We start from the raw sequence: 56,644 nt of genomic DNA, 5'->3' as shown, positions 1-56,644 counted from the left end.
GCTTCGTCGCGACGAGTTCGTGAATATCCAGCAAGGCGACGCCCTGCTTCGTCGTCACCGGCGTCAGATCCCGTTCGGTGAGAATGAAGGCCGTCTCGCTGTCCTCGACCATCATCGCGAGCCGGTCGGTCGGAAAATCCGGATCGAGCGGCACATAGGCGCCGCCCGCCTTCAAAATGCCGAGCGCGCCGATGACGAGTTCTGCCGAGCGCCTGACATGGAGGCCGACGGGCATGTCCGGCCCGACGCCTTTCTCACGAAGCGCGGCGGCCACCGTGTCGGCGGCAAGATCGAGTTCGCGATACGTGATCGACCGGTCATCGAACGCGACTGCAACGGCATCGGGGGTCAGTAGCACCTGTCGTTCGATCAAATCGTGCACGCAGGCATCTCGGTCGTAATCGCCGTCCGTATCGTTGAACTCGACGAGAAGGCGGCGCATCTCCTCCTCGCTGGCCGTCGGCATGTCACCGACGCACATTCCGCCCGCAGCGAAGGCAGCGGCGAAAACGGTCAGACGATCGGCAAGTTCGCGAGCCTTGCCGGGAGAAATGCGTCCAGGATCGCAAATGGCGACCATGCGTCCCTTGCGATCGATGGCGAAGGTCACCGCGCATCCGGGCAATCCCACCGAGCGGGCGGCGTCTGCGGTCTCGACGATGCCGATGGACAAGTCCGGCTGCCGCAGGCCCGGATGCCGAAGAAAAATGTCGCTCAGAAACGTCGACTTTCGTCGCGCCTCGTCGAATGTCCGCGCGAGTGCAGCGCGCAGAGATGCAGCGTCGCCATCGAGATCGATGTCGAGACAGACGGGCACCGACCTCGCGACAAGCCCCCTTAAGGGTGCCGCCATGGCGGTCAGTTCGTCGCTGGAATAAGCAACCGCAAAACGGGAAGCCGCGAAATATCGGGCAAAGAACGCGACGGTCGATGCCAGCATATCGGGCGGCGTCATGCCGTCCGGCATCGCCAGTTCGATCACCGCCGGCGTCCCGGAACCTGCGCCCGCCCATTGCGCGTCGATATCGGCAGCGCCCGCAAGCGACGACAGCCAATAGGCTTCATGGGGTACAACGCGAGCGACGACATCATCGACGGCTCGCAGGAATTCACCGCTCGGAACCGGCAGCGTCCGCAAGGAACCGGCCACGGAAGCGAGACTTCCGCTGCCGTCGATCGCCTGCCCCTCGACGCGCAGCAGCCGGTCGGCTGCCGCCACGATGACGCCGTCGGCATCGACGGCAACCACGGTGCCAGGGGGCTGATCGCTCGGCTGATCGAGCACGGTCAGTTCAGTCAAGGCGTAGATGGTGTCGGCCGCGGCGATCTTCGGCATCACCAGCGGATTCGCGTAGCGCGATCCAAAATCGAGTGCCCGCGAAAGCCGCGAAAGCTCCACCGCGCTGCGGCTGAAATCGATGAGGCCCGCAGCGACTGGCCGAGCCGTCTTGCGATAGGTAACCCGCGCACCTTCCGGCTGCGGCCGGGCTGTCGACATATCCGTTTCGATGCCGGAAATCAGATCGGTGAAGCTCGAAATTCCCGCCTCGAAGCACTTGGCATTCAGCGTCAGAACCGTTTCGTCCGGCGCGATCGAAAATTCGAGTGACGCAAGAATGTCACCCATATCGATGCCGCCCTCCATGTCGTGCCAGGTGACGCCATAGGTCTGCGCGCCCTCCATGATCGCCCAGGACGGCGTGTTGAGGCCCGCATAGCGCGGCAACGGGCCGTCATGGAAATTCACCGCACCTGAACGCGCCTGCCGCAGAATGTCCTGCGGGATTACGCGCAGATTGGCGATGCTGAAGAACCAGTCGAACGAAACCCCGCGAAGCTGCTCGCCAAGCCCCTCCCCCCAGTCACGCACATCCAGGTTTTGGCTTTGCGCCCAGTCGCGGATGGCAGGCGCGTCCGTCATCACGAGCGCGATGCGATGTCCGCGCTGAAGCAGAATTTCGCCGCATTGGGCAAGAAGCGATTCCTCGCCTGCGAGAACGACCGCGATTTCCCTCATGTCTCACGCCCCGACGCTATAGTCAAAATCATGCTCAAGAAAAGCTGCGAACATTTATGTCGGAGGCAAGCATCCATTACCATTAATCGTAAGATTTACTCTGCATGATCAATGAGCCGGACGGGAAGCCATGCGATAGTGTGCGCACACGCCGGAACTGGTGAACGCCACGGGCATCGGCTACCATCGCGCGGAACCAGGCGGCAGGACTGAAAGAATGGATGCATCGGTTTCGGATGATTTGACCCGTCTCGTCCGACCGGTCAATAAACTTGAACGTTTGTGGACCTTTACGCCGAGCGACGCGTCGCTTCTCTGGAAGCTGCGGCGTATCTGGCGGTTTTCCCGCAGACGACGCGCCCGGCCCACGCACCACGTCCTGAAGCCTGTATTTCAAGCGCCGCGATGGAACATCTGTTTCCTATTCTCCCCGCAGGGTGATCTTTCCGCATCGCAACTTTATTCCCTGCACGCCTTGCGATCGGCAGGCGTTCCATTGCTGGTGATCGTCGCGACGAAGGATCCTCTGACGATCCCGCCGGATCTGACGAAATTGAGCGACGCCCTCATCTGGAAAGGTCTGTCGGGGTACGACTTTTCCGCATACCGGATCGGGCTGGAGCAGATCGCGGAATTGTCACCGGGGGCGGACGTCCTGATGATGAACGATTCCGTGTTCGGGCCTTTCGGCGACATCGAAAGGCTCGTCGCCGCTACGCCCTGGAGGCTTGCCGGCTTCACGTCGTCGGCGGTGATCGAAAATCACATCCAGTCCTATGCGTTCATCATGAAATCGTTCGACGCGGAACTGCTTGAGAATTTAAGCCCCGTCTTGCTTCCTCACCATGCGTTCGATCGCGCAGCCGACGTCATCTTGTGCCAGGAAGTTCAACTCGCACGCATCGCGGCGCGCCATGTCACCGTCGGAAGTTTCTGGCACGGCGCTGCCCGGTCGGATCTCGACCCGATGCTGAACATGCCGCTCGAACTGATCGATGCCGGCATGCCGTTCCTGAAGAAATCGCTCTTCGGGAAGATGCGGTCGTTTCAGGACAGCGAAGTCATTCAGCGGAAATTGATCGAGCTTGGACATCCCCCACAATCCGCGCTTTGATTGTGAGGTTTGGAACAGTTCCGAAACATGGCCGGCAAAAATGTCGCCGCTACGCCGCCTTCGTTGAAACGAGGCGCTTTCTTTCAGGCTCGTCGGTGCCCATCATGTGCCGAGCCTCGGCCAGAAGCTCCGTCCCGATCGGATCGGGCTGCATTTTCAGGATACGAAGCGTTTCCCGGCAACCCTCGGAATCCAGAAAGAGCGGCGATTTTTTAAGAAACGGAAATCCCAGTTCCCGCACCGTCAGTTCCGGCAGTGCGTAGCTGATTCCGGTTCGGGCGATGGCATTCAAGATGAATCTGACGGCGTCACCGCGCCATTCGGCAGACGCCGGTTCATGGGCCAGAAAGGCAGCTTTTGCTACGCTGAGTTCCCGCTCCTGAGGAATGATCAGCGCACGGACGAGTTGCCCGAGACGCTCGTCCGACAAGCTTGCGACGTAGGAGCCGAGATCATCCATCGCCAGCGTGCAGCCATGACTATGTCCGCGACCGATCAGGAGTTGCGAAAGCCCGACCTCTCCGCGCCGGACCGTTTGAATTTTGTCGTTCGTAATCTGGAACCGGTCCCAGAAAGACCAGAATGCGCCATCGCGCAGGATTTTTTTCCCAAAGCTCAACGCGTAGGAACCATAATGAAATTGCGGCCGTCCGGTCTCATAGGACCATTCGAAGGACCGGAATTCTTCAGGGGCGAGAGGTGCGAGCCCAAGATTGGACGCAGCACCCGCAAAATCCACGCCCAACGCAGATACATCCTCGATCCAGTCCCGACTGCCCGCAAGCGGAAACCAGGTGGAATCGTTGACAAGGATCAGTTGATCGAGCGCATCGCGACAGCTTCGGATGCTGCGGACTCCATCCTGATACCCGCCGAAGTCATACCCGATATTGGGTCGTTCGATAATGCTCGTGCTGTGCGGTCGGAGCAGGTCGATATCGTTTGGAGACAAAGCCAGATTGGAGACGACGATTACCGAAAAGCCCTTTTCGGCCAAGTATGCCATCGACCGTATGTGGGAGGGCTGGACGGTCCATTTCGGATAGATCAGGTAGATCGCGACTTTGCTTCCCGGCTTCCTGTACCCCGGCATGGTCCTGATCTTGCGCCGGCCGTACAAGCGATGCCAAAGCGTCGTCGCGAACGGCTCGACATAGCGCTCCCGAACCCCTCGCCATCTCCAATATGCGTATCTGAAAACTCTCTTCATTTCATCGGCAGACGGTCTGAGCAAACGAATTGCGGACCGGAACCGTCTTTTCGGATCAGGATGAAATCAAGTAGCAAATAGTAGCTATTCTGGACTCGCACTGGACGAGTTCGCGACGCTTGCGCAAATGCGGGAAAGTGAAATGGTGGGTGATGTAGGGATCGAACCTACGACCCGCTGATTAAGAGTCAGCTGCTCTACCAACTGAGCTAATCACCCGGCCATCGAGGCGCCGGGGCGCTTCGAAGAAGCCGCGTCTATAGCCACTCATCTTTGGCCTGTCCAGCACCTGCGCCAAAGTTTTTCGTCTCCAACGAATGCCCTTTGGGCACCTTGTCGGAGCAAATCAGCACGTTCCCAGTGCGAACCGCTGCCAGCCTCAAGCTTCGTACAAGATCGCAGCGCTAATCTTGGCGACGATCTGATTTGGAGCATGACGTGACGCGGATTCTTTCGACGGCAATCGCCCTATCGATGATGGCAGGCGCTGGCCATGCCGCCGATATGCTGCAATCCCGCAGCGCGCCGGTCATTGCGCCGCCACCGGTGGCGATCGCACCGCAAGTCACGATCGTCGAGGAACTCGGCAGTCCGCCCCTCCCCTACAAGGGATTCGAATATCCGTTGGACGATGCGAGCTGGTTCTACCCGCCGCATCCGGCAGCCATTCTGCCCGCCGCACCCTATGCCTATGGCGGACGCCGCGTCGTTTCCGGTCCCGTCACAATGCCTACGCTGCCCTTCGCCCATGTCCAATGGTGTCAGACCCGCTACGCGTCCTATCGCGCGTCGGACAATTCATTCCTGCCGCCGCGTGGCCAGCGCCGGGTCTGCGTCTCACCCTACCAGTGAGGCTTTGTCCGAGCGTTTGCGGGCTGCTAAGCTGACGAACAGGTTGCGCCATCGGCAAGGAAGGTGATTGTGAACGATGACAATCTACGGGCGGAGCACCGCCAGCGCGCCTTAAAGGGCGCGTCCATCATCATTGACATCAACACATCCGAAATCGCCTGTACGGTGCGCAACATACACTCCAGAGGTGCGGAGCTTCGCATTCCGGCCGAAGTGCAAGTCCCGGACAATTTTCTTCTTTACATCCCGACCGACGCAAAGGGCTATCGCTCGGTGGTCCGCTGGCGTGCCGGAAACAGAATGGGCGTCGAATTCCTTGCGGAAGAACCAAAGCCGCACTGGCATTACGGATAGTTCGGTCCAGATCGACCGCTCAGCAAAAAGGCCGCCCTGGGGCGGCCTTTTCTATGAGCTTCGGAAGCAAGCTTAGTTCTTCGCCTTGTCGACCAGCTTGTTCTTGGCGATCCACGGCATCATGCCGCGCAGCTTTTCGCCGACCTCTTCGATCTGGTGCGCGTCGTTGCGGCGGCGGATACCCTTGAAGCGCGCCATGCCGGAACGATATTCCTGCATCCACTCGGAGGTGAACTTGCCGGTCTGGATATCGTCCAGCACGCGCTTCATTTCCTTCTTCGTCTCGGCAGTGATGATGCGCGGGCCCGAAACATATTCGCCCCACTCGGCGGTGTTCGAGATCGAGTAGTTCATGTTGGCGATGCCGCCTTCATAGATCAGGTCGACGATCAGCTTCACTTCGTGCAGGCACTCGAAATAGGCCATTTCGGGCGCATAGCCGGCTTCCACCAGCGTCTCGAAACCGGCGCGGATGAGCTCGACGATACCACCGCACAAAACCACCTGCTCGCCGAACAGATCGGTCTCGCACTCTTCCTTGAAGTTGGTCTCGATGATGCCCGAACGGCCGCCGCCGACGCCGCAGGCATAGGAGAGGCCGAGGTCGAGCGCATTGCCCGACGCGTCCTGATGAACTGCGACGAGGCATGGCACGCCGCCGCCCTTCTGGTATTCGCCGCGAACCGTATGGCCCGGCCCTTTCGGCGCGACCATGAGCACGTCGACGGTCGACTTCGGCTCGATCAGGCCGAAATGCACGTTGAGGCCGTGCGCAAACGCGATCGCCGCACCGTCGCGGATGTTCGGCGCAATCTCGTCGCGGTAGATGTCGGCCTGCAACTCGTCGGGCGTTGCCATCATCATCAAATCCGCCCACTTGGCGGCCTCGGCGACGGTCATGACCTTGAGGCCGTCGGCCTCGACCTTCTTGGCGGTCGCCGAACCGGCCTTCAGGCCGATGGCGATATCCTTGGCCCCCGAATCCTTGAGGTTGAGCGCATGCGCCCGCCCCTGAGAACCGTAGCCGATGATGGCGACCTTCTTGCCCTTGATGAGATTGAGATCGGCGTCGCGATCGTAATAAACGCGCATGGTTTTGTCCTTCCCTAGTGTGGTTTGTGCTCCGCCGTCACGGACGGCGCATCCGATGCCCCGTAAAGGGCGAAGAACTGCTGCGTCGCGCGCGCGGCATCCCGCGCGATCTCCGCGTCAGTCGTTTCCATCCGGTCGCCGAGCAGCAACCGGATCTGAACGTCACGGCCCAAAAGGCCGAAAAAGGTGCGAAACGTCGTTTCCGTGTCGTCGAAGTCGAGCAGGCCGTTCGCCCGCCCCGCCTCCAGCAGCGGCTTCACACGCTCGCCGATGGCGAAGCGGCCGTTTTCCAGCACGATACGCCCCAGATTGCTCTTGCCGGAACCCGCATGGCTGACCCCGACGCGGTTGAGCGCGATCGAGTTTCGACTGGTGATGACGGTGAGCCAGTTGACCGCGAAGGCTTCGAGGCTTTCGCGCAGTTGCGACGCATCGAGATGCTGCGCGTCGAAATTGCCCGCCCGAACGCGCGATGCCTGCCAGCGAACTGTTGCCGCAAGCAGCCCGTCACGATCGCCGAACCACTTGTAGAGCGTTTCCTTGGAGCAATTCGCCTTACGGGCGACGGCGGCGGTCGTCAGTGCGTCTCCGCCGGAGACGAGCAAGTCGAGAACGGCGTCGAGAACGTCTATCTGACGCTGTGTCCAATCCGGTTCGCCTGCCGTTTCCATGCCCGATTGCCATCCGCTTAAGTACCGTACGGTACGGTTCTGATAATGAGTTCACCTGCTCCTGTCAATCGGGTGACGAGCTATGGCCACATTCGCGACATAACAACTCACGGTTGTAAAAAGAGACGCATCAGGATGCAGCATTCGATCCGCCTTGCCGCCGCGAGCGCCCTTCTCGTCACCGCAACAGTCGCGCATTCGCCGTCCAGCGCACAGTCACTGTCCACCGAGCGCGAGTTCTGGAATGGTGAAGCGTTGCATGAGGACTATGTCGCGCAGTTCGGCCGGGACACTCGCGAATGCTATTCCGACTACGTGATGCGCGACGGACCGGAAGGCCCCGACCAGCAGGAAATCCCCGCAGAACGATGGATCCGCGCCGTGATCGCACTCGATGCATCCGGCTCGATGGCCGGACGGGTCGGCGGGGGCCGCAAGATGGATGCGGCCAAGAACGCAGTCTCGCGCTTTCTGGATGGTGTGCCGGAGGATGCCGAGATTGGCATCCTTGCTTTCGGTCATACCGGAAATAATCAGAATAGCGGCAGGCAGGAATCCTGCCGTGGCGTGGAGATGGTCCACGAGACGGCGACGCTGGATCGCAAAGCATTGAGGTCGGCGCTCGACGCGTCCGACGCGACCGGGAGGAACACCCCTCGCCGCGGCCATCCCGGCGGCGGGTGAAGCGCTTGTGCCCGCTGCAAGCGAAGGGGAGCAGGTGGTTTTCGTGGTTTCGGACGGGCTGGAAACCTGTGGCGGCGATCCGTCGAGGCCGCTCGCTTGCTGCGCGGATCCGACATCAATGCGGTCGTCAACATCATCGGCTTCGACGTGTCGGAACGGGATCGGCGCGCCCTTGAGGACGTAGCATCGGCCGGTGGCGGCATGTTCGCGGCCGCATCGAACGCCGCCCAACTACGCGAGCGGCTCAGAATCGAACTGGGAAACCAGTTAAGACAGACCCAGTTCGAGCTCGGCACGATGACCGTCAGGAATATGAACAGGATTCAATCCGATACGGCCAAGAACCAGGCGTCGGCATGTGTCAGACGTGCCGGCAGCAACGAAAACATCAATTTCACGACGATTTCCAACAGCCTCCTTCGCAGGGGCCTGACCGACAATGAAGCGGTCGCTTTTGTCCGCGAAAGGCTTGTCGAGCGCCAGACGGAGCTTGACGCCTTCATTGCCACGGTCGATGCCGATCTCGAAGGCGCCGAAGACACCATGAACGACTAGATCAGATCACCAATTGCGTTCCGATTTCCACGACGCGCCCGCTCGGGATCTGGAAATAGGCCGTGGCATCGGACGCATTGCGCGCAAGCGCGATGTAGAGCCGGTCCTGCCATTTCGGCATCGCCGACTGGCTGGACGCCTTGAGCGTGCGGCGGGACAGAAAGAACGACGTGGTCATGATATCGAACTGCCAGCCGGGGATCTGACAGCGCGCCAGTCCTTTCGGCACGTTGGGCCGCTCGGCATAGCCGAAATACAGCACGACGCGCACGAACAGATCGTTGATCGATTCGACCTTGATCCGCTCCTCCCGGCTCACGCGCGGCGTTTCCACCGTCGCGACCGTCAGGATGATGTTGCGCTCGTGAAGCACCTTGTAGTGCTTGAGACTGTGCATCAGCGCTGTCGGTGCGCTTTCGGGATCGCTGGTCAGGAACACAGCCGTTCCCGACACAATGGTGGGACGGTTTTTGGCAAGATTGTTCGTCAGGACATCCAGCGGAACCTCGCTCTTGCGGGTCTTGCGAAAAAGCAGGGCGCTGCCGCGCCGCCACGTCATCATGACGACCATCGCCGCGAGCGCGACACCGACGGACACCCAGCCGCCTTCCAGAAACTTGAGCGAATTGGCTGCAAGGAAGACCAGGTCCAGCAGAAGAAACGGCACGACCAGAGCCACGACAGCGACAAGCGGCCACTTCCATGATTTGCGCAGCACGACCATGAGCAGCAGCGCCGTCACCACCATCTCACCGGTAACCGAAATGCCGTAAGCCCCCGCCAGCGCGCTTGACGAGCCGAATTCGAGAACCAGAATCACGACGCCGATCAGAAGAAGCCCGTTGATTTGCGGCATGAAAATCTGGCCGGACTGTGTGTCCGACGTGTGAAAAATGGCGAACCGGGGAAGAATGCCGAGTTGGATCGCCTGACTCGCCAGCGAAAACGTACCGGTGATGACGGCCTGGCTTGCGATGATCGTTGCAACGGTAGCCAGAACGACCAGCGGCAGTACACCCCACTCGGGCACCATCTGGAACAAGGGCTGCTCCGCCACCTCGTCATGGGTAAGTATGAAGGCCCCCTGCCCGAAATAATTGAGCAACAGTGCCGGGAAGACGAGCCCGAACCAGGCGAGAACGATCGGCTTGCGCCCAAAATGGCCAAGATCGGCGTAGATCGCCTCGGCACCCGTCACAGCCAGAAAAGCTGCGCCGATCACCGCGAAAGCAACTGCTGAGTGGCTGAAAAGGAACCCGACCGCGTAGGAAGGATTGAGCGCGGCCAGCACTTGAGGCGCAGCGATGATATGCCAAAGCCCCAATCCGCCCAGCACCAGAAACCAGCACGCCGTGATCGGACCGAAGACGCTGGCGACCGATGCCGTTCCGCGCTTTTGAACGATGAACAGCGCGACGAGAATCACAACCGTGATCGGAATAACGTAGGGCGCGAATGTCGGCGTCGCGACTTCCAGACCCTCCACCGCGGACAGGACGGATATCGCAGGCGTAATCAGCGCATCACCTAGAAAAAGACCCGCCCCGATCATGCCGAGCAGCATCACGCCGGGCGAAAACCGGCCGGCATTCTGCCGGGCGAGCGCCATCAGCGAAAGCGTGCCGCCCTCGCCGTTATTGTCCGCCCGCAGCACGATCAGCACATATTTGATCGTGACGATAAGCGTCAACGACCAGACGATGATCGACAGAACGCCCATCACTTCGACATCGGTCGAACGTTCCGGACTTGCAGTGGCGCGCATAGCCTCACGCAGGGCATAGATCGGGCTTGTTCCGATATCGCCGTAAACGACACCTATCGCGGCCAGCGCCAGCGCACCGGTGCCCTGCCGCTTTCTGAGCGGCGATGTCTGAGGAGACGTTTCGACCGACGCCTGCATGCCGGGTCCTTTCTCGAAGGACGGCGGCTATATGTCCGCTGCCCGCAAGCACAATCGCGGATTTTTCGTGAACCGCATAGGTCGATGCGCGTCGCGGCGTTATCCTTTGCAGGAACGCAGGAACCGGCGCACCGTTTCGGCCATCCCGTATTCCAGAGCGTCGGCCGTCAGCCCATGTCCGATCGAAACTTCCGCAATTGCCGGTATACGCCCCACCAATGGCTTGAGATTGGCAACTGTGAGGTCGTGACCGGCATTCACATCAAGACCGAGCGCGATAGCAGCCTCGGCGGTTTTCGCCAGTCTTTCCAGTTCCTTGGCGGCTTGCCCGGAATCTTGATGTGAAGCACCGTAAGGCCCGGTGTAAAGCTCGACACGGTCGGCGCCCGTTGCCCGCGCGGCGTCAAGGCCGGCCGGATCGGGATCGGCGAACAGCGACACGCGCATGCCCGATGCCTTCAGCCGCTTGACGATCGGCGTCAGGAATTCCGCGTGTTCGACGAAATTCCAGCCATGGTCGGATGTCGGCTGCGACGGGTCGTCAGGCACCAGCGTCACCTGCTCCGGCGCGTTCTCTTCGACCAGATCGAGAAACTGCGAATTGGGATAGCCCTCGATATTGAACTCCGCCTTTGGAAATTCGTCGTCGATCAGTGCCCGCAACTCGGGCAAATCGGAAAAGCGCGTATGGCGCTGGTCGGGACGCGGATGCACCGTCAGGCCATGCGCGCCCGACGCCAGTGCGATGCGACCGAGATCCACCACGCTCGGCCACGGCAGATCGCGCCGGTTGCGCAGCATGGCGACGGCATTCAAATTGACCGAAAGTTGTGTCGCCACGCGTGTGCCCTCCTTGGTTCTCCACCCGTTCTAATGGCCCTTTTGCGGAACGAACAGGCCCCGAAACGTGTTCAACCCGATGAGATTTTTGGTCCAGCAATCGGAGTCCTGATGCAATCCCTCGACCGCGTGCCCGCCATTCGCCGCATTGAAACCGACCGCACAGACGTCTTTGCTATCGAAATCATCGGCTATGTGACGGGCGCGGACGTGGAAAATCTCTACGGGCTGATGGAAGGTGCCTATGCCCTGCACGACAAGCTCGACGTGGTTGTACGCCTGAAAAATTACGAAGGCATCGAATGGGATAACGTCTCCGGTGAGACGACGGATGAAGGCCGGCTCCATGCCGTCCAGCATGTGCGGCGCTGCGCCGCTATTGGCGATCCTGACTGGACCGGGCGCGTCGCGGGCTTCTTCGAACCCGAACTTCCCGTCGAGCTCAGGCATTTCGACATCAAGGACGAAGCCGACGCCTGGGAATGGATCGGCGCACGGGAAATCCCGCAGAAAATCTGACCGCCTACCGCACGATGGTCAGATTTTCGGCCGCGCGCGTAATCGCCGTATAGAGCCAGCGCTGCCTTGTATCCTTGAAGGCATAGCTTTCGTCGAAGAGGACGACCTTGTCCCATTGCGAGCCCTGCGCCTTATGGACGGTCAACGCATAGCCGAAATCGAAATCGTCGAAGCGCTTCTTCTGCTGCCAGGGAATATCGGCGTCCGGATCGTCGAAGGCAGCTTTGAGCAGCTTGATCTTCGCCACGCCGCGATCGGGATCGTCTTCCTCCGGAGAGACGAGCAGATTGATGCCGGGCTTCACCGTCTCACGCGATGACGTCATCACCTTCCAGAGCGAGCCGTTGAGAAGCCCTTTCGCCGGATCGTTGCGAAGGCAAACCAGCTTGTCGCCGGCTTGCGGATAGGACGCCTCGAAGCCCTTCAACTGCCGCAGGCGCTGGTTGTAGCGTCGGCGCGTGCGGTTGGTGCCTACCAGAACCTGGTCGGCTTCCAGCACGAGGTCCTGATTGACCTCGTCGCGGCCGATCACCTGCGCGCGGCCGTAGTCGCCATTGACGAATTCGCGCCCCTCGCGCACGTCCATCGCCAGCCGGATGATCGGATTGTCCTGCGCCTGCCGGTGAATTTCGGTCAGGAGGTAGTCGGGCTCATGCTCGGTGAAGAACCCGCCGCCCGAAATCGGCGGAAGCTGCGCGGGATCGCCCAGAACGAGAATGGGCGTGCCGAACGTCATCAAATCCCCGCCGAGCGCCTCGTCGACCATTGAGCATTCGTCGATCACGACGAGCTTCGCCTTCGCGATCGGGCTTTGCCGGTTCAGCGAGAATGTCGGGTTGATCGAGGTCTTGCCCGTCGTCTCGTCCGCGACCGCTTCCTCGCCGCGCGGCCGGTAGATCAGCGAGTGGATCGTGCGTGCGTTCAATGCACCTTTCGAACGAAGCACCTGTGCCGCTTTGCCCGTAAATGCAGCGAACTGAACCTGCCCGTCGACATGATCGGCAAAATGGCGCGCCAGCGTCGTCTTGCCGGTGCCCGCATAGCCGAACAGGCGAAAGACCTGCGGTCGCCCGCTCTTGAGCCATTTGGCGACAGCCTGAAGCGCTTCGTCCTGCTGGGGAGAAAAATTCATGCGGTTCCTTCGCAGGATTCGTCGTTGAGATGCAACGCCGAAAAACAGTCGCTTAATTAGAACGCATCAGGAACATCGATCAAGTGAATTCCACATTCACCACAACATCGGCACCACCGACGCCGCGAGCAGCACGCCCATGGTGACGTTGAACCACTTCAGCCGCACGGGATCGGCAAGAAAACCGCGCAAGGCCGTTCCGAACCCGGCCCATGTCGAAACACTCGGGAAGTTCACCAGCGCAAAGGCTGCGGCGACGAAGAAGACCGAGAGATAAGGCGCGTCAGGCCGCGTGAACAGCGCCATGCCCGTCACAGCCATGATCCATGCCTTTGGATTGACCCATTGGAAGGCGGCGGCTTCCATGAAGGTCATGGGCCGGGCTTTGGCGCCCTTTTCGGACGACAGCGATCGTGCTGTCGCGATCTTCCAGGCCAGCCAAAGCAGGTAGAGCCCGCCGACGATCTTCAGCACGATATGCAATTGCGGAAAGGTCGTGAACAGCGCGCCAAGTCCGAAGCCGACGCCCATAAGAAGCGTGAAGAAGCCGGCACCGATACCGCACATATGCGGGATCGTACGGCGGAATCCGAAATTCACGCCGGACGCCAGAAGCATGAAATTGTTCGGGCCGGGCGTGATCGACGACACGAAGGCGAAGACGATGATGGCAAATAACGTTTCAGGCGACATTGGAGTCTCAAGAAAAAGAGAAAAGCGATCGGCTCTCAGTCGGAGTTCGCTACACCCAGATCGTCGAGACCGACCCGCGCGTTTCGGCAAGCTTCGCCGTTCGGGCTCAAGTTACATGCACGCCGGAAATGACGGGCCGCCTGCTCGCCGTCCTGCGCGACGCCTTCGCCGCTTTGATACGACCTGCCATGCATCGTGCACCCCCAGGGATCATCACCTTCACAGGCGACCTTGAAGCTGCGGTAGAGGCAGGCTTCGACCGTTCCACGCTCCAGATCGGCGAAAGGGTCGCCCCGATGATCGCCGTTACGGATGCCCGCGCCGCGATTGGTGCAGCCCGCGGCAAAACCGTTCGCGCAGGAACGAGCGAAAAGCTGCTGGTGATACGGTGACCCGTCCTCTCCGCCGCGCCGCTGAATAACGCGCGCCAGACTGAAGCAGGCGCCGCCCGCCGCGCTTTGCGTGCAGCGCTCGTAGCAGGACATCGTCGCCTCCTCGCATACCGCGTCGGACAGGCTCTCGTCCGGCACGATGAAGCGCCACAATGAGCGCTGCGTGGCATGGATGTCGGCCGGGCACTGGGCATACTGCCCGACGAAGGTCGCATCGGCGTCCATCGTCTCATAGACTTGCTCCAGTCGCTCTTCGAGCGTCCCCGCCTCGTCCGTCTGGGCGAGCGCGGATCCTGCGGCAAATGCCAGTGCGGCGCAAAGGACGAGGCGGCGCAGCACCGTCCTACATGCCTTCGGGGCCGCGGTTCATCGCCGCGACGCCGGTTCGGCAGATCTCGACGAGGCCGAGCGGCTGCATGATGGAGATAAACTGATCCACCTTGTTGCTCTTGCCCGTCATCTCGAAAATGAAATGCTCGGTCGTCGCGTCCGAAACCTTGGCGTTGAACGCCTCGGCAAGGCGCAACGCCTCGACCCGGTCATTGCCCGTTCCGGCGACCTTGACCAGCGCCAGTTCGCGCTCGAGCGGACGCTCATGTCCGCGCTCGGCGGCGATCACGCTGAGGTCGTTGACACGGTGGACCGGCACGATGCGTTCGAGCTGGTGCTTGATCTGCTGGAGGACGTGCGGCGTGCCGCGCGTCACGATCGTGATGCGCGACAAATGCCGTTCATGCTCGGTCTCCGACACCGTCAGGCTGTCGATATTGTAGCCGCGTCCTGAAAACAGGCCGATCACGCGGGCGAGCACGCCCGGTTCGTTGTCGACGAGCACGGAAAGTGTGTGGGTGACGGGCTGTTCGGTTTCCTTGGCGATGAAATAGGCGGAACCGGTCGGTTGAAGATGGGCGTTCATTGTCTGAATCTCTTTGTCAGGAAATCTGGTCAATCGGCTGGTTTGACACGTCTTCTGTCAAACCAGCGCTCGTCCCTTCGCATCGATTGCGTTCGCCACGGCCTCGTCGGTCGCCTCGTCGGGCAGGAGCATCTCGTTATGCGCCTTGCCGGAGGGGATCATCGGGAAGCAATTGGCGAGATTCGCGACCCGGCAATCGAAGATCACCGGTTTCTTCACATCGATCATCTCCTGGATCGCATCGTCGAGCTGGCCCGGCTTTTCGCAGCGAATGCCGTGTGCGCCGAAAGCCTGCGCCATCAGGACGAAATCCGGCATCGCCTCGGTATAGGAGTGCGACAGGCGGTTGCCGTGGAGAAGCTGCTGCCACTGGCGTACCATGCCCATATACTGATTGTTCAGGATAAAGATCTTGATCGGCGCTTCATACTGCACCGCCGCCGACATTTCCTGCATCGTCATCTGCACCGAAGCGTCACCCGCGATGTCGATCACGAGCGCGTCGGGATGCGCGATCTGGACACCCAGAGCGGCCGGCAGACCATAACCCATCGTACCGAGACCGCCCGACGTCATCCAGCGATTGGGCTGCTCGAACCCGAAATGCTGGGCAGCCCACATCTGGTGCTGGCCGACCTCGGTCGTGATGTAGGTTTCGCGGCCCTTCGTCAGTTCGTAGAGCCGCTGGATCGCATATTGGGGCATGATGACATCGTCGTTCGGCCGGTAGGCGAGCGACTCGCGCGCGCGCCATTTCTCGATCTGCTCCCACCACGGCGACAGGCGCGCCTTGTCCGCACGCGCCGTCGCGCGCCACAGCCGCACCATATCTTCCATCACGCGGCCGACATCGCCGATGATGGGCACGTCGGCAGGCACGTTCTTGTTGATCGAGGATGGGTCGATATCGATGTGGATTTTCTTCGAATTCGGCGAGAACGCGTCGAGCCGCCCGGTGATGCGGTCGTCGAAGCGCGCGCCGATGCACAGCATCACGTCGCAATCGTGCATGGTCATGTTGGCTTCGTAGGTGCCATGCATGCCCAGCATGCCGAGCCAGTTCTTGCCCGATGCCGGATAGGCGCCGAGCCCCATCAATGTGGACGTGATGGGGAAATTGGTCAGTTCGACGAGTTCGCGCAGCAGATGGCTCGCTTCCGCTCCCGAATTGATCACCCCGCCGCCTGAATAGATGACGGGGCGCTTGGCGTTTGCCATCATCTCGACGGCGGCCTTGATCGCCTCCATGTCACCTTGAACATTGGGGTGATAGCTCGTGCGCGGTGCCGTCTGGGGCGGCGTGTAGACGCCTTTTGCGAACTGGACGTCCTTCGGGATATCGACCACGACGGGACCGGGACGGCCGGTAGTGGCGACGTGAAACGCCTCGTGCAGGATTGCCGAAAGCTTGTTGACGTCCTTAACCAGCCAGTTGTGCTTGGTGCAGGGGCGCGTGATGCCGACGGTGTCGCATTCCTGGAACGCATCGGAGCCGATCAGCGGCGTCGGAACCTGCCCGCTGATGCACACCAGGGGAATGGAATCCATCAGTGCGTCCTGAAGCGGGGTGACGGCATTCGTCGCGCCCGGCCCGGAGGTGACCAGCATCACGCCCGCCTTGCCGGTCGAGCGCGCATAGCCTTCGGCTGCATGCCCCGCCCCTTGTTCGTGTCGCACAAGGATGTGTTGGATATCTTCCTGCTGGAAAAGTTCGTCGTAGATCGGAAGGACGGCGCCGCCCGGATAGCCGAAGAGATGCTCGACCCCGTTGTCGCGCAGCGCCTGGACGACCATCTCCGCTCCGGTCATTTCCCGTCGTCCGCTATCGTGCCTGGCGCTGTTCATCGTTCTGGTCCGTCATCTGATGTTTTGGCTTCTGAAAACAAAAAAGGCCCCCTTGTGGGAGCCTGCATCGCGCATGGGGTGCTTTCGCCCGGCGGTTACACCGCCTTGCCCACGCGCCTTCCTACTACGAGAATGAGTGCTGCATTGATCATGGCGCGCACATTAGGCGCAGCACGAAACGACTGTCAATGCCTTGCGCAACGCAATTTCATTGCGCCCTGGCCCTCGATTAACCCGCGATGAACCATCCACCCCAACCCGTACTTAACCCGAAGGGGCTAATATGTGCCGGCAATCGGGGAATGCGCGCAATGTATGTGGAACGAACGGGGCCGCAAGGCGACACGATCAGTCAGGAGCGTCGAGATGCGCTTCAGCCCCAGTCGCGCGTTCTCGGCCGCGTCGTCCAGTGCGACGGCGCACGAGCCACGATTGCCGCGATTGCGGACGGAACCCAGTCGGAAACGGATGGACTTTGGGCCGTCGGGCGCATGATCTCGATCAATCTGGGCGTCGCCCGCACCGTCGGCCTCGTTTACGAGATCGAGACGCCGCATGCCGAGTGGAACGAGAGCGCCGACAATGCACTCATCGTGCGCGTCGAACTTGTCGGCGAAGTCCGTGACGCGGCGGGCAAGCCGACCTTCGATCGCGGTATCACGCTCTACCCGCATGTCGGCGCCATCGCGCACCGCATCCGCTCGCGCGATCTGGAGGCGGTTTATGATCTGGCGGGCCGCGCGGCCGTCTCGATCGGGCGGCTTTCGCAGGACGAGCAGATTTTCGCCCGCATCGCGATGGATACGACGCTCAGCCGCCATTTCGCGGTATTGGGAACGACAGGCGTCGGCAAGTCGAGCGCGGTGGCGCTCGTATTGCGCAAGGCGATCGAGGCTAATCCCAATCTGCGCGTTCTGATCCTCGATCCGCATAACGAATTCCATTCCGCCTTCCCCCATCAATCGATCCGCATCGATCCCAATTCGCTCGACCTGCCCTTCTGGGTCTTTCGCCTTGAAGAACTGAGCGAGGTGCTTTTCCGGGGTCGCGAACCGGTTGCCGAGGAAATCGACCTCCTGCGGGACCTCATTCCACTCGCCAAGAACCGCTACAATCGCCCGTCCGGCGCCGCGGGCCTTCTTCGGCGCGGTGCCGATACCATGTCGGTCACCGCCGACACGCCCGTTCCCTACCGCATGGTCGATCTCATCAAGCTCATCGACGAGCGCACGGGCATGCTGGAATCCAAGGCCGACCGGCCTTACTGCCGCGCGCTGAGGGCGCGGATCGAATCCGCCCTTGCCGATCCGCGGTATCGCTTCATGTTCGCGTCCCGCTTGATCGAGGATACGATCCACGAGGCGATCGGCAAGATTTTCCGCATCCCTCATCACGGCAAGACGATCACCTGCTTCGAACTGGCCGGCCTTCCCTCCGAAGTGGTCAATTCGGTCTGTTCGGTCCTCGCGCGGCTCGCCTTCGATCTGGCCGCCGGCTCGCAGGGCAAGCTCAAGCTTCTCGTCCTGTGCGAGGAAGCGCATCGCTACATGCCCGCCGACCATCGGCTGGGCTTCGCGCCCACCCGCCACGCGCTGTCGCGGATCGCCAAGGAGGGGCGTAAATACGGAGCCTATCTCGGCGTGGTCACGCAGCGTCCCGGCGAGCTCGATCCGACCGTGCTTTCACAATGCTCGACGATTTTCGCCATGCGGCTCGCCAACGAGCGCGATCAGGAGATCATCCGCTCGGCGATCGCCGACTCCTCGGCTTCCACCCTCGCCTTCCTGTCCTCGATGGGCCAGCGCGAGGCGATCGCGTTCGGCGAAGGCGTCGCAACCACGATGCGCATGAAATTCGAGACGCTGAAACCGGACGAATTGCCCGGCCGCGCGTTGGATGCGGCAGATTTCGATGCCGGTGCGGACGAAATAGACCTGCATGCGCTGGTCAAGGGATTGCGCGGGGATACGCCCGTTCTGGTGCCCGATGATGTCGATCCGGTAGGATTCGATCCGTTCGAGCGCCTGGCCGCCGCCCTCGACGCACCGCCGCCCGCCCTGGCCCGGTCCGGCCCGCTATCCGCCACGCGTCGCTATCCGAAAGACGATTCCCTGCGGCGTCTTTACGAGGATTGAATGGCCTTAGCGCCCCATCGTCAGGCGCAGACGCGATTTCGACCGAGGCCCTTCGCCTGATAAAGTCGCTTGTCCGCACGCCGGTAAAGCGCATCGCCTTTTTCCTCGCCGTCCCAGACGGCAAGGCCCACGCTGGCGGTCACTTTCAGTCTGATATTGCCGTTGGAGACGGTCAGCGAAGAAATCGCCTTTCGCACCCTTTCGGCAAAGGCGATCAGGCGCGCATCGTCCAGATCGGCGGCCAGAATGGCGAATTCCTCGCCGCCCAGCCGCGCCACCACGTCATGATAGCGCGTCAGTTCGCGCAGGCACCCGGCCACCTCCTTCAACACCTTGTCGCCGATGTCGTGGCCATGCGTGTCGTTGACGCCCTTGAAGTGGTCGAGATCGATGATCATCAGCCCGACGGGACGGTCGATCCGGCCGAAGGCCAGGAGATATTCACGCAGGGCCTCGTCGAAAAACCGCCTGTTCTGCATACCCGTCAGCCCGTCGGTCAGCGCGGCATGTTCGAGCGTTTCGGAACGCGCGCTCAGCTTTTCGGTCATCGCACGCAATTTACCCTCTTCCTGCACCTGTTGACGGATCAGCGGATAGATGAAGAAGGCGCCGAAGAAGATGGCCGTGGCCAAAAGCACGCTGATCGCGAAAAGCAGTCTGGCAAGATGGGTGATCTGCGTCCCGTCGATCGTCGTCTCATTGAGTGACTGCAACACTCCATAGGTGTGGAACGTCGTCACGCTGGCGGCGATGACGACGGTTATAAAGACGAAAAAGGCCAGTTCGGCTTGATGGAACCGCATGCAGTCCTCGACCCACGAAGGCAACCAGACTGACGTATCAGTCCTTATCCCAGGTTAACATCGGCAGTATCATCTGGCAGTTCGAAATATGGCAAAATGATTTCAAAACACTGAATTAAAAAGGGATTTAGAAAAATCGAGGATTGGACGAAAATTAATTTTCGCGTTTAACGCGAGCGATTAGCAGTCAGGTTGCGGTCCGGTCCCAATCCGGTGTCAACTGATTGCGGAACCAGGTATCCTGGCGCTTGGCATATTGCCGCGTCGCCGCCTTCGCGCGCTCGATCGCAGCCGAAAGTTGCGACCGTCCGCCCAGAACGTCGCCAAGCTCGCGCACGCCGATCGCCTTCATGGCCGGCAGCGTCGGCGATAATTCCATGGCGAGAATATCCCGAACCTCGTCCAGCGCACCTGCCTCAATCATCTGGTCGAAACGCCGATCGATATTGGCGCGCAGTCGGTCCCGGTCGGGCTGGAGGACGATCTTGCGGGCACGGTCGGCGTCGATGATCGGCACGGAGCGATCACTCTGCCAGTCGATGATCGAGCGGCCGGATACGTCGAAAACCTCCAGCGCGCGGACGATTCGCTGGCCGTCACCGGGACGTAGCCGTTCTGCTGCGATCGGATCGCACTCCTTGAGCCCGCGGTGAAGCGCTTCTGCGCCCTCCTCCCTCAAGGCACCGCGCCATTTTTCCCGGATCGGCGCGGGGATATCCGGCATCTCGGACAGGCCCTGCGTCAGCGCGCGGAAATAAAGACCCGTTCCGCCCACGAAAACGCATGGCCGGCTTTCCGTGTCGACCTCCCTCACATCCCGCACCCATTGCGCCACCGAATAGGCCGACGACGGATCGACATGCCCGAAAAGCCGATGCGGAACGGCCGCTTCGTCGGCTTCGCCCGGTCTGGCGGTGAGAATGCGCAGGACGGAGTAGACCTGCATGGAATCGGCATTGACGATGACGCCGCCGATCTGCCCTGCGATCTCCATCGCCAGGCGCGACTTGCCGCTGGCGGTCGGCCCCGCTATCAGAACCGCATCCTTCACCTGTGTCCTGCCTGTTCTGGAAAGTTCGCCATGCCGTTCGTTGCCGTCCTGATCTCACACCCGGCTCGCCCGGCGGTAACTGTCGAACTGGCCAATACGGCGGCAGCCACCCTCAACGCAAGCGCTTCACCGCGCTGGCTCAGCGAAGGCATCGCCTGCGAGATCGATCTGCCGGCAGGCATGGCCGCGGCTGCGGCGCTGATCGCCTTACGTTCGCTGGCGGTGCCGAGCCCCGTCGACGTCGCCGTCGTCGATACCTTTCACCGTCGCAAATCGATCCTGATCGCGGACATGGATTCGACCATGATCGATCAGGAATGCATCGACGAACTGGCCGACGTGATCGGCATCAAGGCGCATGTCGCCGCCATCACCGCGCGCGCCATGAATGGCGAGATCGCGTTCGAACCCGCTTTGCGCGAGCGTGTCGCACTCTTGCGCGATCTCGACGCGGCGGTCATCGACAAGGTCATCGCCGAGCGCATCACTCTGGCGTCGGGCGCACGAGAACTGGTTGCAACCATGAACGCGAATGGAGCGGCAACGGCGCTCGTTTCCGGCGGCTTCGAAAGCTTCACCAGCCGCGTCGCCGCCAATCTCGGGTTTCACGAACATCGCGCAAACACTCTTCTCGTCGCCGATGGCAGGCTGACCGGACAGGTCGCAGAGCCGATCCTCGGCAAGGAAGCCAAGGCCGACGCGTTGCGCGACCTCGTTTCACGTAGGAACGTCACCTCGAACGATGTCCTCGCGGTCGGCGACGGCGCCAACGATCTCGACATGATCCGCATCGCGGGCATGGGCGTGGCGCTTCATGCCAAGCCATCTGTGGCCGCTGAAGCCGGCATCCGCATCGACCATGGCGACCTGACCGCCCTCCTCTACCTTCAGGGATACCGGCAGGCCGAGTTCGCCGCATGATGTTCGAGACGCAGCGACTGCTTTTACGCAACTGGCGGGACGAAGACCGCGCGGCGTTCCATCGGCTGAATTCGGATGAGCGGATCATGCGCTTCTTCCCCTTCCGCCGCACGCGCGCGGAAGCCGACGCGGTGATGGACCGTGTGCGGACGGAAATGGAGCGGAACGGTATCGGATTCGGCGCCGCCGAGTTGAAGGCGACCGGCGAAACCATCGGCTTTCTCGGACTGAACCGCGTTGCCGACCTGTCGCCTGCGCTCGACGGCAGCGTCGAGATCGGCTGGCGGCTTCTGCCCGAACATTGGGGCCAAGGTTACGTGACTGAAGCGGCCCGCGCCTGGGTGGCGCACGGTTTCGATACGGTCGGTGCCGATGAGATCGTGGCCTTCGCGGTCCGCGAGAACGCACCGTCTATCGCTGTCATGAAGCGGCTCGGCATGGTCGCCGATCCTTCGCGCGACTTCGATCATCCGCGGGTTCCGAACGAACATGCGGCCCTCAGGCCGCATGTCGTCTATTCTCTCAAACCGGACGCGATCAATCGATCCGGAGCGTGACGAAGCGCAATTCGCCGGTCGGTGAGGCGAGCATCAAAAGTGCGTTGCGCCGCCCCTGCTGTTCGAGTGCATCGATACGCGCCTGAACGTCTTCGGGCGTCGAAACGGCTTCCTGCGCGATTTCCGTGATGACCTCGCCGGCGGTGATGTTGCGCTCGGCGGCCTGCGAACCGGACGAGACATCCATGACGACGACGCCGGAAATGCCCTCAGCGATGCCGAATTCGCCACGCGAACCGTCATCGAGCGAGGCCAGCGTCATGCCCAGGACCTCGACAGTCTCGGCAGTAGCCTCGCCGTCATCGGTATCTTCGTCGGGCGTCACCACGCCGCCTTCCGCCATCTGCTCGCTGTCCTCGAGGCGACCGAGCGTCACGCGCACGGTCTGCTCCTCGCCGCGCCGCACGATCACGACATCGACCTCCTCGCCCACCGGACTTTCCGCCACGATGCGCGGCAGATCGCGCATCTGACGGATCGGCCGGTCGTTGAAGGAAAGGATCACGTCGCCGGGCTGGATGGTCCCGTCATCGACCGGGCCGCCATCGATCACGCCTGCGACCAGCGCGCCGGCGGTGTTGTCCATGCCGAGGCTTTCGGCGATGTCGTCGGTGACCGGCTGGATGCGCACGCCGAGCCAGCCGCGCCGCGTTTCCCCGAACTCGCGCAACTGGCTGATGACGTTCGTCGCCAATTGCGAGGGGATCGCGAAACCGATGCCGATCGAACCGCCGGACGGCGAGATGATGGCGGTGTTGATGCCGATGACGTTGCCATGCATGTCGAAGAGCGGACCGCCGGAATTGCCGCGGTTGATGGCGGCGTCCGTCTGGATGAAATCGTCGTAGCGACCGGCATTGATGTCACGCCCCCGCGCCGAGACGATGCCGACCGTCACGGAACCGCCGAGCCCGAACGGATTGCCCACGGCCATGACCCAATCGCCGATGCGGATCGCTTGCGAATCTCCGAAATCGACCGCCGTCAGTTCGCGGGCGGACGGATCGACCTTGAGCACGGCAAGATCCGTCTCCGGGTCCGCACCGACGAGTTCGGCAGGCAAGGTGCCGCCATCGGCGAAGTTCACTTCGATCTGGTCGGCATCGGCGATGACATGGTTGTTGGTGATGACGATGCCTTCCTCGGCATCGATCACGAAGCCCGAGCCGAGCGACTGCATGGGGCGGCCGGACGGCCCGCCCTCCTGCTGCTGATTGAAGAACTCGTCGAAGAATTCCTGGAAAGGCGAACCTTCCGGCAATTGCGGCACCGGCACATTGCGCTGCCCGCGTGTGCTGGGTGCGCTTTGCGATGTCGAGATGTTGACGACGGCATCCAGAAGTCCCTCGGCCAGGTCGGCCACGGAGGCCGGTCCTTGCTGGTTCGGCTGGGCGCTGCCGGCTTCCGGTTGCGCCTGCGCGAGGGCCTGCGTCGCGGGGGCGGCAAGTCCCGTCAATCCGAGCGCTGCGATGGATACGCCGACGGTGAGTTTCCGGCGGATCGAGATTTTGATGGTCATCAGGCAGTTTCTCCCAGAGCGCGTTCTGCTGCGCATTGATCCGGCCAATTGCGGCGCGTTTGCGACCCTCTCAGCCCTTGACGAACCAGATGAGACAAACGCCGGCCACCATCGCAACGAGGCCGACCGAGCGCAAGGTGCTCTCGGGCAGCTCCACGACTTGTGAAGCGAGACGTTTCACCGCGGACGGCATTCCGCCGTAGAAAAAGCCCTCGATCACGAAAACGAGACCGAGGGCTATCAAAAATTCCGACACGAACGACGCTTTAAGGCTGTGTTGCGCCGGTCGTCAGGTCCGCACCCGCGGCAGGCGGCGCCGGTTGCGGCTGCGCCGGGCTCTCCCCTTGCGGTGCGCGGCCGGCTGCACTGCCGAAGAAGCGGAAGAACTCCGTATCCGGCGACAGGACCATCGTCGTCGCATCGCCGTTCAGCGCATTCGTGTAGGCCGTCATCGAACGGTAGAATTCGAAAAACTCCGGGTCGCGCGTGAAGGCGTCGGCGAAGATCGAATTGCGCTCGGCCTCGCCCTCGCCTCGAAGGATTTCCGATTCGCGACGCGCGTCCGCGACGATCTCGACGACCTCACGATCTGCGCGAGCGCGGATACGCTGAGCAGCTTCACGGCCGCGAGCGCGCAGACGCTCGGCTTCGGCAAGACGCTCAGCGCGCATGCGCTCATAGGTCTGTTGCGAGACCTCCGCGGTCAGGTCCGTGCGGCGAATGCGCACATCGGTGATCTCGAGACCGAGCGACGTCGCGTCCGGGCGAAGTTGATCGCGAACTTCGCGCATCATCGAGGAACGCTCGTCCGAGAGTGCCGCTTCGAAACCGCGCAGACCGTAGACCCGGCGCAGCGACGCGTCGAGACGAGTGCGCAGCCGCTGTTCGGCAAGCGGCACACTGCCCGAAACCGCCTGGCGGAAACGACGCGCATCGGCGATGCGGTATGCGATGAAAGCGTCGACTTCATAGAACCGGCCGCCCGAGACCTGAACGCGGATGTCGTCGAGATCGAAGCGCATCACGCGATCCTCGATCATCTGGACGCTGTCGGCCTCGGCGAAGCCGAACGGCAGCTTGAAATAGAGCCCCGGCTCCGTCTTGACGTCCACGATCTCGCCGAAGCGCAGCACGATCGCCTGTTGGCGCTCATTGACCACGAAGAACGAGGAATAGGCGAGAATCAGAAGCGCCAGGACGACGATGGCGATGATGGGAAGACGATTTGCCATCAGTTTGCCCCTCCCTGGGTCGATGCGGTCGTTGGATTGCGGCGTGCGTCGAGTTCGGGCAGCGGCAGATAGGGCACGACGCCCTGCGCGCCGTTGGCGCCCTGCTCGACGATCACCTTGTTGGAGGTGCGCAGCACGCCTTCCATCGTTTCGATGAACAGGCGCTGACGCGTCACTTCGGGAGCCTTGGCGTATTCATCATAGACGGAAATGAAGCGTTGCGCCTCGCCTCGCGCTTCCTGCACGACGCGGTTGCGATAGGCGGCCGCCTCTTCGCGAACCTGAGCGGCCTCACCGCGTGCAGCGCCGAGCTGCTGGTTGGAGTACTGGTTGGATTCCTCGACGAAGCGGTCCTCGTCCTGCTCGGCACGCTGAACTTCCTCGAACGCGTCCGCCACTTCACGCGGCGGCGCCGCATCCTCGATCGAGATCGCGTTGATCGCCAGACCCGCGCCGTAATCGGTCACGGACGTTTCCATGATCTCGCGAACTTCTTCCGCGATGCCCTGACGATCGTCGCGAAAGATGTCCTGCGCGGGCCGGCGGCCGACCACCTCGCGCATGGCGCTTTCCGCGACCTGCCGCAGCATGTCGTTGGGCTCGGCCACATTGAAAAGATAATCGCGCGGCTCGGCGACCTGATACGCGACCGAAAACCGGACGTCGACGATGTTCTGGTCCCCCGACAGCATAAGACCCGTCGAGGTTCCGCCGGAGCGCGGGTCGCCGATCTGGACAAGTTGCTCGGCAACGGTGGCTCGCTCGACGGTTTCGACCGGCCACCAGTGGAAGTGCAGGCCCGGCTCGGAAATCTCGTCCTTCGGCTTGCCGAAGCGCAATTCGACCGCAAGCTCGTCCGGCTGGACGGTATAGACCGCCTGAAACAGCCACAGGCCCGCGATCACGACCGCGCCGATGCCGATCATGGCCGGGCTCACGCCGCCGCCACCGCCACCGGGAAACGCCTGTTTCAATCGGTCCTGCCCGCGGCGAATGATGTCTTCGAGATCGGGAGGCGTGCCTTGCGGACCGCCCGGACCACGCGGCCCCTGGCCCCATGGACCGCCGCCGCCATTATTGCCACCGCCGCCGCCCCATGGGCCGCCGCCATTGCCGCCGCTTTGATTGTTCCAGGGCATGAACTTCCTCTTGTTCTGAATTCTCAGCGTTGCGGCGGAACCTCCGACGCGAACCAACGTTACAAATCGTTATAAGGGGCCATCCGTGCCGTTTCAACGCATTGACGGACGATACGCTGTTTTAGCGGCCCTTGGTCGCGGCCAGACGGTGATAGATCACATACTCGGTGGCATGGCTATCCCGTTCGGCGGCCGGAATCGTTTCCGAATGACCGCGTCTCCAGACGTGCGGATCTATAAGGGGAAAGAACGTATCTCCCTCAATAGCGTCCAGCACATGCGTCACATGAAGGACATCCGCTATCTCGATCGCTTCGGCGAAGATCTGGCCTCCACCGATCACGCAGATTTCATCTGGATGTTCGCCTGCCGCGATCGATAACGCTTCTTCCAAAGAGCCTGCGCGAACGGCTCCCTCATCGGCGAAATCCCGGCTTTTCGTGATCACGATATTCGTGCGCCCCGGCAGCGGGCGCCTGGGAAAGCTTTCCCATGTCTTGCGCCCCATCACGATCGGCTTGCCGAGCGTCAGCGCCTTGAAACGCTTCAGGTCGCTCGACAGCCGCCACGGCAGATCACCGTTGCGGCCGATGACGCCGTTTTCGGCCATAGCGACATAGATGCCGACCGGCGGATGCGTCATGCCCGCCATCAGACCGCGATCGGGGCCTTGATGGACGGCTCCGCCACATAATTTTCGAGCCGGAAATCCTCGAACCGGAAATCGTAGAGGCTCGTCACCTCGCGGTTCAGATGCATGACCGGCAGGGCGTGGGATTTCCGGGACAATTGCTCGCGCGCCTGGTCGAAATGGTTCGAATAAAGATGCGCATCGCCCAGCGTATGCACAAAATCACCGGCTTTCAGTCCGGTCACCTGCGCGATCATCATCGTCAGGAGCGCGTAGGACGAGATGTTGAACGGCACGCCGAGGAAGATGTCGGCCGAGCGCTGATAAAGCTGGCACGACAGCCGCCCGTTCGCGACATGGAACTGGAACAGGCAGTGACAGGGCGGCAAGGCCATCTGGTCGACCTCGGCCGGATTCCAGGCCGACACGATGAGCCTGCGCGAGTCCGGGTTGGTCCTGATCTGGTTGACCAGATTGCCGAGTTGATCGATCGAACCGCCGTCGGGCTTCGGCCAGGATCGCCACTGTTTGCCGTAGACCGGTCCGAGTTCGCCGTTTTCATCGGCCCATTCGTCCCAGATCTTCACGCCGTTTTCGTTCAGATAGCGAATGTTCGTATCGCCCGCGACGAACCACAAGAGTTCGTGGATAATCGATTTCAGATGCAGTTTTTTGGTCGTCAGGACGGGAAAGCCGCGCTCCAGATCGAACCGCATCTGATGTCCGAACACGCCGCGCGTGCCGGTGCCCGTGCGGTCACCCCGGTCCACACCTTTTTCAAGGACATGGCGCAAAAGGTCGAGATATTGCCGGTCGACATCGTTCCCGGGGGCATCCGCTCGCTGCAACATCCATTTCTCCGGATCGTTTCTCGTGTCGATATCCGATTCTGCCCGTCACGACCATGGATCGCCGGTTTCGTCGGCAACGGAAAACCCTTCTCCCGGTTGTCCCCGCTCCGCCTGTGCAAAAGCCCTCCGAAGCCTGTGGATAGCTGTGGACAGCCTGTGCATGCCCGCTAAAGCGCTTCGAGCCGACCCAGTTGCTTGGCGACCAGATAATAGAACGTCACGCGCCGCTTTTCACCGTCGCCATCCATGGCCAGCGCCGCCATTTCCGTCGCAAGGTGGCATTTTTCGCCGTCGCTGCAGCCAAGTCTGCCGGAACACCATTTGTCGCGCACTCGTGCGATTTGCCGGCTTTCCTGCGGATCGATGTGAACGGAGCGGGGATTCCTGAGCGCCACGCCCAGATATTTCACAATGCGCTCGACTGCTTCGGCATCGGCCGTCGGATCGTAGCGGCGGATATCAGCGAGATGATCGTCCATCATCCCTCCCTGTAGCCAGCGCCCCCGCCTGCTGACTGACGCCGCGCCGCCCTCCTGTCAAGACGCCGCAGCCTTGCCAATCGCCGGCAAACCACCTATTTGTGAACTGCCGTCGCAAGGCGGCTATGGTGCTAAACCGACTGTGCAATAGATGGACCGGACGCGGTTTCGAAACCGCCACCTCCACCAGGAACCCGCCGGCCGCTCGTCAAATCCGACGGGCTGCTGATGGGGGTGAAATGGGATCGACGGACGTTGAAAGACAGTACGCTGTACCCGGCATGGTACCACCGTCATCGGGCTACAATAGTAGTTGCAAACGACAACTATGCGGAAGCACGTCTCGCAGCGTAAGCTGTGCGATCGCTTCAAATTAAGCCCTAGGGGTTCGCACTTCTAGGCGGGGTTCGGAGGTACCTGGCAACAGAAACCTCCACTTCCTCCTCCCCGACGCCGCGTACCGTGCATGAAACATGCCTGCGCGCCCGTGATTTTCTTCCTTCGAAAAAGACGGCAAACCCCTCCAATGAATAGATTTTTTGTGCTGACCGGCGGTCCCGGATCGGGCAAGACGACGCTTGCGAACGCCCTTGAACGCAATGGCCTTCACGTCATGCCCGAGGCTGGCCGAACGGTCATGACGGCACGGCAGGCTACCGGCTTGCCCCCGCGCGGAGACGATCCCGCCCATTTCGCGGATTTGATGCTCGCGCTCGATCTGGAGAATTTCGAAACCGCGCGACACCTTGCCGGGCCGGTGCTTTTCGACCGCGGAATGCCCGATCTCATCGGCTATCTTCGCCTGATGGGATATGCCGTTCCCACCCGTCTTTTCGAAGCGGCAAAGCGACACCGCTACAATCGCCGCATATTTCTTGCCCCGCACTGGCCGCAGATCTACGCCACGGACAGCCAGCGCGACCAGTCCCCCGCCGAGGCGCTGGAGACCTGCCTTTGCATCGCCGCCGCCTATCGTGAACTCGGCTACGAAACCGTCGAACTGCCGCTTTGCGACGTTGTAACCCGCGCCGCCTTCGTCCAGCATGTGATCGCGGGCGCCGCGCCGATCCGCTGAATCCGGTTTACGTCCGCATCAAGCTTGACTACACCATGAGCGAAACGATTCAGGACACGCAGGCGACCAATGGCCGAAGACTTGATACGCTACGACATTCTTGCGCAGGAAGCCTTGCGCGGCGTCATGCGCAAGGTCCTTGGCGAAGTGTCGAAGACTGGCCTGCCGGGCAACCATCATTTCTTCATTACCTTCCTGACGCGTGCGCCCGGCGTGCGCATTTCAAGCCGCCTGCGCGAGCGCTATCCCGACCAGATGACCATCGTGGTCCAGTTTCAGTATTGGGACCTGAAGGTCACCGATAGCGGCTTCGAGATCGGTCTGTCCTTCGCCGACGTGCCGGAAAAGCTCGAAATCCCCTTCTCGGCGGTACGCGGTTTTTACGATCCTTCGGTCAATTTCGAACTGGAGTTCGACGTTCGGGCCGAGGAAGACGGCGAGGAAGCGCCGGTACCTCCCATCGAGCCCGTCACCGATCTCAAACCTGTTCCCGCGCCTGCCAAGAAGCCGGCAGCGAAAAAGGCCGAAAAGATCGAACTCGCGTCGAAGGACGACGAGGCTGGCGAGAAGTCCTCCGAGACCGCCGGCGCACAGGTCGTCTCCCTCGACGCGTTCCGCAAGAAATAGCGAGCCGGAAGACCGATGGGCGAGATCGTCAACCTACGCATGGCGCGTAAGCGTCTCAAGCGCAGGGACGATGAAATCCGCGCCGACGAGAACCGCCGTCGCCACGGTCGCACAATTGCCGAGAAGGAACTGGAGCGCCGCGAGATCGAGGCACGGCAAAGCCATCTCGATGCGCACCGCCTTGGCCGCGACGACGAAAAATGAGCGGCGTCACGAAGCGTTCGTTGTCCATTCGCGGCCACAGCACGAGCATTTCCCTCGAGGATGGATTTTTCGACGAACTGATGCGGATTGCCCGTGACCGCTCGCTGTCCTTCGCAGCGTTGGTGGCCGAAATCGACGAGCGGCGCGACCGGCGAACCAATCTGTCATCCGCCTTGCGGCTTTACGTTCTGGACGATCTGAAATCTCGACGGGCGTGATCAGGGCTGCATCTGGAAGGGCGGGGCGTTTCGGCCCAGCAACCCTTCGATGGTGAGGCTTTCAGGCTGGAACGGATCGGCCGGCGCGGGGGCCGGTTGCGTCTCGCCGTCGTCGCTCGGCTGGTATTGGCGCAGGAACTCCTCCACGTCGAATCGCAGCCTGTCCGGCGCCGGCTCTGGCGTCGGTCGCGACGCCTCCTCTTCTGCTCGGCGCTGTTCCTCTTCTGCGGCGCGACGCGCCTCCGCTTCGGCCGTCTCGCGTGCGACGCGCGCGGCCTCGGCCCGCAGCCACGCTTCCGCCTCGTCCCGGCGTCGTTCCTCGATGCGTTCGAGCCGTGCGCTTTCCAGCGCCGCGAAATAGCGGTTTTCCCGGCGCAGTCTCTGCCCCTCGAGCAGGCCCGCCTGCATCGCCTCGACCCGCGCCTGCTCGATCTCCAGCGCGCGCTGGATCAGGAACTGGGCAAGCGGTTGCGTGTCGAACCGCACATCTGGATCGCTCGGCGGTCCGTCGAGCAGGATGCGGATCGAAGGCGAAGAACCGACGAGTTCCTCGTCTCCGGCGTCGAAGGCCATGAGCGCATCGAGTGCGATGCTGCCTTGGGAAAGGTCGCCGCGCAAATCGACCGTCAAATCCGCGCCGTCGCCGGAAAGCCGGATCGGCGGCGCACGCACCTGGCCGCCGGCAATCGAAAGCGCGACCTGTCCCGGCGCAGCCTCGTAACGTCCGCGAGAGATGATGCCCGGTGCGAATCCGGTGGTCTGCGCCTCGTCGATGTCGCGGCCGATCCGGTCGGCCTCGGCGATCAGCGCCGGAAAGGCGCTCCCATCCAGCCCCTCGACGCCAAACGCCGGCACGGTCAGGCTCGCGGTGCCCGAAAGCGCGCGCACCATGGAATCGAGTGTCCTGCCGCTCGCCGTCACGACACTTGAAAGATCGAAGCGTCCGTCGAGAGCCGGCTGTCCCAAGGCATCGGAGAGCGAGGCGTCCGACAGTGAAAACTGCGCCGACAGGAGGCCCGTGCCCGCATTGTTTGCAAGTTCGGCGAACCCGCGGAGCGTGCCTGCTGCAAGTTGCGCGGTCATGTCGTTGAACCGCAAGCCTTCGCTGCCGTAGCGGATCTCGCCGTTCAGATCGCGCAGAATTTCCGGGCCGATCGATGCGCGAAGCGCGGTCATCGCGATGTTGGCGGTGAAAAGATCGCTGCCAGCCGCAGTGAAAGGCTGCTGCGGATCGGCGGTCGCCTCCTCGCCCAGAACAAGAGACACCAGCCATGCGAGATCGATATCCGGCAGGCCGAGCGATCCCGATACATGCGGACGCGCCTCGCGCATCTCGACATTGAGGTCGCCGCTGAGCGTCTGGTCGAGCGCCGATCCGCTGATGTCGGACAAAACGGCCAGCTTGTTTTGCAGGTCGAGTGTCGCGCGAAGGTCGAGCGGCAGGCCTGCCGTCATGCCCGGCAAGGACACGCCGGCCGTTGCCAGCCAGCCCGACAGATCATCCGCGGCGAGCGTCGTGGTGCCGGCGATCGCCGCGCCGGCGGCATCCAGCCGAACTGTGCCGTCGAACACCGCATCCAGCCCCGCCCCGCGCAGGCGAAGGCTCGCCTCCGCTTCGCGCGCCAGTTCGCCGGACAGGCGCGCCGTCACCTCGGCCGGGCCGACGAAACCGAGCGGCAGCCCCGGCAATCCGGCAAGACCGTAGAGCGCCGCCGGTTCGTCATTGCGCACCGAGACGTTCGCTTCGAGCGGCAGTTCGGCAAGCGGCCGGTTGGTGTAGGGCGTGGTAAGGCTTGCCAGGAATGTCGATCCCCCGAACGAGCCCTCAGCGGTGAGCGTTCCGCCCTCGTTCGGCAAAGCGCTTGCGACAAGGTCGATCCGCGTGTCTTCGAGGAGGCCAGGATAGGCATTCGCGCGCTCGGACAGCTCCGATAGAACGGCGCTTTGCGGCAGCCGACGCGACAATTCCTCGACGAGCGGCGCAAGATCGACCGCAATCACCGACGCATCGACATGGCCGGCCGGATCGGTTCCAAGTCCCGCCAGCGACGCGGTCGCGCTGATATTGGCGCCCGCCAGATCGGTGATCGCCAGCCGGTCCACCTCGACCTGACCGTCGCGAAGGCGCACGGCCGTGTCGAGGGAGCCGGCGACGAGACCGTCGAATTCCACCGGTCCGGCCTTGAGATCGATATCGACGTCGCGTTCCTCGAGCCGCGCCGCGCCCTGTCCGTCGACGAACAGCGACGCGAATGCCCGCATGGCCGGAAGGTCGAGCCGGTCGCCGTCGAGCGCGACGCGCAGCGACGCCGGCGCATCGGCGGGTGTTGCGCTGTCTATCTCGCCACGGAAAATAGCCCCGCCCAATGCCAGTTCCAGCGCGCGGAAGGACTGGCGTTCGCGCGACAACGCCACGTCGGCGCTGAAGCCGCCCGGCGGCAGCCGGCGCACGGTATCGTCCACGTCGCGGGCGAGCCAGGCAGCGAAGCCCGATGGCTGGTTGACGGCAACGAGCAGTTCTCCGTCGAAGCTGAGGTTACCCTGTGTGACCAGATCCCCGTTCGCCTCGATGGTGGAACGACCGGGCAGAACCGCCCGCAGATTGTTGACGCGCCAGCCCGTATCGCTCGGCTCCGCGCTCAATTGCAGGTTGCGGATCATCGTATCGCCCGCCACGAGCGCCGGAAGATTCACCTCCACCGTGCCGGGAATGACGGGTTTGGGAAGCGCACCCAGAACGCGCTCGATCGTCGCCAGCCGCGTTTCGAGGCTGGCCGTGCCGGCGGTCTCTTCCGTCTCGTCGAGCCGTATCTGTGCACCGTCCGCAGCGATGAGAAAGCGTGGTTCGGCGCCGAAGTCGAGCGAGCCGCGTCCGCTCGCGACATAGGGATCGTCTGCCGGGCCGGTCTGATAGGTGAACTCCGGAATGTCGAGCCCGCCATGATCCATCTCGAAACGGCCGGCCACGCGATTGCCCGCCGCCTGCTGCCCCTCCCCGCTTTCGGGTTGAGGCGCGGCCAGTTCGGCGCGAAACTGGCCCGAATAGGTCGATCTTTCATCCGCCACGATCACCGAGCCATCCGTCTCGATCTGAAAGGATGAGCCGAAAGGCGACGCGCGCACGCGAAGCCGCATCGAGCCGTCGGTGAGGGTGCCGGTCGAAAGCGCCAGCGTCGTCGCGACGCCGTCGATCGAAGCGGTTCCGTCGAGCCGCCACGGGCCGGCGAGCGTCTGGGCCGAGACGCGCGCATCGATGTTGGATATCCGGTGCTCGCGCCCGCTCAGCCGGTGCAAAAGCCGCACTTCGCCATCCTCGACGGCGACATTCTCCAGCGTGATCTGTGCATCCGGAAACCCGCTATCCGCTCTCGTCGGCCAATCGAAACGACCGCCCTCCTCGAGCGCGACCGTGACGACGGGGCGTTCGAGGCGCATGTCGAAGATCAGGATTTCCCCGCGCAGGAACGGCGCGAGTTCGACATCCATCTCGAACGTGTCGACATGGATCGCGGGCGCGCCATCGGGACCGCCCGCCACCGTCACATCGCCGAACGTCACCGATGGAAACGGCAGGAGACGGGCGCTGGCCGCGCCTTCCACGGTGACCTCGCGCCCTAGAATCCGGCTGGCCTCGCGCTCGAAATCGGCGCGGTAGGAGGTCCAGTCGACGAAGTACGGCGCGACCAGCGCAACGGACAACGCCAGAACCAGCAAGCCACCGATGAAAACGAAGAGACGTGCCAGCGATCAACTCCAGATCAATAATCTCGCATTCACGGGATAACCTTACCCGCTGGCGCATGTCGATACAGGGGCAAATCCCCGTAATGCTTCACGAATGCGCGCGGGGAAGTATTTTTCCCGGATTCATGATGTTGTGCGGGTCGAGCGCAGCCTTGATCGTGCGCATGTAATCGATGCCCGATCCAAGCTCGTGAACGAGATAGCCGCTCTTGCCCTGACCGACGCCGTGCTCGCCCGTACAGGTTCCGTCCATGCCGATGGCCCGCATGTTGAGCCGTCCGACGAAGGCTTCCGCGCGTTCGACCTCGCCGCGATCCTCCGTATCGATCATCACCTGAACGTGAAAATTACCGTCGCCGACATGTCCCACGATCGGCGCGATCAGGCCGTTGGCGGCGATATCGTTTTCCGTTTCGGTGATGCATTCGGCAAGGCGCGAGATCGGCACGCAGACATCGGTAATCAGCGCGCTTGCGCCCGGCCGCAGCGCCATGCCAGCCCAATAGGCGTTGTGACGTGCTTTCCAGAGCTTCGCGCGGTCCTCGGCGACATTGGTCCACTGGAACGGTCCGCCGCCGAACTCGTCGGCGATCTCGCCGAAGCTTTGCGCTTGTTCGGCCACCCCGCTCTCCGAACCGTGGAATTCGATGAAGAGGCAGGGGCTCTCGCCATAGTCGAGCTTGGAATAAGCATTGATCGAACGCATGCCGAGCGCGTTGATCAGTTCGATCCTGGCGACCGGAATGCCCATCTGGATCGTGGCGATCACCGTCTGGCACGCCGCCTCGATGCTCGGAAACTGACAGACGCCGCCCGAAATCGCCTGCGGAATGCCGTAAAGCTTCAAGGTGAGTTCGGTGATGATGCCGAGCGTGCCCTCTGCCCCGATCAGAAGCCGTGTCAAATCATACCCGGCCGACGATTTGCGCGCGCGCCGCGCGGTCTGCACCACCCGCCCGTCCGGCATGACCGCGCGCAGCGAGATCACATTGTCGCGCATCGTGCCGTAGCGAACCGCATTGGTTCCCGAAGCGCGCGTCGACGCCATGCCGCCGAGGCTTGCATTCGCGCCCGGATCGATCGGGAAGAACAGGCCCGTATCGCGCAGATAGGCATTGAGATCCTCGCGCGTGACGCCCGGCTCGATCGTGCAGTCGAGATCCTCCGCATGGACCGCGACAACACGGTTCATCCGCGACAAATCGACAGAGATGCCGCCGCCCGGCGCGTTGACCTGCCCTTCGAGCGACGTGCCCGTCCCGAACGGAACGATCGGAACGCGGTGCATTGCGCAGAGCTCGACGGCCTCCTGCACGTCAGCCTCGCTGGCCGCGAAGAAAACGCCGTCCGGCAACTGGGACGGAATGTAGCTCGTCGTGTGCGCGTGCTGCCGGCGGATCGCCTCGCCGGTCTGGAACCGCTCGCCGAAGCGGGCGGCGAGTTTGCCGGCGACGACGGTGATCCCGCTCTCGTTTCGTTCGACGCCGACCAGTTCCGCCAGTCCCATCTCGTTCTCCGCCTGCTATCGCTCAAAAGTGGACCACCGCGTGGTGGTTCTGTAACGCTATCGGCTCGTCATGCAAATCACCAAGGAGTTTTCGATGTCGATACCGGCCCCGCTCATGTCCCGAACCATGGAAGTCGAAAAGGACTGGATCGACTATAACGGCCATCTCAACATGGCCTATTACAACGTGCTGTTCGATCGCGGCGCCGACGAAGCCTTCGAAAAGCTCGGCATGGGGCCGCTATATGCCGAAGAGCGCAAGCTGACGACCTACACGGCGGAAATCCATGTCTGCTATGTGCGCGAGTTGCATCTGGGCAATCGGGTCAACGCGACGTTCCAGCTTCTCGATTTCGACGAGAAGCGCTTTCACGTCTTTCAGGAACTGCATCACGTCGATGGCTGGCTTGCCGCGACGTCGGAGGTTTTGACCTTGCATGTCGACATGACCGGTCCGAAAGTCGCGCCCTTCCCCGACGACGTTCTGGCAAACATGAAGGCCATGCACGCCGCCCATGCGGCTTTGCCCAAGCCAGAACGGGCGGGCCGCTCGATCGGCATCAAGCGGAAAAGCTGATCAGCGCTCGCAAAGAAGCCTGGGTCCGCGAAAGGGCTGGTAGCTGCAATCGGACGCCCGGAACGAGCGATAGGCGCGCGAACAGGCCTGCACGTTGCACGCCTGCGCCACCGCGCCGTCACCTGCTTCCGTGCGGGCGATGGCATCGGCGGTCGTTCCCTCGACGAGCGCCTTCCAGATTTCCGCCGGCAGCGAGCCGCCGGTGACGCCCTGCATCGGCGTGTCGTCGTCATTGCCGACCCAGACGCCCGCAACGATATTTTCGGTGAAGCCCACGAACCACGCGTCGCGGTAGTTCTGGCTCGTCCCGGTCTTTCCGGCCGCGAACCCGTCGATCCGTGCCGCCTGCCCCGTGCCCTGCTCGACCACCATGCTCAAAAGCCGGATCATCTCGTCCTGAAAGGGTGAGATGTCGATGTCCGGCTGCCGCGCCGGGCCGATGCGGAATGTCTGCCCCGTCTCGTCGGTGCGAAACCCATCGATGCCCCATGGCTCCACCGGCGCGACGCCGGCAAGGATCGACGCATAGGCCCCTGTCAGGTCGAGCAAGGTGACTTCGGATGCGCCGAGCGCCAGCGCGGGCGTCTCGGTCAGTTCCGCATCGATGCCCAGATCATGAGCGGCGGCGGCGACATGGGCAAGGCCGATTTCCTGCGCGAGCACCACCGTCGCTGCGTTCAGCGAACGCACGAACGCTTCATAAACCGGCACGAGACCATAATAGCGCCCGCCGAAATTCTCCGGCGTCCACCCGTTTATGGTGATCGGCTCGTCTGGCACCAGCGCGCGCGGATCGATGCCGGCCTGAAGCGCGGCGAAGAGGACGAATGTCTTGAAGGTCGAGCCCGGCTGGCGGCGCGCGTCGACGGCCCGGTTGAAAGTGCTCGCCTGATAGTCGCGGCCGCCGACCATCGCCAGTACCGCCCCGTCCGGTCCCAGCGCCACGAGCGCGGCCTGCAAACCGGCGGCCCGCTCACCGGCCGCATCGAGCGTTTCCCGCACGGCCCGGTCCGCCACGGTCTGCAACTGCGGCTCCAGCGTCGTCGCAACATTGATCGTGCCGCGATAATCGGCGGCGATCTCGCGCGCCTCGCGCATCGCCCAGTCGGCAAACCAGCTTCCCGAACGGGCGGCCGGCCTTGCCGGCTGCAACTGCGCGTAAGAGTCCTTGGCGGCCTGCGCCTCTTCGGTGGTGATCTTGCCGTTGGCCGCCATCGCGTCGAGCACGACGCGGGCGCGATCCGCCGCCCGCTCGGCATTCGCGATGGGGTTCAGGACCGACGGCGCGATGATCAGCCCGGCGATGGTCGCCGATTCGGCCAGATCGAGCTCGCCCGGCTCCTTGTCGTAATAGATGCGGGCGGCCGCCGGCACGCCCGTCGCGCCCGCCCCCAGATAGATGTTGTTCAGGTAGCGCGTGAGGATCTGATCCTTGCCGAGGCGGCTTTCGAGCCAGAACGCGATCACGAATTCCTGGATCTTGCGCCGATAGGTCCGGTCCCGCTCCAGATAGGAAATCTTGATGAGCTGCTGCGTGATCGTCGATCCGCCCTGCACGACCTCGCCCGCGTCGAGATTGCGCACGAACGCCCGTGCGATGCCGCGCCAGTCGACGCCCCAGTGCTGATAGAACCGCCGGTCCTCGATGCTGAGCACGGCATCGATCAGATGCTGCGGGAAAGCGTCCAGCGACGTGTACGCGCCTTGGTAGGGCCCTTCCTGCACAAGCGGTGAGCCGTCGGCGCTTTCGAGCACGACGACCGGCGCGATCGACCCGTCGGCGATCTCGTCCCAGGGAACGCCGCGCAGGGCCCAGAAGAGAACGCCCGCGACGACGACGCATCCGGCAAGGCCGAGCACGGCGACAGCCAGCAGGACACGCCGCCGCCAGCTTCGCCGCGCCGCATCGGGTTTCGGCGGCTCGGAAAAGTTCCCGGTGTTCCGCTCGGCAGTTCCACTACTGTCCATATCCACTCTCGATGGCCCTCGATTTCTGTCGAGTAGGCCATATGATGGTCGCTTGCCAAGCCATGCCCGAACGCGTCGTCGTGAACGCTGGTCCCGTCGCGCGAAATGTTCGCGTTCTGGTCTTTCGGTCCCGAATCACTACATTGCTGCCATCATGTCCGGATTTCCAGACGATATTCCCTTCTTCGACGAGGACGACCGTCCCCGCCGCCCCTCCCCCGCGCCAGCGCAGGGCGGCATCGCCGCGCGCGCCATGGCCGCACGTCGCCCCGCCGCACCGCCGATCGATTATCTGAGCGGGCTCAACCCTGAGCAACGGCGCGCCGTGGAAACCACCGAAGGCCCGGTTCTCGTGCTTGCGGGCGCCGGCACGGGCAAGACGCGCGTTCTGACGACGCGCATCGCGCATATATTGTCGTCCGGCCTTGCCTATCCCTCGCAGATTCTCGCCGTCACCTTCACCAACAAGGCGGCGCGCGAGATGAAGACGCGCATCGGTGTCCTCGTCGGTGAGCAGGTGGAAGGCATGCCTTGGCTCGGTACCTTCCACTCGATCGGTGTCAAGATACTGCGCCGCCACGCCGAACTCGCAGGCCTGAAGAGCGGCTTCACCATTCTCGACACCGACGACGTCATTCGCCTGATCAAGCAGTTGATCCAGGCCGAGGGACTGGACGACAAGCGCTGGCCCGCACGCCAGTTCGCGCAGATGGTCGACGGCTGGAAGAACAAGGGCCTCGGTCCGAAGGAAATCCCCGAAGGCGACGCCCGCGCCTTCGCCAACGGCAAGGGCCGCGAACTCTACGCCGCCTATCAGGACCGGCTCCAGACGCTGAACGCCTGCGACTTCGGCGACCTCCTGTGCCACCCGATCCGCATCTTCAAAAGCCACCCGGACGTTCTGGCCGAGTACCACCGTCGATTCAAATACATCCTCGTCGACGAGTATCAGGACACCAACACAGCCCAATATATGTGGCTGCGCCTCCTCGCCCAGCGGCCTAGAGGTGTGCCGGGAGGACGCTCGCCAACGGTCTCTAGAGACACACAGGTGCGCGATCCTTCATCTGGCGAAACAGCGTCGTATACGGCCGAAGGCCGAGCAGCCGACCGGCTGCCGCTCGACTTTTCGGGCGCGCCCGCGCAGGCCGGCGAGCGAAGCGAGCGCTCGGCCGCGAGCGTAAACATATGCTGCGTGGGCGACGACGACCAGTCGATCTACGGCTGGCGCGGGGCGGAGGTGGACAACATCCTGCGCTTCGACAAGGATTTTCCCGGCGCGGCCATCATCCGGCTGGAGCGCAATTACCGTTCGACGGCGCATATCCTCGGCGCGGCCTCGCACCTGATCGCGCACAATGAAGGCCGGCTCGGCAAGACGCTCTTCACCGACCAGGCCGACCCGGACGACGGGCGCGTCATGGTCCACGCCGCCTGGGATTCGGAAGAGGAAGCCCGCGCGGTCGGCGACGAGATCGAGGCGTTCCAGCGCAAGGGCACCAACCTCAACGACATGGCGATCCTCGTGCGCGCGTCCTTCCAGATGCGCGAGTTCGAGGACCGTTTCGTCACGCTGGGCCTCAACTATCGCGTCATCGGCGGCCCGCGCTTTTACGAGCGGCAGGAGATCCGCGACGCGATGGCGTATTTCCGCGTCGTCGCGCAACCGGCCGACGATCTCGCCTTCGAGCGCATCGTCAACGTCCCCAAGCGCGGGCTTGGCGAAGCGACGATCCGCCTCGTTCACGACACGGCGCGCGCCCTGCGCATTCCGATGCTGGAAGCTGCCGCGAAGCTTGCCGAAAGCGACGAGTTGAAGCCCAAGCCCCGCGCCGGCCTGCGCGAGGTCGCCGCGAACTTCGCCCGCTGGCAGGCCGCGCTCGAAACGATGCCGCATACCGAACTTGCGGAAATGATCTTCGAGGAAAGCGGCTATACGGACATGTGGAAGAACGACCGTTCTGCCGAAGCGCCCGGACGGCTCGACAACCTCAAGGAGCTGATTCGCTCCATGGAGGACTACGAATCGCTGCGCTCGTTCCTCGAGCATGTCGCGCTCGTCATGGATGCCGAGCAGAAAGAGGAGATGGACGCCGTCTCCATCATGACGCTTCATTCGGCCAAGGGTCTGGAATTCGACACCGTGTTCCTGCCGGGCTGGGAGGAAGGGCTGTTCCCGCACCAGCGTTCGCTCGACGAAGGCGGGCGCTCGGGGCTGGAGGAAGAACGCCGCCTTGCCTATGTCGGGTTGACGCGCGCCAAGAAGAATCTGCATCTGTGGTTCACGTCGAACCGGCGTATTCATGGCCTGTGGCAATCGACGATCCCCTCGCGCTTCCTGGAAGAACTGCCGGAGGCGCATATCGAGATCGCCGAAACCGGCAACACATATGGCGGCTATGGCGTCGGTCACGATGGCGGCTTCGGCGGCAGGCGCAACCCTTACGGCTCGTCGCGCTTCGACGATGCTGGCTCTTTCTCCAACACCTATGCCACGCCCGGCTGGCAGCGTGCGCAGAAGAACCGCACCGACGCGACTGACCGCAACTGGGGCTCGCGCTCCGGCCATCAGGTCGAGCGCATCGGCTATGGCGAACCAGATTCGGGTTTCGGCGCCGGACGCGGCTCGGTCAAGGGTCGCACGATCGATGGCGAACTTGTGGCGAAATCGGTCGCCGAAACGCCGTCTGCTTTCTCGGTCGGCGACCGCGTGTTCCACCAGAAATTCGGCAATGGCAACATCCGAAACGTCGAAGGCAACAAGCTGACCATCGATTTCGATAAGGCCGGGCAAAAGCGCGTGCTGGACGGGTTCGTCACGGCGGCATAACGCCTTTGCGTGCATTTATATTTTAATGCACTTTTAAGTTGTATATGCGATTTTGCCTCTGCACGGCAATGGTGCCTTGCAAAGCTCCGCTTTCGGGCGGTTCGCTTCCGGGACCTCTTCCGTCACACCACCCCCGCGGCGGAAGGGGTTTCGCGGACCGCTTCGATGCAGGGACCGGGGTTCCATGCGCGCTATCGCCCTTGCAGCATCCATTCTTCTTGCGTGGCATCAGCCGTCCGCCGCCGAAGAATCCCAAACAGCTCCATTCCGGGCCGACATGTCCGTTTCCCGTCATTACACCGACAACGCGCTCGATGATCCGCTTGCGGTCTCCGACTGGTACTCGCTGATGCGCGGGTCTCTGTCGGGCGATTTCGATCACGATTTCGGTCGAACGACGCTGACGCTCGACGGCGAACTGCGCCGCTTCGACACGTTCACCATCGAGAACGATGGCGCGATCGGCCTGGAGGGAACGACCAATATGCGTCTCTCCGGGTCGGCGGAGATCCAGGCCGGCGCGTTCCTGCGCGGCCAGCGCAAGGGCGACGCGATCGTCCTCGACGATCTGGCGATCGGGACGACGACGGACAAGATTCTGGGCGGCGCGAGCCTCATCCTCGGCTTGCGGCTGACGCCGGAACTCGTCTCCACCACCGCGATTACGGGATTTCGCGAACGCGCCGGCGACACGCGCTTCGAGGACGATCTGGCGATACCGTTTCAGCTCGAACCCGACCGTGACCGCATCACGGTCTCGCAAGGTCTGACCCGTTCTCTGGACGGAGGCCGCGCCATCGGTCTGCGCGGCACGGTCGAGCGCACGGTCGTATCGGAAGTTTTCGACGAGCCGGTCGCACTCGATCGGCTTCAACTTCGCGGCGAAGTGGGCTGGCAACGGGAAGACGGTCTGGCACTTGCGCTGGCGGCCGGCGCCGACTGGCTTCGTGCGTCCTTCGATCTCGTCGATATCGTCCGTCCGTCGATCGAGGCGACCGCCATCGTTCCGATCGGAACCGTGAAACTGCGCGGAGCGATCAGCACCGCCTTCGACACCGGCGATACGGACGATCTTCTGGTGTCCTGGCTGCGGCGCGGCGAGATCGAGCTTCTCGTTCCGCTCGCCGAAAAGCTGGCGTTCAAGACCGGCATCTTCGGCGAATTGCGCGACAATCTCGTCCTCGCCTATGCCGAAGAGCGGCGCGGCATCTATGGCGAACTCGGCTGGCAGGCGGGCGAAAGGGTCACGCTCCTGCTTCGTCTTGATTACCATCGGCACGATGCCGACGAGATCGGCTTTGCGAAATCCCGACTGGATGCATCCTTCGGGCTGCGGACACAGCTTTGAGCACGGCACGCCAAAACGGGCGACCCATGCGGACCGCCCGTTTTATCGTGATCGGCCTCAACGACGGCCCTTGACCGAATAGCGCTGGCTGTTGCCGCCCAGGATGCCGAGCGTCGCGCCGTTCAAGACACCGCCCAGAATGCCGTTGCCGGTCTTGTTGCCGTTGAGAATGCCCGAAACGACATTGCCCGAGGCGATGGGCGAGTTGTTCAGGATGCCCAATCCGTTGAGCAGGTTGACGTTGCCCGTGCGCACGGTCGGCGAAACATTGATCAGGCCGCTCGAATTGGCGCTGGAATTATGGCCGCCCCAGCTTCCGCCTCCCCAGCCGCCGGCATGAGCCGACATACCCGAAAGAGCCAGAGTAGCAGCAGTGACCGTAGTGATAATGAACGTCTTCATGTGAGTTCTCCCTCTCGATAATCGCTTCGATCAGTTTGCTTCCGAGAAGAAGAAAGCCACAACAGATGGGTTAACACAATCTTAAATTGCATTCATTCGTCGATACAACCTATATACAGACGATTAACTTTACCGCTTCACCTTAATGCAGACGATTTGAGATAATTTTTACTGTTAGCGATCATTGTATTTCCCAACAAAATCCTCGATCGACAGCGCCTGCATATCCGGTATCGCGGTTGCCAGCCGCTCATGCGGCCAGTCCCACCAGGCCATCTCCTGCAAGGCGGCGATCATTTCGGGCGAAAACCGATGGCGCAGATGCCGCGCAGGCGCGCGGGCCACGACTTCGTAAGGCTCGACATCGCGCGTCACGACCGCATTCGCGCCGATCACCGCCCCGTTCGCGATCGTGACGCCCGGCGTGACGACCGCGCCATGCCCGATCCACACATCGTTGCCTATGGTGACGCGGGCGTTGCCGCGCCGTTCGCGAAACTCGGCATCGACGCCTTGAAAGCGGAAATACTCGTTCGGCCGATAGGTGATCTTGTGCGTCGTCACGCGCTCCATGGGATGCTCGAGCGTGTTGAGACGCACATTCGCTGCGATCGAGCAGAACTTCCCGATCGAGCAGTAGATCGCCTCGCCATGGCGCTCGAAATAGGAAAAATCGCCGACCTCCACATCGCGCAGGATGACGCGCGCGCCGACCGAAACGAACCGTCCGAGCCTGCAGCCCTTGAGTTCTGCGGTTGTATGGATTTTCGGCTCGGAATCGTGTGGCAGGAACTGGGTCATCGCAAAAGCGTGTAAGGTTCGCCGGGCATGGCGGCAAGATGACATCTTTCGGGCAACGCGCAGGCAGATTATATCAATTCCATGATCAAAGGTCAGTTCACCGTGCCTGTTCTTCTAGCCGCCGGAGCGATCCTGGCGTCCGGTGCGACCGGGCTTGCCTTCGCCGGCTGGCTCGACAACGGCGCGCGCATCTTCATGACGATGGCCGAAAGCGGCCTTGCCTGGTGCTTTTGACCTCTCCACCAATCGAACCGGATAATTGCCGATATGCGAATTCTCGTCCTTGCCAGCGTGATCGTCGTTGCAGCCGTCGTCGGCTGGGTCAGCTTCGACTGGTATTCCAGCCGCAATGCGGGCCAGGCTTTCGGTGATCCGTTCGCGCTGGTCGACCAGCGCGGCGAGGAGATCACGGAAGCTGCCTTTCGCGGCCAGCCGTCGGCCGTCTTCTTCGGCTTCACCTATTGCCCCGAAATCTGCCCGACGACGCTCTATGAGCTCGACGGCTGGCTCGACCAGATGGGTTCGGAAGGCGAGGATATCCGCGCCTACTTCGTGACGGTCGATCCCGAACGCGACACGCCGGAGATCATGAATGCCTATGTCGGCAACGTCTCCGACCGCATCACCGGCATCACCGGCGAGCCGGCGAAGATCGAGGCGATGGCCAAGTCCTTCGGCATCTACATGAAGAAGGTTGAGCTCGAAGGCGGCGACTATACGATGGACCACACAGCGTCGATCATTCTGCTCGACAGCGCAGGTGACTTCCTTGGCACCATCGCCTATGGCGAGAGCCCGGAGATGGCGCTCGCCAAGTTGAAGCGTCTCGCCAATAGCTGATCATTCAAAGGAAGTACCGGGTGGGCCAGACCAGACTTTTCTTCAGCGCCGCCAAGAGCGAGGCTGAGGCCGCCTTCCGCAAGCTCGAAACCCTGCTCGAGGATGACGGCTTTCCGCTGTCGATTTCCGAACTCGACGAAGATGCAGGCATCGACGAGGTCTCGGTCTATGCCGAAACCGAAAATGCCGAGCTTCGAAAACTGATCGAAGACATCATCTCGCAGACGGCCCCGTCCGCAACCCTTGCGGACGAATCGCTCGATGATGTCGATTGGGTCGCGAAATCTCTGGAGGGCTTGAAGCCGGTCCGGGTGGGCCGTTTCCTCGTCCACGGCGCGCACGACCGCGCCAAACGTCGCATTGGCGATCTCGCTATCGAAATCGAGGCCGGGCTGGCATTCGGCACCGGCCATCACGGCACGACGGCCGGCTGCCTGGAACTCATCACCGAGGTCGCGCGTCGCGAACCACCGCGTAACGCGCTCGATCTTGGAACAGGCAGCGCCGTTCTGGCGATTGCTCTGGCGAAGTTCTGCCGCGTTCCCGTTCTGGCCACCGACATCGATCCGGTTGCCGTGGATGTGGCCAAGGCGAACATCCGCCTCAATCAGACCCACGCCTATGTCGATGCCGTCACTGCGGCCGGCTTCCATCATCATGTCTTCGCCAGATGGCAGCCTTTCGACCTGATCGTCGCCAATATCCTTGCACGCCCGCTGATGGCGCTTGCGCCGCAGATGGCGCGCCACCTCACGCCGGGCGGCTCGCTTATTTTGTCAGGGATTCTGGAACGTCAGCGCGAGGCGGTGATCGCGGCCTATGTCGGGCAGTCGTTCCGGCATGTGAAGACGATCCGTCGCGAAGGCTGGGTCGCGCTCCACCTCAAGCGATAATTCGCCCATAAAGAAAGGGCGGCCCTTCGGACCGCCCTGCCTGAACAGGTCTGAACTCGCCTGAAACTCAGTAGAGGTACGACGTCGTCGCGCGCTTCGCGAGGTCTTCGCGCTTGTAGCCGTTCGCGCGCAACGTCTCATCGTCGAGCATGAGAAGGGCACCGTTCACATAACGATCCGCCTGACGCGTACGTGCCTCGACGATGGCGCTCATCGCGTTGCTGAAAAAACCGCGCTTTGCTGAATTTGCCATGACGCTTCTCCTTGATCCGGTTGGAAGAACGATCCTCCACGCCCAAAAAGGTAAGGAATGCTGACCTACTTTACCAGCGACACGCTTGCATGGCTGCCATGTTATTTTGCAATTGCGAAATATACGCTGCGCCGCAGCATTCCATTCCGGCCGCCAAGTGTTCCGAACGCGCCACAGCCGCGCCAGACCATGATGCCGAAAAGTGGGAACCGGTTTTCGGACGACATCATGGTCCGACTCTTTATTTTGCCGCATGTCTGCGACGCCAAGTGATTCCACTTGGCTGCATGATGCTCTAAGGATCATGCCTCGCAGTTTGGAGACGGCCATCATGTTCCAGAGTTTCGAAAGCCACAGCGACTCCCGCCAGGGAACGGAACGTGTGCCATTGCTGCGCCGGGAATTGCAGCGCGCGAACATCGACGGTTTTGTCGTACCGCGCGCCGACGAGCATCAAGGCGAATATGTCGCCGCCCGGTCCGACAGGCTGAAATGGCTGACGGGCTTCACCGGATCGGCGGGCGCTGCCATCGTGCTGATGGATCGCGCGGTGATTTTCGTGGACGGTCGCTACACGCTTCAGGTGCGCTACCAGACCGACGAAGACACCTTTTCCTATGACAGCCTCGTCGACAACCCGCCCACGAAATGGATCGCTGGCAATCTGCCCGCAGGCGTCCGGCTCGGTTTCGACCCATGGCTGCACACGGTGGCGGAAACGAAGGCGCTGCTCGCGGCGGTGGAGAAGGCCGGCAGCGAACTCGTGCCGCTCGCCGTCAATCCGATCGATACGATCTGGCAGGACCAACCCGATGCACCGAAGGGCGCGGTTGCGATCCAGCCGGTCGGCTTTGCCGGCGAACTGGCAAAGGACAAGATCGCGCGCATGGCGGATGCGATCGGCGAAGCGGGCGCGACCCATACGGTCGTGACGGACCCGTCCTCCATCGCCTGGATCTTCAATATAAGGGGGGCTGACGTCGATCACACGCCCCTTGCGCTCGCCTTCGCGATCCTGCCCGCCGAGGGCCGCCCTTCCCTTTTCATCGATCCCGGCAAGCTCGGCATCGAGGCGAAAGCCTATCTGACGCAGCTTGCCGAACTCCACGCACCCGCCGCACTCGAACCGGCACTGCGCAAACTGGCGGCGGACGGCGCGACGATCGGGCTCGATCCACAACTGGCGGCCGAGCGGTTGCGCATGACGGTCGAGGACGCCGGCGGCAAGACGATCGATCTGCCCGACCCCGCCCGCCTGCCGCGTGCCTGCAAGAACGAAGCCGAACTCGACGGCGCACGCGCCGCCCACCAGCGCGACGGCGTGGCGATGGCACGGTTCCTGTCATGGCTGGATGCGCAAAAGCCGGAAACGCTGGACGAGATTTCGGTCGCAAGCCATCTGGAATCCTGCCGCATCCGCAGCGGCGAGGAAGTCCAGATGCCGTTACGCGACATCTCCTTCGACACGATTTCGGGCGCGGGACCGAACGGCGCGATCATGCATTACCGCGTGACGACCAAGACGAACCGGAAACTTTCGGCCGGCGAACTCTATCTCGTCGATTCCGGCGCCCAGTATCAGGACGGTACAACCGACATCACGCGCACGGTCGCGATCGGCGCGCCGACCGACCAGATGCGCCGGCACTATACGCTGGTGCTCAAGGGTCTCATCGCCATCTCGACGCTGCGTTTTCCGACCGGAACGCGCGGCATGGACATCGACCCCTTCGCGCGGCATGCGCTGTGGCAGGCCGGCCTCGATTTCGCCCACGGCACCGGCCACGGCGTCGGCTCGTTTCTGAGCGTCCACGAAGGCCCGCAACGCATCGCGCGAACCGGCACGCAAACGCTGCTGCCGGGCATGATCCTGTCGAACGAACCCGGCTACTACCGGCCCGGCGAATACGGCATCCGGCTCGAAAACCTCATCGTGGTACAGGATGCCACGACGACCGAGGACGGCGAAATCCCGATGCACGGCTTCGAGACGCTGACACTTGCACCATTCGACAGGCGGCTGGTCGACGTCTCTTTGCTGGATGTATCGGAAATCGCCTGGCTCGACGCCTATCACGCGCGCGTGGCTACCGAACTCGCCGATCTCGTCGACGACGATGTCAGGCAATGGCTGGAAAAAGCCACCGCGCCGCTGTCAGAATAAATTGCGGCCGGCGATCAGCACCGCCGCACCGACGAGGAACATCGTCATTAGCCCGCCGCGCCATCCGACAATGGCGGCAACGGCGAGCGCCGCCAGTTCCGCAGGTCCCCCCGTATAGGCGGCAGGCGCGACGAGCGTGGTCAATACCGCCGCCGGCACAGCGTCAAGCGCGGCTTCCACGCGCGGATGAATGCGATTGAAGCGGGACAGGACGAGATGGCCGCCGATCCGCGACAGATAGGTCGCGACCGCGCCTGCAAGGATGATCCAGACCGTCGTCGTCATACGCCTTCGCCTTCCTTGGTCCGGATGGGCATGAAGGCGGCCAACGCCATACCTGCTATGGCCCCGACCGAGACATGCCAGGGCGACCCGATCGTCTCATAGGCGATGATCGACGTAATCGCGCTCGTCGCGACGATCGGCCACCACATCGGCCGCATGCGGAACGACAGCACCAGCCCGAGGAAGTAGATCGGCAGAAGGAAGTCGAGCCCCAGCGCATAGGTGTTGGGAATGAGGCCGCCGAACGCGGCACCGACATAGGCCTCCAGCACCCACATGATGTAGACGGGAATCACCATGCCCATGAACCATGGGAAATTGACCGCCAGCCCGCGCTCACCGCGAGCCTCCGCTTCGGCATAGGCCGGATCGACCAGAAAGAAGAAGCCGAAGGCACGCTGCGGCGAACTCCAGTGCGGTACGCGCCGCCCGACTGCCGCCGAATAAAGCACATGGCGGAAATTGACCGCGAAGATCGACAGCACGATCAGCCATGGCGCGACGTGCTGCCCGAAAAGGTCGAGGCCAACCATCTGGCTCGCGCCGGCAAAGACGGTCGCGCTCATCAGCACCGCTTCGCCGACCGTCATTCCGTTGTCGACCGCAAGCGCGCCGAAGAGCACGCCGAAAGGCGCGGAAGACAGGATGACGGGAGTGCTGCGGCGCATGCCGCGCATGAATTCTTCTGTGAGGAACATGCGCTCTCTTAGGTCAGCACTCTTGTCCTGTCACATGAAAAGACTTGGCACAGTCATCAATGAAACGAAGCGATCACCGACCGACACGCTCGAACCACTGATCTTCATCGATGACTTCGATTCCGAGTTCGCTCGCCTGCTTGAGTTTGGAGCCCGCCCCCGGCCCGGCCACCACCAGGTCGGTCTTCTTCGAGACCGAACCTGCGACCTTCGCGCCGAGCCGCTCGGCCATCGCCTTGGCCTCGTCGCGCGACATCTTTTCGAGCGAGCCGGTGAAGACGACCGTCTTGCCCGCGACCGGCGACGAAACAGCCTGCGGCGCCTCTTCATCACGCGGCTTCATCTGGCCGAGCAGATCGTCCACGGCGCGGATGTTCTGCGCTTCGGCGAAGAACTCCACCAATGCCTCGGCGACCACCGCACCGATGCCGTTGACGCCGACGATCTCCTGCCATCCGGCGCTGCCCGGATCGCCCTTTCCTTGCGGCATCTTGGCTTCGCTCGCAGCAATCCGCAGCGCCTCGAAACTGAGGAAATGCCGTGCAAGACGCTTCGCGTTGGTCTCACCGATATGGCGGATGCCCAGCGCGAAGAGGAAGCGCGAATGTTCCACTTCTCGCCGCGCATCGATGGCGGCGTAGAGCTTCTTCACGGAGACCGCGCCGAAGCCGTCGACATTTTCCAGTTTCGCAAGCGAGCTCTTTTGGCGCTCTTCCAGCGTGAAGATGTCGGCCGGTGTCCTGATCGAGAAATTCGCGTCCGAGTGATTGTAGAAGAACTCGATCTGCTTTTCGCCCAGTCCCTCGATGTCGAGTGCGTTGCGCGAGACGAAATGCCGGATACGCTCGACCGCCTGCGCCGGGCAGACGAGCCCGCCCGTGCACCGGCGCACGGCCTCACCCTCCTCGCGCACCGCATGGCTGCCGCAAGCCGGACAAATATCCGGAAAGACATAGGGCTGGGCGGCCTTCGGTCGCTTTTCCGGCAATATGTCGAGGATTTGCGGGATGACGTCACCCGCGCGCTGAACGATCACCGTATCGCCGACGCGAATGTCGTGCCCGTCCGAGCGAATGCCGATGCCCTTGATGTAGTCCTCATTGTGCAGCGTCGCATTGGTGACGACGACGCCGCCGACCGTCACCGGCTTCAACCGCGCGACCGGCGTCAGCGCACCGGTGCGGCCGACCTGAATGTCGATTGCGTCGAGTTCAGTCATCGCCTTTTCGGCCGGAAACTTGTGCGCCGTCGCCCAGCGCGGGCTGCGCGAGCGAAAGCCCAGCCGCTCCTGAAGCGCCAGATCGTCGACCTTGTAGACGACGCCGTCGATGTCATAGGGAAGGTCCGCGCGCCCGGCCTCGATAGCACGATAATGCGCCACCATCTCGTCAAGCGATCTACAGCGTTCCATCAGCGGATTGACCGGGAAGCCCCATTTTCCAAGCCGCGCAACGGCCTCGAACTGCGTCTCGCCAAGCGGTTCCGACGTCTCGCCCCAGGCATAGGCGAAGAAGCGCAAAGGCCGCGTCTTCGTCACGTTCGAATCGATCTGGCGCAGGCTGCCGGCCGCCGCATTGCGCGGATTGGCGAAGACCCTGCCGCTTTCGGCCATCCGCTCGTTCAGCGCCATGAAGTCCTCGCGGGCCATATAGACCTCGCCTCGAACTTCAAGAACATCCGGCGCGTCCTTGATCCGATTCGGGATTTCCGAAATCGTGCGGATGTTCGCCGTCACGTTCTCACCGGTCGTCCCGTCCCCGCGCGTCGCGGCCGTGACGAGTTCTCCGTCCACATAGCGCAGCGACATGGACAGCCCGTCGATCTTCGGTTCGGCGGTGAAGACGAGTTCGTCATTGGGTTTCAGCGACAGGAAGCGCCGCACCGACTGGACGAAATCGGTTACGTCCGCATCGGAAAAGACGTTGTCCAGCGACAGCATCGGCCGCGAGTGGCGAACGGGCGTAAATGCCCCCGCTGGCTCGGCCCCAACTTTCAGGGAGGGTGAATCCTCCCGCACGAGTTCGGGAAAATGTGCTTCGATCGCGGCATTGCGCTGGCGCAATGCGTCGTAGTCCGCATCGGAAATCTCGGGCGCGTCCTTGCCGTGATAGAGCTTGTCATGCCGCGCAATTTCCGCGCTCAGCGCCGCGAGTTCCTCAGCAGCTTCCTCCGGGGTCAGGTCATCGACGGGTTTTTCAGCATGGGTCATGGTATGAATTTCCGGTGGAACTGCACCGCAAAATAGCCGGAAACGTCCCACGCTCAAGCGGAGCTTTCAGGCAGCCCCAAGCAAACGCTTCGCTGCCGCCCGCGCTTCGTCGGTAATCGTCGCGCCGGCCAGCATGCGCGCGATCTCTTCCTGGCGGGCATCGAGGTCCATCGCCGCGACGCGCGTGGCGACGCCGTCGTCATTGCCGGATTTGGAGATGAGATAGTGCGTCGAGGCACGCGCGGCGACCTGCGGCGCGTGCGTGACCGACAGCACCTGCACCCGCTCGGACAGGCGCGCCAGCCTTGCGCCGATCGCATCCGCCACCGCGCCGCCGACGCCCGTGTCGATCTCGTCGAAAACCAGCGTGGGCGCGGACCCCCGGTCGGCAAGCGCCACTTTGAGCGCAAGCAGAAAGCGAGACAATTCACCGCCCGACGCCACTTTCATGATCGGCCCTGCCCGCGTGCCGGGGTTCGTACGAACCCAGAATTCGATCTGGTCGATGCCGAATTCTCGGCGATCGTCCGGTTCGGATTTCATTTCCACGATGAACGCTGCCCGTTCGAGTTTCAGCGCCGGCAATTCGTCCATCACGGCACGGGCGAGAAGCTCGGCTGTGCCGGCGCGCAACTCCGACAGATGCAGCGCCTTTTTATCGAACGCCGCCCGCGCATCGCGCGCATCCTTTTCGAGCGCCTGAAGGCGTTCCTCGCCTGCATCGAGGTCGGCGAGATCGGCCAGCATCGTGTCGCGCAATTCGGCAAGGTCGTCCACGTTCACGGAATGCTTGCGGGCGAGCGCTCGCAGGGCGAAGAGGCGTTCTTCCGCCTGTTCCAGCACCTGCGGATCGAATTCGATCGCCCGCAGCGCCTCGTCCACGGCGGTCTGCGCGGCATCGAGCGAGATCAGCGCCTCGTCGAGCGGCAAAATGATCGGGTCGAGCAGCGCCGGCGCTTCCTCCGCCTTGCGTTGCAGGCGTCGCAACAGGCTGGCCAGTTGCGGCACGGCAGACCCCTGCCCCGAAAGCACGTCGAGCGCGTCGTTGATCTCGGTCGCGATCTTTTCCGAGCGCATCATGTCGGCGCGTTGCTCGGCAAGATGCGTTTCCTCGCCGGGCTGCGGATCGAGCTTGCCAAGTTCGTCCACCGAGGCGCGCAGATAGTCCGCCTCGCGCGCGGCCGCATCCACCTTGGCGCGATGGCGCTGCAACTGCACTTCCAGATCGCGCCAGTGCCGATGGGCACGCGCGACGCTGCGCGCTTCACCAAGATGACCGCCGAAAGCGTCAAGCAGGTCGCGATGGGCCGTCACGTCCACCAGCGCCCGGTCGTCATGCTGTCCGTGGATTTCGACCAGAGCCCGGCCGACCTCGCGAAGAAGCGCTACGCTCGCCGGCTGATCGTTGATGAAGACACGGCTGCGACCGTCGCCGGTCTGGATACGCCGCAGGATGATGTCGCCCTCGTCCTCGACGCCGTTTTCGCGCAGGAGTTCACGCGCAGAATGTCCGGCCGGAATGTCAAAGACGGCGGTGACGTTGCCCTGCCCCGCGCCGTGTCGAACGAGAGACGCGTCCCCGCGCGCGCCGAGCGCCAGCGAGAGGGAATCGAGCAGGATCGATTTGCCGGCGCCCGTTTCGCCCGTCAGCACCGAAAGGCCGGAGCGGAAATCGATGTCGAGCCGCTCGATCAGGACGATATCGCGGATCGACAGATGAGCCAGCATGAAGCGTTAGGGTCAGCTTCGCCCGAACAATGTCGAGCCGGCCCTCGAAATCCACGATCCCGAGTTTTCGCGTGGTTGAAGCCCGCCCGATTGCAGGAGCGCGTAGGAATCGCGGTACCACTGGCTGTCCGGATAATTGTGTCCGAGCACGGCTGCGGCCGTCTGCGCTTCGGACGCGAGGCCCATCGCGTAATAGGACTCGGTCAGCCGTGCGAGCGCCTCCTCGACATGGCGCGTATTGGAATAGGTCTCCACGACGAGGCGGAACCGCTTCACAGCCGCGACATATTCGCGACGTTCCAGATAATAGCGCCCGATCTGCATTTCCTTGCCGGCAAGCTGGTCGCGGGCATAGCGGATCTTGGTATTGGCATCCTCGACATATTCGGAATCGGGCCAGCGCTGCGTGACGGCTTCCATCGCCTCGATGGTGCGGCGCGCGTCCGCCTGGTCCTGCGTTACGTCCGAAATCTGGCGCCAGTAGCTGAGGCCGACGATGTACTGTGCATATGCCGCTTCCGAATCGTTCGGATAAAGCTGCACGTAGCGGCGCGCGGAATTGATCGCGTCCTGGTAATTGCCCTGCCGGTACTGCGTGAACGCGCTCATCACCATGGAGCGCCGGGCATATTCCGAATAGGGATGCTGGCGATCCACCGCCTCGAACTTGCTGGCAGCTTCGCTGAGCCGGCCGGCTTCCAGATTGGCAAGGCCCTGATTGTAGAGCGTGTCGGCAGGCTCGACGCTTTCCACATAATTGGTCAAATCCATCGCATCGTCGGTCGACGCGCAGGAAGCGAGCGCGAAAGGCATGGCGAATGCGGCCGCCAGAAGCAAGGCGGGTCTGGCGCGACGGGTCTGGCGCTCTGTGCGTTCGAACGTGTCGATGGGCATTGCCCCTCCGGCAAAACTTAATGGCAATTGCCAGTCTTAGAGCATAACGACCGGCTGGCAGCAACGCTATGGTAATGTATTGCCGCAATTTTGTGGCGGCGTCGGCCACATTCGTCAAACCACCTCGAACGCATCGGGCGAGGACAACAGCGCGTCGAGCGCCATCGCATTCATCCGGTGACCGGCCCTGAACGAGCGGTAGAGCCCCGTGATCATGCTCCCGCCAATGGCAAGATCGCCCACGGCATCGAGCGCCTTGTGGCGGACGAACTCGTTTGCGAAGCGCAGACCGCCTGCATTGACGACCCGGTCGTCCTCGCCGATGACGACCGAATTCTCCAGCGACGAGCCGAGCGCGAGACCGGCGGCCCACAGCCTTTCGACATCGCGCATGAACCCGAAAGTGCGCGCCGGCGCGATCTCGCGACGATAGGTTTCGGGCTCCAGATCGAAGGCGATCTCCTGCCGGCCGATGGCAGGCGACGGAAATTCGATGGCGACTTCGAAGCGGTTTCCGTCATGCGGAACGAACTCGGCACATGCCGGTCCGTTTTCGACTCGGATTGGACGCAGGACCCGGATCGCGGCCTTCGTCGCTTCCTGTCGCTCAAGCCCAACCGCGTCGATCATCTCGACGAAATTCAGCGCGCTGCCGTCCAGGATCGGAATTTCCGTACCTTCGATCTCGATCCCGACATTGTCGAGCCCGATGCCGCAAAGCGCGCTCATCAGATGCTCGACGGTGCCGACATGGAAACCGTTCGGATCGCCGAGCACGGTGGAAAGTTCAGTCGACGCCACGTTCTCGCGCCGTGCAGCAAGCCGCTGGCCGGTCTGCATATCGACGAAGACGATACCCGTATTGGGGTCGGCGGGCCGCAGAACGAGCCGCGCCTCGCGGCCGCTATGGACGCCGATTCCTTCGATCGTCGCCTCGCTCGCCAGTGTCGTCTGAAATGTCGTCATGCGCTTTCCGATACGAAGTTCGCGCGAACATAGCCGCGCTCGATCCATGTGCAAGCCGGAAACGACGACGGGCCCCGAAGGGCCCGCCATACGATGTCATCTGGAAGTGGCTCAGTTCGCCTGACGACGCAGGAACGCCGGAATTTCGAGCTGATCGTCTTCCTGCACCTGACGCGGCTGGACCGCCATGCGGCCATTGTCGTCCATCTGGCCGCGACGCGGCGCGTAGTGCTGCGCATCCGCGCTCGGCGCGCGGCGCTGTTCGGGAGCCGGTGCCTGCGGACGCAGACGCGGCTCGCGCGGCTGTGCAGGCTGGAGGCGGGCAGGCTCTTCCTCGCGGCGCGCCAGACCGTTCGTCAGGCGCTTCAGGAGGCCCATCGGGCCGCGATCTTCGCTCTGCTGTTCCGGCTGGGCACGCGTCAGTTCGGCCTGCACCATCGGCGGAAAGTCTTCCACACGGGGCATGCGGGCCTGCGGCGCAGGCGCCGGCGCGGCGACGGGCTGCACGGGCGCGACATGCTGGACCGGCGCTTCGACCGGACGGGCCGGCTCCGCGAACAGGCGGCTTTGCGGGCGGAACTCGTCCTGCGGGGCTGCGGGGCGAAGCTGGGCGGCTTCCGCGTCGGCCTGACGGATCGCCTCGGCGACCGGATCGAGCGGAGCAGCAGCGACCGGATGGCCCGCTACAGCGACCGGCTGCGGACGCTCTTCGATCGCGCGCGGTGCGGACTGGGGAGCGGCGGGAGCTTGCTGGACCGGTGCCTGCACCGGCCGTTGCTGTGCCTGACGCGGCGTGATCGCCGGGGCGGCGATTTCGGCCGACGACTTGTCGATACCGGTCGCGACGACCGACACGCGGATGACGCCTTCCAGTTCCTCGTCGAAGGTCGCTCCGAGAATGATGTTGGCGTCCGAATCCACTTCCTCACGGATTCGGGTTGCGGCTTCGTCGACTTCGAACAGGGTCAGGTCGCGCCCGCCGGTGATCGAGATCAGAAGGCCCTTGGCGCCCTTCATCGAGGTCTCGTCGAGCAGCGGGTTGGCGATGGCAGCCTCGGCGGCAGCCTGCGCGCGGCCCTCGCCAGAGGCTTCGCCCGTGCCCATCATGGCCTTGCCCATCTCGCGCATGACCGAACGTACGTCGGCGAAGTCGAGATTGATCAGGCCTTCCTTGACCATCAAATCGGTGATGCAGGCAACGCCCGAATAGAGCACCTGATCGGCCATCGCGAAGGCATCCGCGAAGGTGGTCTTGTCATTGGCGATGCGGAAGAGGTTCTGGTTCGGAATGACGATCAGCGTATCGACGCATTTCTGCAGTTCCTCGATACCCAGATCCGCGGTGCGCATGCGCCGCTGGCCCTCGAAATGGAACGGCTTGGTAACGACGCCGACCGTGAGGATGCCCTTTTCGCGCGCAGCACGCGCCACGACCGGAGCTGCGCCCGTGCCGGTGCCGCCGCCCATGCCTGCGGTGACGAAGCACATATGCGTGTTCGACAGATGATCGATGATCTCGTCGATGCACTCTTCGGCGGCGGCGCGGCCGACTTCCGGCTGCGAACCGGCGCCGAGACCTTCGGTCACGTTCGCGCCGAGTTGGATGAGGCGCTCGGCCTTGGTCATCGTCAGCGCCTGCGCGTCGGTGTTCGCCACGACGAACTCGACGCCCCGCAGGCCCGCGGTGATCATGTTGTTGACGGCGTTGCCGCCACCGCCGCCCACACCGAAGACGGTGATACACGGCTTCAGCTCGGTAATGTCCGGCTTTTGCAGATTGATTGTCATGAGTGTCGTCCTTTTTTCGCCTGTCCTGCCGCGACGCTGCTGCGGCCGCTGGGGCTAAGCCCCGTCAAAACTCAAAAACTATCCCGTAACCACTGGCTCACACGTTGGAATCGTCCGCCCGTCCCGGTGGCCTGCCAGCGTAAACCTCCACCTCGTCTTAGCTGACTTTCCAGTTCCGAAACTTGCGGGTAGATCAAAAGCCCGGCTGCCGTCGAAAATGCCGGCCCCTTGGCCGCTTCCGGCAGACCGCTGACGCCGAGCGGCCGCCCGAGACGCACATTGCGTCCCAGAATGCGGCGCGCCGCATCGGTCATTCCCGTTAGCTGGCTCGCCCCGCCGGTCATTACGACGCGCTTGCCGACGACATTTCCGTAGCCGGACTTGTTCAGCCGGTCGCGAACGATCTCGAGCGTTTCCTCGACACGGGCACGGATGATCCGGTTCATCACCGAGCGGGGAACCTGAAGCGGAACGTCGCCGTCCTCGCCCATCGGATTGATCGTCACGATGTCGCGATC

The 56,644-nt window shown here is 62.7% G+C and carries 55 protein-coding genes, 1 tRNA gene and 1 other RNA gene (2 of these 57 cut by a window edge); 22 read left to right on the top strand and 35 right to left on the bottom strand.

Annotated elements, in window-relative coordinates:
• Window positions 1-2,017: the beginning of a MupA/Atu3671 family FMN-dependent luciferase-like monooxygenase gene (locus tag GTW25_RS14905; RefSeq protein WP_252913024.1), read on the bottom strand. Its footprint begins 2,609 nt before the window's first position; only the first 2,017 of its 4,626 coding nucleotides appear in the window; it begins with the start codon at window positions 2,015-2,017; its stop codon lies beyond the left edge, outside the window.
• A gap of 502 nt (window positions 2,018-2,519) precedes the next feature.
• Here GTW25_RS14905 and GTW25_RS14900 point away from each other — a divergent pair.
• Window positions 2,520-3,131 carry a rhamnan synthesis F family protein gene (locus GTW25_RS14900; RefSeq protein ID WP_504928254.1) on the top strand — a complete coding sequence of 204 codons (612 nt, stop codon included), beginning with the start codon at window positions 2,520-2,522 and terminating at the stop codon, window positions 3,129-3,131.
• A gap of 49 nt (window positions 3,132-3,180) precedes the next feature.
• Here GTW25_RS14900 and GTW25_RS14895 read toward each other — a convergent pair whose 3' ends face one another.
• Complete coding sequence (locus tag GTW25_RS14895; RefSeq protein WP_252913020.1) at window positions 3,181-4,224, bottom strand: rhamnan synthesis F family protein; 1,044 nt, start codon at window positions 4,222-4,224, stop codon at window positions 3,181-3,183.
• Between the two features lie 260 nt (window positions 4,225-4,484).
• Window positions 4,485-4,560: transfer RNA gene (locus GTW25_RS14890), tRNA-Lys, on the bottom strand.
• Window positions 4,561-4,779: 219 nt separating this feature from the next.
• Between GTW25_RS14890 and GTW25_RS14885 the strand changes: the two genes are divergently transcribed.
• Window positions 4,780-5,193 carry a BA14K family protein gene (locus GTW25_RS14885; protein WP_252913019.1) on the top strand — a complete coding sequence of 138 codons (414 nt, stop codon included), beginning with the start codon at window positions 4,780-4,782 and terminating at the stop codon, window positions 5,191-5,193.
• Between the two features lie 69 nt (window positions 5,194-5,262).
• Window positions 5,263-5,547, top strand: coding sequence for a PilZ domain-containing protein (locus tag GTW25_RS14880; protein ID WP_252913017.1), 285 nt, complete (start codon window positions 5,263-5,265; stop codon window positions 5,545-5,547).
• 72 nt (window positions 5,548-5,619) lie between these two features.
• Here GTW25_RS14880 and ilvC read toward each other — a convergent pair whose 3' ends face one another.
• Together ilvC and GTW25_RS14870 are read right to left on the bottom strand one after the other, a co-directional pair.
• Window positions 5,620-6,639, bottom strand: a complete 1,020-nt coding sequence (ilvC, locus tag GTW25_RS14875; RefSeq protein WP_252913015.1) for a ketol-acid reductoisomerase — start codon at window positions 6,637-6,639, stop codon at window positions 5,620-5,622.
• A 14-nt stretch (window positions 6,640-6,653) separates the two neighbouring features.
• Entirely contained in the window at window positions 6,654-7,310 is a 657-nt protein-coding gene (locus GTW25_RS14870) for a TetR/AcrR family transcriptional regulator C-terminal domain-containing protein (RefSeq protein ID WP_252913014.1), read from the bottom strand.
• A gap of 135 nt (window positions 7,311-7,445) precedes the next feature.
• Between GTW25_RS14870 and GTW25_RS14865 the strand changes: the two genes are divergently transcribed.
• Window positions 7,446-7,994 carry a VWA domain-containing protein gene (locus tag GTW25_RS14865; protein WP_252913012.1) on the top strand — a complete coding sequence of 183 codons (549 nt, stop codon included), beginning with the start codon at window positions 7,446-7,448 and terminating at the stop codon, window positions 7,992-7,994.
• 96 nt (window positions 7,995-8,090) lie between these two features.
• The gene (locus GTW25_RS14860) at window positions 8,091-8,549 is read left to right on the top strand and encodes a hypothetical protein (protein ID WP_252913011.1); all 459 of its coding nucleotides are present in this window, start codon (window positions 8,091-8,093) and stop codon (window positions 8,547-8,549) included.
• A 1-nt stretch (window position 8,550) separates the two neighbouring features.
• Here the strand turns inward: GTW25_RS14860 and GTW25_RS14855 are convergent, their stop codons facing one another.
• Complete coding sequence (locus tag GTW25_RS14855; protein WP_252913010.1) at window positions 8,551-10,452, bottom strand: potassium transporter Kup; 1,902 nt, start codon at window positions 10,450-10,452, stop codon at window positions 8,551-8,553.
• Between the two features lie 99 nt (window positions 10,453-10,551).
• Window positions 10,552-11,292, bottom strand: coding sequence for a pyridoxine 5'-phosphate synthase (locus tag GTW25_RS14850; protein WP_252913008.1), 741 nt, complete (start codon window positions 11,290-11,292; stop codon window positions 10,552-10,554).
• Window positions 11,293-11,403: 111 nt separating this feature from the next.
• Between GTW25_RS14850 and GTW25_RS14845 the strand changes: the two genes are divergently transcribed.
• Window positions 11,404-11,811, top strand: coding sequence for a SpoIIAA family protein (locus GTW25_RS14845; protein WP_252913006.1), 408 nt, complete (start codon window positions 11,404-11,406; stop codon window positions 11,809-11,811).
• A 4-nt stretch (window positions 11,812-11,815) separates the two neighbouring features.
• Here the strand turns inward: GTW25_RS14845 and GTW25_RS14840 are convergent, their stop codons facing one another.
• The 5 genes from GTW25_RS14840 to GTW25_RS14820 all read right to left on the bottom strand — a co-directional run bounded on the left by GTW25_RS14840 (window position 11,816) and on the right by GTW25_RS14820 (window position 16,789).
• Window positions 11,816-12,943: an ATP-dependent DNA helicase gene (locus GTW25_RS14840; RefSeq protein WP_252913004.1), complete on the bottom strand. Its 1,128-nt coding sequence runs from the start codon at window positions 12,941-12,943 to the stop codon at window positions 11,816-11,818.
• Window positions 12,944-13,039: 96 nt separating this feature from the next.
• Complete coding sequence (locus tag GTW25_RS14835; RefSeq protein WP_252913002.1) at window positions 13,040-13,636, bottom strand: LysE family translocator; 597 nt, start codon at window positions 13,634-13,636, stop codon at window positions 13,040-13,042.
• A 35-nt stretch (window positions 13,637-13,671) separates the two neighbouring features.
• The gene (locus GTW25_RS14830) at window positions 13,672-14,367 is read right to left on the bottom strand and encodes an SEL1-like repeat protein (RefSeq protein WP_252913001.1); all 696 of its coding nucleotides are present in this window, start codon (window positions 14,365-14,367) and stop codon (window positions 13,672-13,674) included.
• A 4-nt stretch (window positions 14,368-14,371) separates the two neighbouring features.
• Complete coding sequence (gene ilvN / locus GTW25_RS14825; RefSeq protein WP_252913000.1) at window positions 14,372-14,944, bottom strand: acetolactate synthase small subunit; 573 nt, start codon at window positions 14,942-14,944, stop codon at window positions 14,372-14,374.
• A gap of 57 nt (window positions 14,945-15,001) precedes the next feature.
• Complete coding sequence (locus GTW25_RS14820; protein ID WP_290128053.1) at window positions 15,002-16,789, bottom strand: acetolactate synthase 3 large subunit; 1,788 nt, start codon at window positions 16,787-16,789, stop codon at window positions 15,002-15,004.
• A gap of 311 nt (window positions 16,790-17,100) precedes the next feature.
• Here GTW25_RS14820 and GTW25_RS14815 point away from each other — a divergent pair, with 311 nt between their 5' ends.
• The gene (locus tag GTW25_RS14815) at window positions 17,101-18,924 is read left to right on the top strand and encodes an ATP-binding protein (RefSeq protein ID WP_252912997.1); all 1,824 of its coding nucleotides are present in this window, start codon (window positions 17,101-17,103) and stop codon (window positions 18,922-18,924) included.
• Between the two features lie 20 nt (window positions 18,925-18,944).
• On the opposite strand, the gene GTW25_RS14810 is transcribed toward GTW25_RS14815, so the two are convergent.
• Both GTW25_RS14810 and miaA read right to left on the bottom strand, forming a co-directional pair.
• Window positions 18,945-19,727 carry a GGDEF domain-containing protein gene (locus GTW25_RS14810; RefSeq protein WP_252912996.1) on the bottom strand — a complete coding sequence of 261 codons (783 nt, stop codon included), beginning with the start codon at window positions 19,725-19,727 and terminating at the stop codon, window positions 18,945-18,947.
• 187 nt (window positions 19,728-19,914) lie between these two features.
• Entirely contained in the window at window positions 19,915-20,778 is an 864-nt protein-coding gene (gene miaA / locus GTW25_RS14805) for a tRNA (adenosine(37)-N6)-dimethylallyltransferase MiaA (RefSeq protein ID WP_372493185.1), read from the bottom strand.
• Between the two features lie 30 nt (window positions 20,779-20,808).
• Here miaA and serB point away from each other — a divergent pair, with 30 nt between their 5' ends.
• Entirely contained in the window at window positions 20,809-21,699 is an 891-nt protein-coding gene (serB, locus tag GTW25_RS14800; protein ID WP_252912995.1) for a phosphoserine phosphatase SerB, read from the top strand.
• On the top strand, window positions 21,696-22,256 hold the full coding sequence (locus GTW25_RS14795) for a GNAT family N-acetyltransferase (protein WP_252912994.1): 561 nt from the start codon (window positions 21,696-21,698) through the stop codon (window positions 22,254-22,256). The genes serB and GTW25_RS14795 overlap by 4 nt, the downstream gene beginning before the upstream one ends.
• Here GTW25_RS14795 and GTW25_RS14790 read toward each other — a convergent pair.
• From GTW25_RS14790 to GTW25_RS14760, 7 genes are all read right to left on the bottom strand, one after another.
• Complete coding sequence (locus GTW25_RS14790; RefSeq protein WP_252912992.1) at window positions 22,237-23,775, bottom strand: DegQ family serine endoprotease; 1,539 nt, start codon at window positions 23,773-23,775, stop codon at window positions 22,237-22,239. The genes GTW25_RS14795 and GTW25_RS14790 overlap by 20 nt on opposite strands.
• Window positions 23,776-23,845: 70 nt before the next feature.
• Window positions 23,846-24,031: a DUF2065 domain-containing protein gene (locus GTW25_RS14785; protein ID WP_252912990.1), complete on the bottom strand. Its 186-nt coding sequence runs from the start codon at window positions 24,029-24,031 to the stop codon at window positions 23,846-23,848.
• Window positions 24,032-24,041: 10 nt separating this feature from the next.
• Window positions 24,042-25,007 (bottom strand): protease modulator HflC, encoded by a 966-nt coding sequence (gene hflC / locus GTW25_RS14780; protein WP_252912989.1) that lies wholly within the window; start codon window positions 25,005-25,007, stop codon window positions 24,042-24,044.
• Window positions 25,007-26,146 (bottom strand): FtsH protease activity modulator HflK, encoded by a 1,140-nt coding sequence (gene hflK / locus GTW25_RS14775; protein WP_252912986.1) that lies wholly within the window; start codon window positions 26,144-26,146, stop codon window positions 25,007-25,009. The genes hflC and hflK overlap by 1 nt, the downstream gene beginning before the upstream one ends.
• A 121-nt stretch (window positions 26,147-26,267) precedes the next feature.
• On the bottom strand, window positions 26,268-26,789 hold the full coding sequence (locus GTW25_RS14770) for a dihydrofolate reductase (RefSeq protein WP_252912985.1): 522 nt from the start codon (window positions 26,787-26,789) through the stop codon (window positions 26,268-26,270).
• 8 nt (window positions 26,790-26,797) lie between these two features.
• Window positions 26,798-27,628 carry a thymidylate synthase gene (locus tag GTW25_RS14765; RefSeq protein ID WP_252912983.1) on the bottom strand — a complete coding sequence of 277 codons (831 nt, stop codon included), beginning with the start codon at window positions 27,626-27,628 and terminating at the stop codon, window positions 26,798-26,800.
• A 167-nt stretch (window positions 27,629-27,795) separates the two neighbouring features.
• Window positions 27,796-28,107 carry a DUF2853 family protein gene (locus GTW25_RS14760; RefSeq protein WP_252912981.1) on the bottom strand — a complete coding sequence of 104 codons (312 nt, stop codon included), beginning with the start codon at window positions 28,105-28,107 and terminating at the stop codon, window positions 27,796-27,798.
• Between the two features lie 69 nt (window positions 28,108-28,176).
• On the opposite strand from GTW25_RS14760, the gene ssrA reads away from it, so the two are divergent.
• The 5 genes from ssrA to GTW25_RS14735 all read left to right on the top strand — a co-directional run bounded on the left by ssrA (window position 28,177) and on the right by GTW25_RS14735 (window position 30,231).
• Window positions 28,177-28,545: a transfer-messenger RNA gene (ssrA, locus tag GTW25_RS14755) on the top strand.
• Window positions 28,546-28,633: 88 nt separating this feature from the next.
• Window positions 28,634-29,182, top strand: a complete 549-nt coding sequence (locus GTW25_RS14750; RefSeq protein WP_252912979.1) for an AAA family ATPase — start codon at window positions 28,634-28,636, stop codon at window positions 29,180-29,182.
• A gap of 69 nt (window positions 29,183-29,251) precedes the next feature.
• Window positions 29,252-29,809: an SspB family protein gene (locus tag GTW25_RS14745; protein WP_252912978.1), complete on the top strand. Its 558-nt coding sequence runs from the start codon at window positions 29,252-29,254 to the stop codon at window positions 29,807-29,809.
• Window positions 29,810-29,824: 15 nt separating this feature from the next.
• Complete coding sequence (locus tag GTW25_RS14740) at window positions 29,825-30,013, top strand: DUF4169 family protein (protein WP_252912976.1); 189 nt, start codon at window positions 29,825-29,827, stop codon at window positions 30,011-30,013.
• Entirely contained in the window at window positions 30,010-30,231 is a 222-nt protein-coding gene (locus tag GTW25_RS14735; protein WP_252912975.1) for a ribbon-helix-helix domain-containing protein, read from the top strand. Before GTW25_RS14740 ends, GTW25_RS14735 begins: the two co-directional genes overlap by 4 nt.
• On the opposite strand, the gene GTW25_RS14730 is transcribed toward GTW25_RS14735, so the two are convergent.
• Both GTW25_RS14730 and GTW25_RS14725 read right to left on the bottom strand, forming a co-directional pair.
• The gene (locus GTW25_RS14730) at window positions 30,232-33,975 is read right to left on the bottom strand and encodes an AsmA family protein (protein ID WP_290128059.1); all 3,744 of its coding nucleotides are present in this window, start codon (window positions 33,973-33,975) and stop codon (window positions 30,232-30,234) included.
• An 88-nt stretch (window positions 33,976-34,063) separates the two neighbouring features.
• Window positions 34,064-35,482 carry an FAD-binding oxidoreductase gene (locus GTW25_RS14725; protein WP_252912971.1) on the bottom strand — a complete coding sequence of 473 codons (1,419 nt, stop codon included), beginning with the start codon at window positions 35,480-35,482 and terminating at the stop codon, window positions 34,064-34,066.
• Between the two features lie 94 nt (window positions 35,483-35,576).
• Between GTW25_RS14725 and GTW25_RS14720 the strand changes: the two genes are divergently transcribed.
• Entirely contained in the window at window positions 35,577-36,059 is a 483-nt protein-coding gene (locus tag GTW25_RS14720) for a thioesterase family protein (protein ID WP_252912970.1), read from the top strand.
• Here the strand turns inward: GTW25_RS14720 and GTW25_RS14715 are convergent, their stop codons facing one another.
• Window positions 36,060-38,027 carry a PBP1A family penicillin-binding protein gene (locus GTW25_RS14715; RefSeq protein WP_252912968.1) on the bottom strand — a complete coding sequence of 656 codons (1,968 nt, stop codon included), beginning with the start codon at window positions 38,025-38,027 and terminating at the stop codon, window positions 36,060-36,062.
• Window positions 38,028-38,181: 154 nt separating this feature from the next.
• Here GTW25_RS14715 and GTW25_RS14710 point away from each other — a divergent pair, with 154 nt between their 5' ends.
• Window positions 38,182-40,857, top strand: a complete 2,676-nt coding sequence (locus tag GTW25_RS14710) for an ATP-dependent helicase (RefSeq protein WP_252912965.1) — start codon at window positions 38,182-38,184, stop codon at window positions 40,855-40,857.
• 277 nt (window positions 40,858-41,134) lie between these two features.
• The gene (locus GTW25_RS14705; protein ID WP_252912964.1) at window positions 41,135-42,205 is read left to right on the top strand and encodes a hypothetical protein; all 1,071 of its coding nucleotides are present in this window, start codon (window positions 41,135-41,137) and stop codon (window positions 42,203-42,205) included.
• A 57-nt stretch (window positions 42,206-42,262) separates the two neighbouring features.
• Here the strand turns inward: GTW25_RS14705 and GTW25_RS14700 are convergent, their stop codons facing one another.
• A complete protein-coding gene (locus GTW25_RS14700; protein ID WP_252912963.1) occupies window positions 42,263-42,607 on the bottom strand; it encodes a hypothetical protein in 345 nt (114 codons plus the stop codon).
• Window positions 42,608-42,781: 174 nt separating this feature from the next.
• Entirely contained in the window at window positions 42,782-43,408 is a 627-nt protein-coding gene (locus GTW25_RS14695; RefSeq protein ID WP_252912962.1) for a DapH/DapD/GlmU-related protein, read from the bottom strand.
• A gap of 81 nt (window positions 43,409-43,489) precedes the next feature.
• Between GTW25_RS14695 and GTW25_RS14690 the strand changes: the two genes are divergently transcribed.
• From GTW25_RS14690 to GTW25_RS14680, 3 genes are read left to right on the top strand one after another with little or no spacing between them, the layout of a single operon-like run.
• Entirely contained in the window at window positions 43,490-43,642 is a 153-nt protein-coding gene (locus GTW25_RS14690; protein WP_252912960.1) for a hypothetical protein, read from the top strand.
• A 33-nt stretch (window positions 43,643-43,675) separates the two neighbouring features.
• The gene (locus GTW25_RS14685; RefSeq protein ID WP_290128052.1) at window positions 43,676-44,248 is read left to right on the top strand and encodes an SCO family protein; all 573 of its coding nucleotides are present in this window, start codon (window positions 43,676-43,678) and stop codon (window positions 44,246-44,248) included.
• Window positions 44,249-44,268: 20 nt separating this feature from the next.
• Window positions 44,269-45,141 carry a 50S ribosomal protein L11 methyltransferase gene (locus GTW25_RS14680; protein ID WP_252912958.1) on the top strand — a complete coding sequence of 291 codons (873 nt, stop codon included), beginning with the start codon at window positions 44,269-44,271 and terminating at the stop codon, window positions 45,139-45,141.
• 67 nt (window positions 45,142-45,208) lie between these two features.
• Here the strand turns inward: GTW25_RS14680 and GTW25_RS14675 are convergent, their stop codons facing one another.
• A complete protein-coding gene (locus tag GTW25_RS14675) occupies window positions 45,209-45,394 on the bottom strand; it encodes a hypothetical protein (protein WP_252912956.1) in 186 nt (61 codons plus the stop codon).
• 57 nt (window positions 45,395-45,451) lie between these two features.
• Between GTW25_RS14675 and GTW25_RS14670 the strand changes: the two genes are divergently transcribed.
• Window positions 45,452-45,667, top strand: coding sequence for a hypothetical protein (locus GTW25_RS14670; RefSeq protein ID WP_252912954.1), 216 nt, complete (start codon window positions 45,452-45,454; stop codon window positions 45,665-45,667).
• Between the two features lie 58 nt (window positions 45,668-45,725).
• Window positions 45,726-47,558, top strand: coding sequence for an aminopeptidase P family protein (locus tag GTW25_RS14665; protein ID WP_252912952.1), 1,833 nt, complete (start codon window positions 45,726-45,728; stop codon window positions 47,556-47,558).
• Here GTW25_RS14665 and GTW25_RS14660 read toward each other — a convergent pair.
• The 8 genes from GTW25_RS14660 to ftsA all read right to left on the bottom strand — a co-directional run.
• Window positions 47,550-47,843, bottom strand: coding sequence for an AzlD family protein (locus tag GTW25_RS14660; RefSeq protein ID WP_252912950.1), 294 nt, complete (start codon window positions 47,841-47,843; stop codon window positions 47,550-47,552). The two genes, GTW25_RS14665 and GTW25_RS14660, sit on opposite strands and share 9 nt — an antisense overlap.
• Window positions 47,840-48,541 (bottom strand): AzlC family ABC transporter permease, encoded by a 702-nt coding sequence (locus tag GTW25_RS14655; protein WP_252912948.1) that lies wholly within the window; start codon window positions 48,539-48,541, stop codon window positions 47,840-47,842. Before GTW25_RS14655 ends, GTW25_RS14660 begins: the two co-directional genes overlap by 4 nt.
• 73 nt (window positions 48,542-48,614) lie before the next feature.
• Complete coding sequence (gene ligA / locus GTW25_RS14650; protein ID WP_252912947.1) at window positions 48,615-50,750, bottom strand: NAD-dependent DNA ligase LigA; 2,136 nt, start codon at window positions 50,748-50,750, stop codon at window positions 48,615-48,617.
• Window positions 50,751-50,816: 66 nt separating this feature from the next.
• On the bottom strand, window positions 50,817-52,478 hold the full coding sequence (recN, locus tag GTW25_RS14645; protein ID WP_252912946.1) for a DNA repair protein RecN: 1,662 nt from the start codon (window positions 52,476-52,478) through the stop codon (window positions 50,817-50,819).
• A gap of 12 nt (window positions 52,479-52,490) precedes the next feature.
• Window positions 52,491-53,372, bottom strand: coding sequence for an outer membrane protein assembly factor BamD (locus GTW25_RS14640; protein WP_290128051.1), 882 nt, complete (start codon window positions 53,370-53,372; stop codon window positions 52,491-52,493).
• A 114-nt stretch (window positions 53,373-53,486) separates the two neighbouring features.
• The gene (lpxC, locus tag GTW25_RS14635) at window positions 53,487-54,338 is read right to left on the bottom strand and encodes a UDP-3-O-acyl-N-acetylglucosamine deacetylase (RefSeq protein WP_252912945.1); all 852 of its coding nucleotides are present in this window, start codon (window positions 54,336-54,338) and stop codon (window positions 53,487-53,489) included.
• Window positions 54,339-54,449: 111 nt separating this feature from the next.
• Window positions 54,450-56,126, bottom strand: a complete 1,677-nt coding sequence (gene ftsZ / locus GTW25_RS14630; protein WP_252912942.1) for a cell division protein FtsZ — start codon at window positions 56,124-56,126, stop codon at window positions 54,450-54,452.
• Between the two features lie 71 nt (window positions 56,127-56,197).
• Window positions 56,198-56,644, bottom strand: the final stretch of a protein-coding gene (gene ftsA / locus GTW25_RS14625) for a cell division protein FtsA (protein WP_252912940.1). 864 nt of this gene lie beyond the right edge of the window; only the last 447 of its 1,311 coding nucleotides appear in the window; the start codon falls outside the window, past its right edge; its stop codon occupies window positions 56,198-56,200.

It is taken from the genome of Aliihoeflea aestuarii, from assembly GCF_024105665.1.
Taxonomy (GTDB): Bacteria; Pseudomonadota; Alphaproteobacteria; order Rhizobiales; family Rhizobiaceae; genus Aliihoeflea; species Aliihoeflea aestuarii.
The sequence above is the reverse complement of the archived record's forward strand: the minus strand, read 5'-3'. Positions and strand labels throughout refer to the sequence as shown.

Coding starts and splice junctions, on each gene's coding strand:
- GTW25_RS14720 (WP_252912970.1), top strand. CDS start 35,577: ATGTCGATACCGGCCCCGCTCATGTCCCGAACCATGGAAGTCGAAAAG.
- hflC (WP_252912989.1), bottom strand. CDS start 25,007: ATGGCAAATCGTCTTCCCATCATCGCCATCGTCGTCCTGGCGCTTCTG.
- GTW25_RS14855 (WP_252913010.1), bottom strand. CDS start 10,452: ATGCAGGCGTCGGTCGAAACGTCTCCTCAGACATCGCCGCTCAGAAAG.
- GTW25_RS14740 (WP_252912976.1), top strand. CDS start 29,825: ATGGGCGAGATCGTCAACCTACGCATGGCGCGTAAGCGTCTCAAGCGC.
- GTW25_RS14700 (WP_252912963.1), bottom strand. CDS start 42,607: ATGAAGACGTTCATTATCACTACGGTCACTGCTGCTACTCTGGCTCTT.
- GTW25_RS14735 (WP_252912975.1), top strand. CDS start 30,010: ATGAGCGGCGTCACGAAGCGTTCGTTGTCCATTCGCGGCCACAGCACG.
- GTW25_RS14675 (WP_252912956.1), bottom strand. CDS start 45,394: ATGGCAAATTCAGCAAAGCGCGGTTTTTTCAGCAACGCGATGAGCGCC.
- serB (WP_252912995.1), top strand. CDS start 20,809: ATGCCGTTCGTTGCCGTCCTGATCTCACACCCGGCTCGCCCGGCGGTA.
- GTW25_RS14760 (WP_252912981.1), bottom strand. CDS start 28,107: ATGGACGATCATCTCGCTGATATCCGCCGCTACGATCCGACGGCCGAT.
- GTW25_RS14660 (WP_252912950.1), bottom strand. CDS start 47,843: ATGACGACGACGGTCTGGATCATCCTTGCAGGCGCGGTCGCGACCTAT.
- GTW25_RS14705 (WP_252912964.1), top strand. CDS start 41,135: ATGTCCGTTTCCCGTCATTACACCGACAACGCGCTCGATGATCCGCTT.
- GTW25_RS14745 (WP_252912978.1), top strand. CDS start 29,252: ATGGCCGAAGACTTGATACGCTACGACATTCTTGCGCAGGAAGCCTTG.
- GTW25_RS14845 (WP_252913006.1), top strand. CDS start 11,404: ATGCAATCCCTCGACCGCGTGCCCGCCATTCGCCGCATTGAAACCGAC.
- GTW25_RS14895 (WP_252913020.1), bottom strand. CDS start 4,224: ATGCCGGGGTACAGGAAGCCGGGAAGCAAAGTCGCGATCTACCTGATC.
- GTW25_RS14810 (WP_252912996.1), bottom strand. CDS start 19,727: ATGCGGTTCCATCAAGCCGAACTGGCCTTTTTCGTCTTTATAACCGTC.
- recN (WP_252912946.1), bottom strand. CDS start 52,478: ATGCTGGCTCATCTGTCGATCCGCGATATCGTCCTGATCGAGCGGCTC.
- ligA (WP_252912947.1), bottom strand. CDS start 50,750: ATGACCCATGCTGAAAAACCCGTCGATGACCTGACCCCGGAGGAAGCT.
- GTW25_RS14835 (WP_252913002.1), bottom strand. CDS start 13,636: ATGTCGCCTGAAACGTTATTTGCCATCATCGTCTTCGCCTTCGTGTCG.
- hflK (WP_252912986.1), bottom strand. CDS start 26,146: ATGCCCTGGAACAATCAAAGCGGCGGCAATGGCGGCGGCCCATGGGGC.
- GTW25_RS14715 (WP_252912968.1), bottom strand. CDS start 38,027: ATGGACAGTAGTGGAACTGCCGAGCGGAACACCGGGAACTTTTCCGAG.
- GTW25_RS14750 (WP_252912979.1), top strand. CDS start 28,634: ATGAATAGATTTTTTGTGCTGACCGGCGGTCCCGGATCGGGCAAGACG.
- GTW25_RS14690 (WP_252912960.1), top strand. CDS start 43,490: ATGATCAAAGGTCAGTTCACCGTGCCTGTTCTTCTAGCCGCCGGAGCG.
- GTW25_RS14815 (WP_252912997.1), top strand. CDS start 17,101: ATGTATGTGGAACGAACGGGGCCGCAAGGCGACACGATCAGTCAGGAG.
- GTW25_RS14870 (WP_252913014.1), bottom strand. CDS start 7,310: ATGGAAACGGCAGGCGAACCGGATTGGACACAGCGTCAGATAGACGTT.
- ftsZ (WP_252912942.1), bottom strand. CDS start 56,126: ATGACAATCAATCTGCAAAAGCCGGACATTACCGAGCTGAAGCCGTGT.
- ilvN (WP_252913000.1), bottom strand. CDS start 14,944: ATGAACGCCCATCTTCAACCGACCGGTTCCGCCTATTTCATCGCCAAG.
- lpxC (WP_252912945.1), bottom strand. CDS start 54,338: ATGACGACATTTCAGACGACACTGGCGAGCGAGGCGACGATCGAAGGA.
- GTW25_RS14840 (WP_252913004.1), bottom strand. CDS start 12,943: ATGAATTTTTCTCCCCAGCAGGACGAAGCGCTTCAGGCTGTCGCCAAA.
- GTW25_RS14640 (WP_290128051.1), bottom strand. CDS start 53,372: ATGCCCATCGACACGTTCGAACGCACAGAGCGCCAGACCCGTCGCGCC.
- GTW25_RS14770 (WP_252912985.1), bottom strand. CDS start 26,789: ATGACGCATCCGCCGGTCGGCATCTATGTCGCTATGGCCGAAAACGGC.
- GTW25_RS14670 (WP_252912954.1), top strand. CDS start 45,452: ATGCTGACCTACTTTACCAGCGACACGCTTGCATGGCTGCCATGTTAT.
- GTW25_RS14765 (WP_252912983.1), bottom strand. CDS start 27,628: ATGTTGCAGCGAGCGGATGCCCCCGGGAACGATGTCGACCGGCAATAT.
- GTW25_RS14710 (WP_252912965.1), top strand. CDS start 38,182: ATGTCCGGATTTCCAGACGATATTCCCTTCTTCGACGAGGACGACCGT.
- GTW25_RS14795 (WP_252912994.1), top strand. CDS start 21,696: ATGATGTTCGAGACGCAGCGACTGCTTTTACGCAACTGGCGGGACGAA.
- GTW25_RS14685 (WP_290128052.1), top strand. CDS start 43,676: ATGCGAATTCTCGTCCTTGCCAGCGTGATCGTCGTTGCAGCCGTCGTC.
- GTW25_RS14655 (WP_252912948.1), bottom strand. CDS start 48,541: ATGTTCCTCACAGAAGAATTCATGCGCGGCATGCGCCGCAGCACTCCC.
- GTW25_RS14725 (WP_252912971.1), bottom strand. CDS start 35,482: ATGGGACTGGCGGAACTGGTCGGCGTCGAACGAAACGAGAGCGGGATC.
- GTW25_RS14695 (WP_252912962.1), bottom strand. CDS start 43,408: ATGACCCAGTTCCTGCCACACGATTCCGAGCCGAAAATCCATACAACC.
- GTW25_RS14665 (WP_252912952.1), top strand. CDS start 45,726: ATGTTCCAGAGTTTCGAAAGCCACAGCGACTCCCGCCAGGGAACGGAA.
- ilvC (WP_252913015.1), bottom strand. CDS start 6,639: ATGCGCGTTTATTACGATCGCGACGCCGATCTCAATCTCATCAAGGGC.
- GTW25_RS14820 (WP_290128053.1), bottom strand. CDS start 16,789: ATGAACAGCGCCAGGCACGATAGCGGACGACGGGAAATGACCGGAGCG.
- GTW25_RS14865 (WP_252913012.1), top strand. CDS start 7,446: ATGCAGCATTCGATCCGCCTTGCCGCCGCGAGCGCCCTTCTCGTCACC.
- GTW25_RS14790 (WP_252912992.1), bottom strand. CDS start 23,775: ATGACCATCAAAATCTCGATCCGCCGGAAACTCACCGTCGGCGTATCC.